61 protein-coding genes, 1 other RNA gene and 1 pseudogene (2 of these 63 running past the window's edge) are annotated in these 57,671 nt (G+C 51.2%); 9 read left to right on the top strand and 54 right to left on the bottom strand.

What is annotated here, in order from left to right:
- From dacB to IEW70_RS07600, 5 genes are all read right to left on the bottom strand, one after another.
- On the bottom strand, positions 1 to 299 hold the start of the coding sequence (gene dacB, locus IEW70_RS07620; protein ID WP_188647317.1) for a D-alanyl-D-alanine carboxypeptidase/D-alanyl-D-alanine endopeptidase. The gene continues 1,021 nt to the left of window position 1, outside the view; only the first 299 of its 1,320 coding nucleotides appear in the window; its start codon is at positions 297 to 299; its stop codon lies off the left edge, out of view.
- Positions 296 to 685 (bottom strand): hypothetical protein, encoded by a 390-nt coding sequence (locus IEW70_RS07615; protein ID WP_188647316.1) that lies wholly within the window; start codon positions 683 to 685, stop codon positions 296 to 298. The genes dacB and IEW70_RS07615 overlap by 4 nt, the downstream gene beginning before the upstream one ends.
- 22 nt (positions 686 to 707) lie before the next feature.
- Positions 708 to 974 (bottom strand): DivIVA domain-containing protein, encoded by a 267-nt coding sequence (locus tag IEW70_RS07610; protein WP_188647315.1) that lies wholly within the window; start codon positions 972 to 974, stop codon positions 708 to 710.
- A gap of 145 nt (positions 975 to 1,119) precedes the next feature.
- Complete coding sequence (locus IEW70_RS07605; RefSeq protein WP_188647314.1) at positions 1,120 to 1,629, bottom strand: YhcN/YlaJ family sporulation lipoprotein; 510 nt, start codon at positions 1,627 to 1,629, stop codon at positions 1,120 to 1,122.
- Between the two features lie 492 nt (positions 1,630 to 2,121).
- A complete protein-coding gene (locus IEW70_RS07600; protein ID WP_188647313.1) occupies positions 2,122 to 2,811 on the bottom strand; it encodes a zinc metallopeptidase in 690 nt (229 codons plus the stop codon).
- 32 nt (positions 2,812 to 2,843) lie between these two features.
- Between IEW70_RS07600 and IEW70_RS07595 the strand changes: the two genes are divergently transcribed.
- Positions 2,844 to 3,209 (top strand): hypothetical protein, encoded by a 366-nt coding sequence (locus IEW70_RS07595; RefSeq protein ID WP_188647312.1) that lies wholly within the window; start codon positions 2,844 to 2,846, stop codon positions 3,207 to 3,209.
- A gap of 291 nt (positions 3,210 to 3,500) precedes the next feature.
- Positions 3,501 to 4,712: a cation:proton antiporter gene (locus IEW70_RS07590; RefSeq protein ID WP_188647311.1), complete on the top strand. Its 1,212-nt coding sequence runs from the start codon at positions 3,501 to 3,503 to the stop codon at positions 4,710 to 4,712.
- A gap of 42 nt (positions 4,713 to 4,754) precedes the next feature.
- Here IEW70_RS07590 and IEW70_RS07585 read toward each other — a convergent pair whose 3' ends face one another.
- Together IEW70_RS07585 and rodA are read right to left on the bottom strand one after the other, a co-directional pair.
- Complete coding sequence (locus IEW70_RS07585; RefSeq protein WP_188647310.1) at positions 4,755 to 5,027, bottom strand: hypothetical protein; 273 nt, start codon at positions 5,025 to 5,027, stop codon at positions 4,755 to 4,757.
- 45 nt (positions 5,028 to 5,072) lie between these two features.
- A complete protein-coding gene (gene rodA, locus IEW70_RS07580) occupies positions 5,073 to 6,221 on the bottom strand; it encodes a rod shape-determining protein RodA (protein WP_188647309.1) in 1,149 nt (382 codons plus the stop codon).
- A 201-nt stretch (positions 6,222 to 6,422) separates the two neighbouring features.
- Between rodA and ftsW the strand changes: the two genes are divergently transcribed.
- Positions 6,423 to 7,571 carry a putative lipid II flippase FtsW gene (gene ftsW, locus IEW70_RS07575; protein ID WP_188647308.1) on the top strand — a complete coding sequence of 383 codons (1,149 nt, stop codon included), beginning with the start codon at positions 6,423 to 6,425 and terminating at the stop codon, positions 7,569 to 7,571.
- A 43-nt stretch (positions 7,572 to 7,614) separates the two neighbouring features.
- Here ftsW and IEW70_RS07570 read toward each other — a convergent pair whose 3' ends face one another.
- The 4 genes and pseudogenes from IEW70_RS07570 to IEW70_RS07555 form a co-directional block, all read right to left on the bottom strand.
- Positions 7,615 to 7,914, bottom strand: coding sequence for a 2Fe-2S iron-sulfur cluster-binding protein (locus IEW70_RS07570; RefSeq protein ID WP_188647307.1), 300 nt, complete (start codon positions 7,912 to 7,914; stop codon positions 7,615 to 7,617).
- Between the two features lie 44 nt (positions 7,915 to 7,958).
- Positions 7,959 to 8,281 (bottom strand): annotated as a pseudogene (locus IEW70_RS07565) (DUF488 domain-containing protein).
- Between the two features lie 21 nt (positions 8,282 to 8,302).
- Complete coding sequence (locus IEW70_RS07560) at positions 8,303 to 8,920, bottom strand: DedA family protein (RefSeq protein ID WP_188647306.1); 618 nt, start codon at positions 8,918 to 8,920, stop codon at positions 8,303 to 8,305.
- A 240-nt stretch (positions 8,921 to 9,160) separates the two neighbouring features.
- On the bottom strand, positions 9,161 to 10,228 hold the full coding sequence (locus tag IEW70_RS07555; protein ID WP_188647305.1) for a M42 family metallopeptidase: 1,068 nt from the start codon (positions 10,226 to 10,228) through the stop codon (positions 9,161 to 9,163).
- 126 nt (positions 10,229 to 10,354) lie between these two features.
- Between IEW70_RS07555 and IEW70_RS07550 the strand changes: the two genes are divergently transcribed.
- Together IEW70_RS07550 and IEW70_RS07545 are read left to right on the top strand one after the other, a co-directional pair.
- Positions 10,355 to 10,654 (top strand): MTH1187 family thiamine-binding protein, encoded by a 300-nt coding sequence (locus IEW70_RS07550; RefSeq protein ID WP_188647304.1) that lies wholly within the window; start codon positions 10,355 to 10,357, stop codon positions 10,652 to 10,654.
- Positions 10,654 to 12,303, top strand: a complete 1,650-nt coding sequence (locus IEW70_RS07545; protein ID WP_188647303.1) for a hypothetical protein — start codon at positions 10,654 to 10,656, stop codon at positions 12,301 to 12,303. Before IEW70_RS07550 ends, IEW70_RS07545 begins: the two co-directional genes overlap by 1 nt.
- A 55-nt stretch (positions 12,304 to 12,358) precedes the next feature.
- On the opposite strand, the gene IEW70_RS07540 is transcribed toward IEW70_RS07545, so the two are convergent.
- From IEW70_RS07540 to IEW70_RS07515, 6 genes are all read right to left on the bottom strand, one after another.
- Entirely contained in the window at positions 12,359 to 12,619 is a 261-nt protein-coding gene (locus tag IEW70_RS07540) for a hypothetical protein (protein WP_188647302.1), read from the bottom strand.
- Between the two features lie 186 nt (positions 12,620 to 12,805).
- Positions 12,806 to 13,618 carry a GDSL-type esterase/lipase family protein gene (locus IEW70_RS07535; RefSeq protein ID WP_188647301.1) on the bottom strand — a complete coding sequence of 271 codons (813 nt, stop codon included), beginning with the start codon at positions 13,616 to 13,618 and terminating at the stop codon, positions 12,806 to 12,808.
- A gap of 176 nt (positions 13,619 to 13,794) precedes the next feature.
- Positions 13,795 to 14,213: RNase P RNA component class A (gene rnpB, locus IEW70_RS07530), an RNA gene on the bottom strand.
- An 81-nt stretch (positions 14,214 to 14,294) separates the two neighbouring features.
- Positions 14,295 to 15,398 (bottom strand): Nif3-like dinuclear metal center hexameric protein, encoded by a 1,104-nt coding sequence (locus tag IEW70_RS07525; protein WP_188647300.1) that lies wholly within the window; start codon positions 15,396 to 15,398, stop codon positions 14,295 to 14,297.
- Positions 15,374 to 16,141, bottom strand: a complete 768-nt coding sequence (locus IEW70_RS07520) for a tRNA (adenine(22)-N(1))-methyltransferase (RefSeq protein ID WP_188647299.1) — start codon at positions 16,139 to 16,141, stop codon at positions 15,374 to 15,376. The genes IEW70_RS07525 and IEW70_RS07520 overlap by 25 nt, the downstream gene beginning before the upstream one ends.
- Before the next feature lie 76 nt (positions 16,142 to 16,217).
- Entirely contained in the window at positions 16,218 to 16,952 is a 735-nt protein-coding gene (locus tag IEW70_RS07515; protein WP_188647298.1) for an endonuclease/exonuclease/phosphatase family protein, read from the bottom strand.
- A 174-nt stretch (positions 16,953 to 17,126) separates the two neighbouring features.
- Here IEW70_RS07515 and IEW70_RS07510 point away from each other — a divergent pair, with 174 nt between their 5' ends.
- A complete protein-coding gene (locus tag IEW70_RS07510) occupies positions 17,127 to 17,330 on the top strand; it encodes a spore germination protein (RefSeq protein ID WP_188647297.1) in 204 nt (67 codons plus the stop codon).
- A gap of 42 nt (positions 17,331 to 17,372) precedes the next feature.
- Here IEW70_RS07510 and IEW70_RS07505 read toward each other — a convergent pair whose 3' ends face one another.
- The 10 genes from IEW70_RS07505 to ccpN form a co-directional block, all read right to left on the bottom strand.
- Complete coding sequence (locus tag IEW70_RS07505) at positions 17,373 to 18,860, bottom strand: M1 family metallopeptidase (RefSeq protein ID WP_188647296.1); 1,488 nt, start codon at positions 18,858 to 18,860, stop codon at positions 17,373 to 17,375.
- Positions 18,861 to 18,968: 108 nt separating this feature from the next.
- Positions 18,969 to 20,087, bottom strand: coding sequence for a 4-hydroxyphenylpyruvate dioxygenase (gene hppD / locus IEW70_RS07500; RefSeq protein WP_188647295.1), 1,119 nt, complete (start codon positions 20,085 to 20,087; stop codon positions 18,969 to 18,971).
- 125 nt (positions 20,088 to 20,212) lie between these two features.
- Complete coding sequence (locus IEW70_RS07495) at positions 20,213 to 20,362, bottom strand: hypothetical protein (protein WP_188647294.1); 150 nt, start codon at positions 20,360 to 20,362, stop codon at positions 20,213 to 20,215.
- Between the two features lie 124 nt (positions 20,363 to 20,486).
- Positions 20,487 to 22,139, bottom strand: a complete 1,653-nt coding sequence (locus IEW70_RS07490) for an AMP-binding protein (protein ID WP_229751882.1) — start codon at positions 22,137 to 22,139, stop codon at positions 20,487 to 20,489.
- Between the two features lie 137 nt (positions 22,140 to 22,276).
- The gene (locus tag IEW70_RS07485) at positions 22,277 to 23,419 is read right to left on the bottom strand and encodes an acyl-CoA dehydrogenase (RefSeq protein ID WP_188647292.1); all 1,143 of its coding nucleotides are present in this window, start codon (positions 23,417 to 23,419) and stop codon (positions 22,277 to 22,279) included.
- Between the two features lie 215 nt (positions 23,420 to 23,634).
- Positions 23,635 to 24,729 carry an RNA polymerase sigma factor RpoD gene (rpoD, locus tag IEW70_RS07480; protein ID WP_188647356.1) on the bottom strand — a complete coding sequence of 365 codons (1,095 nt, stop codon included), beginning with the start codon at positions 24,727 to 24,729 and terminating at the stop codon, positions 23,635 to 23,637.
- A gap of 60 nt (positions 24,730 to 24,789) precedes the next feature.
- The gene (dnaG, locus tag IEW70_RS07475) at positions 24,790 to 26,658 is read right to left on the bottom strand and encodes a DNA primase (RefSeq protein ID WP_188647291.1); all 1,869 of its coding nucleotides are present in this window, start codon (positions 26,656 to 26,658) and stop codon (positions 24,790 to 24,792) included.
- Positions 26,659 to 27,023: 365 nt separating this feature from the next.
- Positions 27,024 to 29,666 carry a pyruvate, phosphate dikinase gene (ppdK, locus tag IEW70_RS07470; RefSeq protein WP_188647290.1) on the bottom strand — a complete coding sequence of 881 codons (2,643 nt, stop codon included), beginning with the start codon at positions 29,664 to 29,666 and terminating at the stop codon, positions 27,024 to 27,026.
- Entirely contained in the window at positions 29,663 to 30,454 is a 792-nt protein-coding gene (locus tag IEW70_RS07465; protein ID WP_229751875.1) for a pyruvate, water dikinase regulatory protein, read from the bottom strand. The genes ppdK and IEW70_RS07465 overlap by 4 nt, the downstream gene beginning before the upstream one ends.
- A gap of 56 nt (positions 30,455 to 30,510) precedes the next feature.
- A complete protein-coding gene (gene ccpN / locus IEW70_RS07460) occupies positions 30,511 to 31,194 on the bottom strand; it encodes a transcriptional regulator CcpN (protein WP_308423141.1) in 684 nt (227 codons plus the stop codon).
- Positions 31,195 to 31,388: 194 nt separating this feature from the next.
- Here ccpN and IEW70_RS07455 point away from each other — a divergent pair, with 194 nt between their 5' ends.
- Positions 31,389 to 32,309 carry an IolE/MocC family protein gene (locus IEW70_RS07455; protein WP_188647289.1) on the top strand — a complete coding sequence of 307 codons (921 nt, stop codon included), beginning with the start codon at positions 31,389 to 31,391 and terminating at the stop codon, positions 32,307 to 32,309.
- Positions 32,310 to 32,715: 406 nt separating this feature from the next.
- On the opposite strand, the gene glyS is transcribed toward IEW70_RS07455, so the two are convergent.
- The 19 genes from glyS to IEW70_RS07360 form a co-directional block, all read right to left on the bottom strand.
- The gene (glyS, locus tag IEW70_RS07450) at positions 32,716 to 34,806 is read right to left on the bottom strand and encodes a glycine--tRNA ligase subunit beta (protein ID WP_188647288.1); all 2,091 of its coding nucleotides are present in this window, start codon (positions 34,804 to 34,806) and stop codon (positions 32,716 to 32,718) included.
- Positions 34,799 to 35,686, bottom strand: a complete 888-nt coding sequence (gene glyQ / locus IEW70_RS07445; protein ID WP_188647287.1) for a glycine--tRNA ligase subunit alpha — start codon at positions 35,684 to 35,686, stop codon at positions 34,799 to 34,801. The genes glyS and glyQ overlap by 8 nt, the downstream gene beginning before the upstream one ends.
- A gap of 326 nt (positions 35,687 to 36,012) precedes the next feature.
- Complete coding sequence (gene recO, locus IEW70_RS07440; RefSeq protein ID WP_188647286.1) at positions 36,013 to 36,768, bottom strand: DNA repair protein RecO; 756 nt, start codon at positions 36,766 to 36,768, stop codon at positions 36,013 to 36,015.
- Positions 36,769 to 36,791: 23 nt separating this feature from the next.
- Positions 36,792 to 36,926 carry a YqzL family protein gene (locus IEW70_RS07435; protein WP_188647285.1) on the bottom strand — a complete coding sequence of 45 codons (135 nt, stop codon included), beginning with the start codon at positions 36,924 to 36,926 and terminating at the stop codon, positions 36,792 to 36,794.
- A gap of 100 nt (positions 36,927 to 37,026) precedes the next feature.
- Positions 37,027 to 37,935, bottom strand: a complete 909-nt coding sequence (era, locus tag IEW70_RS07430; RefSeq protein ID WP_188647284.1) for a GTPase Era — start codon at positions 37,933 to 37,935, stop codon at positions 37,027 to 37,029.
- On the bottom strand, positions 37,913 to 38,329 hold the full coding sequence (locus tag IEW70_RS07425) for a cytidine deaminase (RefSeq protein WP_188647283.1): 417 nt from the start codon (positions 38,327 to 38,329) through the stop codon (positions 37,913 to 37,915). The genes era and IEW70_RS07425 overlap by 23 nt, the downstream gene beginning before the upstream one ends.
- Before the next feature lie 2 nt (positions 38,330 to 38,331).
- Positions 38,332 to 39,027 carry a DUF502 domain-containing protein gene (locus IEW70_RS07420; protein WP_188647282.1) on the bottom strand — a complete coding sequence of 232 codons (696 nt, stop codon included), beginning with the start codon at positions 39,025 to 39,027 and terminating at the stop codon, positions 38,332 to 38,334.
- A gap of 38 nt (positions 39,028 to 39,065) precedes the next feature.
- The gene (locus IEW70_RS07415) at positions 39,066 to 39,737 is read right to left on the bottom strand and encodes a diacylglycerol kinase family protein (protein WP_188647281.1); all 672 of its coding nucleotides are present in this window, start codon (positions 39,735 to 39,737) and stop codon (positions 39,066 to 39,068) included.
- 25 nt (positions 39,738 to 39,762) lie between these two features.
- A complete protein-coding gene (gene ybeY, locus IEW70_RS07410; protein ID WP_188647280.1) occupies positions 39,763 to 40,224 on the bottom strand; it encodes an rRNA maturation RNase YbeY in 462 nt (153 codons plus the stop codon).
- The gene (locus IEW70_RS07405) at positions 40,221 to 42,359 is read right to left on the bottom strand and encodes an HD family phosphohydrolase (protein ID WP_188647279.1); all 2,139 of its coding nucleotides are present in this window, start codon (positions 42,357 to 42,359) and stop codon (positions 40,221 to 40,223) included. The genes ybeY and IEW70_RS07405 overlap by 4 nt, the downstream gene beginning before the upstream one ends.
- A gap of 28 nt (positions 42,360 to 42,387) precedes the next feature.
- On the bottom strand, positions 42,388 to 43,347 hold the full coding sequence (locus IEW70_RS07400) for a PhoH family protein (RefSeq protein WP_373285934.1): 960 nt from the start codon (positions 43,345 to 43,347) through the stop codon (positions 42,388 to 42,390).
- A 5-nt stretch (positions 43,348 to 43,352) separates the two neighbouring features.
- On the bottom strand, positions 43,353 to 44,561 hold the full coding sequence (gene yqfD, locus IEW70_RS07395) for a sporulation protein YqfD (RefSeq protein ID WP_188647278.1): 1,209 nt from the start codon (positions 44,559 to 44,561) through the stop codon (positions 43,353 to 43,355).
- A 13-nt stretch (positions 44,562 to 44,574) separates the two neighbouring features.
- Positions 44,575 to 44,853: a YabP/YqfC family sporulation protein gene (locus IEW70_RS07390; RefSeq protein WP_188647277.1), complete on the bottom strand. Its 279-nt coding sequence runs from the start codon at positions 44,851 to 44,853 to the stop codon at positions 44,575 to 44,577.
- Between the two features lie 190 nt (positions 44,854 to 45,043).
- A complete protein-coding gene (locus tag IEW70_RS07385) occupies positions 45,044 to 45,238 on the bottom strand; it encodes an alpha/beta-type small acid-soluble spore protein (protein ID WP_188647276.1) in 195 nt (64 codons plus the stop codon).
- Between the two features lie 88 nt (positions 45,239 to 45,326).
- Complete coding sequence (locus IEW70_RS07380) at positions 45,327 to 45,734, bottom strand: hypothetical protein (RefSeq protein ID WP_188647275.1); 408 nt, start codon at positions 45,732 to 45,734, stop codon at positions 45,327 to 45,329.
- A gap of 43 nt (positions 45,735 to 45,777) precedes the next feature.
- Positions 45,778 to 46,758, bottom strand: coding sequence for a flotillin-like protein FloA (floA, locus tag IEW70_RS07375; protein ID WP_188647274.1), 981 nt, complete (start codon positions 46,756 to 46,758; stop codon positions 45,778 to 45,780).
- Between the two features lie 154 nt (positions 46,759 to 46,912).
- Positions 46,913 to 47,356 (bottom strand): GatB/YqeY domain-containing protein, encoded by a 444-nt coding sequence (locus IEW70_RS07370; RefSeq protein WP_188647273.1) that lies wholly within the window; start codon positions 47,354 to 47,356, stop codon positions 46,913 to 46,915.
- A gap of 21 nt (positions 47,357 to 47,377) precedes the next feature.
- Entirely contained in the window at positions 47,378 to 47,548 is a 171-nt protein-coding gene (gene rpsU, locus IEW70_RS07365; protein WP_188647272.1) for a 30S ribosomal protein S21, read from the bottom strand.
- A gap of 208 nt (positions 47,549 to 47,756) precedes the next feature.
- Positions 47,757 to 48,101, bottom strand: a complete 345-nt coding sequence (locus tag IEW70_RS07360) for a histidine triad nucleotide-binding protein (protein ID WP_188647271.1) — start codon at positions 48,099 to 48,101, stop codon at positions 47,757 to 47,759.
- A gap of 153 nt (positions 48,102 to 48,254) precedes the next feature.
- On the opposite strand from IEW70_RS07360, the gene IEW70_RS07355 reads away from it, so the two are divergent.
- Positions 48,255 to 48,611 (top strand): hypothetical protein, encoded by a 357-nt coding sequence (locus IEW70_RS07355; protein WP_188647270.1) that lies wholly within the window; start codon positions 48,255 to 48,257, stop codon positions 48,609 to 48,611.
- Positions 48,612 to 48,726: 115 nt separating this feature from the next.
- Positions 48,727 to 49,692 (top strand): Na/Pi cotransporter family protein, encoded by a 966-nt coding sequence (locus IEW70_RS07350; RefSeq protein WP_188647269.1) that lies wholly within the window; start codon positions 48,727 to 48,729, stop codon positions 49,690 to 49,692.
- 42 nt (positions 49,693 to 49,734) lie between these two features.
- Here the strand turns inward: IEW70_RS07350 and deoC are convergent, their stop codons facing one another.
- The 8 genes from deoC to dnaK form a co-directional block, all read right to left on the bottom strand.
- Positions 49,735 to 50,406, bottom strand: coding sequence for a deoxyribose-phosphate aldolase (deoC, locus tag IEW70_RS07345; RefSeq protein ID WP_188647268.1), 672 nt, complete (start codon positions 50,404 to 50,406; stop codon positions 49,735 to 49,737).
- Between the two features lie 32 nt (positions 50,407 to 50,438).
- Positions 50,439 to 50,876, bottom strand: a complete 438-nt coding sequence (locus IEW70_RS07340) for an NUDIX hydrolase (protein WP_188647267.1) — start codon at positions 50,874 to 50,876, stop codon at positions 50,439 to 50,441.
- A gap of 446 nt (positions 50,877 to 51,322) precedes the next feature.
- A complete protein-coding gene (locus tag IEW70_RS07335; RefSeq protein WP_188647266.1) occupies positions 51,323 to 51,826 on the bottom strand; it encodes a hypothetical protein in 504 nt (167 codons plus the stop codon).
- Positions 51,827 to 52,077: 251 nt separating this feature from the next.
- Entirely contained in the window at positions 52,078 to 53,421 is a 1,344-nt protein-coding gene (mtaB, locus tag IEW70_RS07330) for a tRNA (N(6)-L-threonylcarbamoyladenosine(37)-C(2))-methylthiotransferase MtaB (RefSeq protein ID WP_188647265.1), read from the bottom strand.
- Positions 53,418 to 54,167: a 16S rRNA (uracil(1498)-N(3))-methyltransferase gene (locus IEW70_RS07325; protein ID WP_188647264.1), complete on the bottom strand. Its 750-nt coding sequence runs from the start codon at positions 54,165 to 54,167 to the stop codon at positions 53,418 to 53,420. Before IEW70_RS07325 ends, mtaB begins: the two co-directional genes overlap by 4 nt.
- Before the next feature lie 17 nt (positions 54,168 to 54,184).
- Positions 54,185 to 55,123, bottom strand: coding sequence for a 50S ribosomal protein L11 methyltransferase (gene prmA / locus IEW70_RS07320; protein ID WP_188647263.1), 939 nt, complete (start codon positions 55,121 to 55,123; stop codon positions 54,185 to 54,187).
- Positions 55,124 to 55,186: 63 nt separating this feature from the next.
- Positions 55,187 to 56,311: a molecular chaperone DnaJ gene (dnaJ, locus tag IEW70_RS07315; protein ID WP_188647262.1), complete on the bottom strand. Its 1,125-nt coding sequence runs from the start codon at positions 56,309 to 56,311 to the stop codon at positions 55,187 to 55,189.
- A gap of 200 nt (positions 56,312 to 56,511) precedes the next feature.
- Positions 56,512 to 57,671 carry the 3' portion of a molecular chaperone DnaK gene (dnaK, locus tag IEW70_RS07310; RefSeq protein WP_188647261.1) on the bottom strand. 691 nt of this gene lie beyond the right edge of the window, so the window shows 1,160 of its 1,851 coding nt (coding positions 692-1,851); its start codon lies off the right edge, out of view; the stop codon is at positions 56,512 to 56,514.

Raw genomic sequence — 57,671 nt, 5'->3', positions numbered from 1 at the left:
ACTGCCTGTGCCGCAGCACCGTCAAATAACGGATCCCCTCCTCCCCTGACCCACAGCTTTCCTTCATCCACGGCAATATGCGTTACCCAGCGATGGTCGGAACCCAAGCGCTCCAGCGCGACAGCCGAAGTCCACAATTTCTGATTGGATGCCGGAAGAAACCATTGCTCTCCTTGCCAGGAGTATTCTTCCTGCTGGTCGCAGAAAAAAAGGGCGCAACCTACTCTTGCGCCTTTTTCACCCAAACGGAGACACCCCTCGGACATCAGGCGGTCCAACTCACGCCTCCACGCCTTCATCTAGTAACCTCCGTATCCCGTTGGAATTCCGATTGTTCCAGATCATCGTAGATCACTTGGATCAGTTTTTGATTCCAGCCCAAATCCACCATCCGCCCCCGAAGGGCAGCATGAACGTCCACTGCCATTCGCACGGGGGACAAAGCATAAACCGTCACCACGACATCGTGTTTCAAACCAACCGGATTCTGGTATTCCAGCATCACCTCACCCCGTTCCGCATCATGATGAATCAAGCGAAACGCAGGATGGCGCCCTGGAAGTTCAGCGATATACCTGCTCATTTCCCGGGATTGGCCCCGAAAATATCGGGTTCGCAACCCCGGCTCGGGCACATGGTCTCCCGTCTCTGTCACACCAGTAAAAAAACGCCTCCACCAAGACATGTACCTCTCTCCTCACTCTATGCTAACGACGTACCATTTTTTCCAGCCGCTCCAGCCGCCGAACGATATCCCGGATCATTTGATCCTGGTCGCCCACTGCAGGAACCGGTCCGGTCCGTTGTCTTTTTTGCTTGCGCAGCTCTTCCTTCAACTGCTGGTTTTCTTGAATCACTTCTTCATAATTTTTAATTACCAGATCCAAAAAATGATTTACTTCGTCTATGTCATAGCCTCGAAGAGAAGTTTTAAAGTCCTTATTGTAAATATCTCGGGGGGTCAAGCGTTGCATTTCGACTAACTCCTCCTTCTCGATTTGCAGCAAAGTTCGATCGCAAGTCTGGTTTCGTCTTTATGATAACGCAAATCGGCCCGGGAGACCATGGAAGAAGGCTGACAAAACCCGCGAAAACAGAAAAAGACTCCCTTTCGGGAGCCTATTCCAAAGTTTGGCGGGCAGTAGGGAAGGTGCGGCGCACCAATTCCATAAAGCTGTCGCGGATGCCGGCGATGGGGCGCCCGTTGCGGATATCCCGGGCCATGTCACCGATACGGCTCACAAAATCCGGATTGGCAGACACAAATACACGGGTCACACTGGGGTCGGCTTTCCGAACTTGCCGAGACACTTTGGTCTTAATGCGGTTCGTGACTCCTCCTTTGTAGTCCTTTTCGAACAGGACACCAACATAAGCGGTAGAATCTGTTACTACGACGGTAGCAGAATCTATTGTCTTCAGCTTGGCAACGGAACTGGCCACGTCATCAGCTACTCGCATATTGACGCCGACCCGCTCGTAATTGCGGTCCATCCGATTGGTCATGTTCGTGGTGTTCCGCCGAATGTCCTGGGTTTCTTCCGGACGTTTTTGTACCGCGCAGCCAAAGGAGAAGAATAATACTCCGGCAGCTGCGGCTCCAGCTACATATTTGGTGAAATTGAGCATAAATTTGCCTCCTTGAGACTTGATCATACTTAGTATGGGTGACACATTCAAAATTATGTATCAAAAAAACCGCCGAACATCTGTCGGCGGCTAGATTGACGTCCAACCTATACCCAAGGAAAAGCTTTTCTACCTGTCGCCCTCACTATACTGTCCAATCCGAAACAGAGCGCGACTTTGGAGCGAAGCGACAAACCACGACGAAGGTTGTCTGCTAATTCAGGGGAAGGTCGGTGTGTTCAGTGAAAATCCTTTGCACTCACAGAGTACAAGTCTCGCCAAGGTCGCTCCGCTCCCTGGTCTCGCTATGCGCTTTTTGCAAGACATTGGAGACGGCCACACCGGTCCCCATTAGACAGACCCCAGTGATCTTGAGTGCTGACCCGAGGCGCGAGCCAAATGTGCATGGTTTGCTTTTTACCTCGGTCCCGCTTATCAAAAGGTCGCTTCTGGAGAGTTGTGCTCTCATCTTTCTTGAAGATGGACTGCCTTTTAGTCATCATTGTTGGTCGTGGCAAACAGGGCAATAAACCGGAACAATTCGACCACAGCATACAGGGTGGAAGCGACATAGGTCAAGGCTGCCGCATTGAGCACCTTGTTCACCCCGCGCTCTTCCACATTGCGGATCATTCCCATCTGCACCATGATGTTTTTTGCCCGGCTGCTGGCATTAAACTCTACCGGCAAAGTAACCAGTTGGAAAGCCACCGCACCAGCAAAGAAGAGAATACCCAGAGCGAACAGTTTCATCGCGCCCAAAAACAGCCCGACCATCAAGAGGATGGGAGCCACCTGAGAGGTCATGTTGACGACAGGAAACATCCGGTGACGCAATACGAGAGCGCCATATGCCTCCTTATGTTGAATCGCATGACCGCATTCGTGGGCGGCAACGGAAATCGCTGCGATGGAATTGCTATAGTATACCGGTTCAGACAAACGAACCACCCGATGTATCGGGTCGTAGTGATCGGTCAATTTCCCGGGAACTGCTTCCACTTTCACATCGTGCAGCCCATTGTCGTCGAGAATGCGACGAGCCACATCATAACCGGTCATCCCTGAAGAAGCTGCTTCCTTGGACCAGCGGTCAAAACTGCCTTTCACCCGGAACTGCGCCCAAAACGTCAGGCCCAACGCAGCAAAAGAAAGGAGCAACAACAATACGTTTATGGACATGGTACATTTCCCCTTTCAAGGTATCCGCTTCGGTGTTTGGATTTATCTTGTTGCGGGTAAAAGTGAGCGGGATTTTAAAAAGGTTCTCCCTGGTACTGCCTTGGCAGGATCCAAATCCATCGCAGTTGTTGTTGAATCCGTTCATTTGCCAACTGCAACATCCGGAACAGTACCCGGATGCGCTGATCGATCTGTTGCAAAGCTTTCGCCGCATGCTGAAAGCTAAGACGGTGCTTGCGGGCGGCGACCCGTCGGCTGCTGCATCTTTCGGCGGTTATATATTGATAAACCCATGCTGTCTCTCCATTTTGCGGGCAAGCAAGCAGAAAGCACAGCACAAAGCCGAGTATTATCCATCGAATCCAGATCAATCGGGAACACCTCGTCCATCTGCATGATATGGTTCCCTTTAAGGGTATTATACCATACGTCATCTATGGGAAATGGGCGGTTTGACAAAAATAGCGGGAGGGAATTTCTTTCTGTATTTTATCCCGCCGATACAACAGACACAACACCATCCAGATGTTGGACTTTCTTCAGGGTATCCCTCCATGCTTTCACTCTCTAATATAAGTTATGACATAACCCCTTCCGAAGTAATATATCGTTGAGAAAGTCGCTCGGCTGAATTTAGACTACCCCTCTGTTACAATAGGAGGACGGATTTATACAAGAGGAGGCAGGAGATGGACTTTATAGGACAACTATTCGACTTGAAAAAGATCATGGATTTTCATTTTATATTGGAACTGATCATCATCCTCGCATCAGTGAAAATCGCCGGCCATTTCAGCAAAAAAATCGGACAACCCTCCGTGTTCGGCGAGCTGTTGGTCGGCATTCTGCTCGGTCCGGCAGTACTGGGTTGGATCACGGTGGATCCGAAACACCCCGGTCTGATCAAGGAACTGGCTGAAATCGGTGTAATTTTGCTCATGTTCCTGGCAGGTCTGGAAACGGATGTGGAGGAATTCAAAAAAACGGCCTACGGCTCCTCACTCGTTGCGGTTGGCGGCGTTATTTTCCCCCTGATCGCCGGCTTCGGCGTCGGATTGGCTTTTGACTACAACACGTCAACCTCTATTTTTATCGGAACCTTGCTGGTAGCCACCAGCGTAAGTATTTCCGTACAAACTCTGAGGGAATTGGGGAAATTGCAAACCAAGGAAGGGGTCACCATTCTGGGTGCTGCTGTGTTGGATGACGTGCTGGGGATCATCATCCTCTCCATCGTCATGGGCTTTACATCTGGCAGTGGAGAAGGCAGCAGCGTAGCCGGTCTGGTCCTTCTGCTCGGAAAAATCATTTTCTTTTTCCTGCTCACAGTACTGTTGGGCAAAAAGGTGCTGCCCCCATTTTTCCAATGGATCAGCAGCAAACTGATGTCCACAGAAGCACTGCTCACTTTTGGGATCGTTACAGCGCTAGGATTCGCATTTATGGCGGAAACTTTTGGACTGGCCGGAATCGTGGGTTCCTATTTTGCCGGGCTGATGCTCAGTCTCACCCAGTACCGGGTTGAACTGTTTGAAAAAGTGGAGATTGTGTCATTCTCCTTTTTTGTGCCGGTGTTCTTTGTCAGCATTGGGGTAACAGCCAATGTCAGCAACATGGACACGGATATTCTCACCATGATGATTATCCTCACTTTGGTCGCCATCCTGACCAAAGTGATAGGCGCAGGACTGGGAGCCAAACTGGCTGGTTTCAACAACCGCAGCTCCCTCGGCATCGGAGCGGGTATGATAGCCCGCGGGGAAGTCGGTTTGATTGTGGCCTCGATCGGATTAAGCCGGGGATTAATCGACAACGAGTTGTTTACGGTCACCGTCATCATCGTGCTAGCCACCACTCTGGTAACGCCTCCCCTTCTCAAAGCGGTGTTCAGCCGCCGGTAACAAAAAAGATCACCTGCTTTCAACAGGTGATCTTTTTTGTATTCAATCCTTCGTTTTATCCGCGCGGCTCAATTCATCCAAAATCGCATGAATCGATTCCATGGTGATTCCCTTTTCATTGCGGGCGGATACCGTAAAATACAGATCCGCACTAAAGGTGGGGATATGCTCTTTTACTTCTACCTCGGTTTCCCCGAAGGTTTTCCGGAAAACCGCTTGAGAGTCCATTTTGCTCCATCCCATGCGCATCAATTCTTCTTCATACAGATCAAAATCTTCTTCTTCGATATGAAGCTGCACTCTGGTTACTTTCACCGTTCAGTCTCCTTTGCTGTTCAACATTTGCCTCCATACGATCGATCATTGCATAAACAAGTATTCCCCGCCTTGGCGCATGCCAATATTCAAAACCAGTCCAACCGCGACCATCCCCGTCAACAGGGAGCTGCCCCCATAGCTGACAAAGGGAAGGGGAAGGCCGGTGATAGGAAGCATGCCCACGGTCATCCCGATGTTTTGAAACACCTGGAACACCAACATTCCTACGATACCCGCGATGATATAGGAGCCAAAACGGTCTTCACAAGAAATTCCCACTTTGACCATGCGATAAATCAAAAAGAGAAAGGTGCACAGTAAGATGCTGCCGCCGATAAATCCGAACTCCTCCGCAAACACGGCGAAGATGAAATCGTTGTGAGGTTCGGGAATCCAGTTTCCCTGGGCCTGGGTGCCGTGATGAAACCCTTTGCCGCTCAACTGGCCAGAGCCGACGGCAATCATCGACTGGGTCAACTGATACCCTGCCCCTGTCGGGTCGGAAGCCGGATTGATAAAGGTTTCGATCCGCTGAATTTGGTGATCCGCCAAGATCATTTCCAGCCAGTCCTTGTGGGTAAAATACAGCGCGAATACACCACCCGCCAAAACAGCCCCTGCCAGCACACAGGTCAACAGAATGCACCAGTCGACCCCCGCCACCAGCACCATGCCTCCGAGGATCCCCATCAAAACCAGAGCAGTTCCCAAGTCGGGTTGTTTCAAAATCACCGCAAAAGGGAGCAGAAACAGGCCCAGGATCTTTCCGATATTTCGCCATCCACGAATCGGAATTTCCTCCATATCGACCAGTAGTTTGGCCATTGAAAGAATCAGGAAAATCTTCATAAACTCCGATGGCTGAAACTGAAGCCCGCCGAGATTAACCCACTGCTGGGCCCCGTTAACTTTGACCCCCAATCCTGGGATCCAAACCATGGTAAGCAAAACAATTCCTAGTCCATAAAGGACATACACCAGCCGTCCCTGGGACAAAAGACGGTAATCAAACAGGAGTGTGGCCACCAAAAAGAGAATACCTAACAGGTACCACATCATTTGTTTGTCTGGATAAGTCGGTTTGACCGTGTATGTAGCACTGGAGATGGCAACAATGCTGATAACAGCCAAAACACCCACCAAAAGAATCAAAGGAAAATCCAGCTGACGAAGCATACGACTCACTTTCATCTTGTCAAAAAACCCTTTCTGTCTCCCATGATCGGAAACGAAAAGACAGGACTCCCACAGCGTGTCCTGTTTGCTTTCTATCCACAGTATATCGGATTCCCACTAGATTCGGAAACGTGTTTTGCCCGGCGGGCAAAAAATGTTCGCATTTCCCGGTTAACAAAAAACCAGTAAAAATCAGAATCAAGAGGGGTTATATGCATGGTGCGTGGTAAACCGGATTTCTGGTTGATGTTGATTTTGTTCGCCCTTGTAGGATTTGGTTTGGTGATGGTCTTCAGCTCCAGTTACTATGTAGCCATGACACACTACAACGACACTTACTATTTCTTCAAAAAACAGTTGATCTGGGCGGGATTCGGACTGTTGGTCTTTTTTATCACCGCCAACATTTCCTATCAGCTGTATCGAAAGTATATCGCCTACATATTGTTTGGCAGCTGGATTGCTCTTTTATTGGTGTTTATTCCCGGCCTCGGTTCAAAGATCAATGGGGCGGATCGATGGGTTCAACTGGGTTTTTTCAGCTTTCAGCCATCGGAAGTGGCCAAAGTGGCCGCGTTGATTTACACTGCTTCCATCATGGCAAAAAAACAGGAGCATCTGGATAACTTCAGGAAAGGACTGCTGCCCCCGTTGATCGTGATCGGGCTTTTCTGCTTTCTGATCGTCATTCAGCCTCATTACAGCAGTACCGTTATTTTGCTGGCCACCTGCTTGGTCATCATCTTCTGTGCAGGGGCCCGGCTGAAGCATTTGACGTTATTGGCGTTGGCAGGTTCTCCGGTAATGATCAGCGTGTTGTTGCTCAAATCCTATCGATTGGATCGCCTATCGGTATTATGGGATCCTTGGAAAGATCCGGGAGATAAAGGGTATCAAATCATCCAATCCCTTTACGCCATCGGACCCGGCGGGCTGACCGGTGCAGGCCTGGGCAACAGTATTCAAAAAATGGCCTATCTACCGGAAGCCCATACGGACTTTATCTTTTCCGTCATCGCGGAGGAACTGGGCTTTTTTGGGGGAGCAAGTCTGATTCTTCTGTTTGTGCTGTTTATCGTCCGCGGAATACGGATCGCCTTGCGCGCTCCAGACATGTTCGGTATGTTGTTGGGGGTAGGGATTATCACGTTATTCTCCGTCCAGGCCATTTTCAACCTCGGGGTGGTCACCGCCTTGTTGCCGGTGACAGGCGTCCCTCTCCCCTTTATCAGCTACGGAGGTTCATCCCTGTTGCTCAATCTGTTTACGGCAGGAATTCTACTCAACATTTCCCGTTACCGGCAACAAGCACAATCCAAGCAAAAGAAAAAGGAAGAACAGCCGTCGCCGGTTACATGGGTATAAAAAAACCCCCTGCTGCATCAAAGCAGCAGGGGGTTTTAAGTATCTAATAGAGCTTCGGCTGAGGTACTTCCACCTTTACATCCCCATTGACATAGGCTTGGCAAGCCAGTCGATAGCCGGCATTCACCTGTTCGTCCCCCAGACGCATTCGTTCATTTTCCTCGATGGGATCCAGGTTCTCGGCCCCTTCCAAGACTCGGACCCTGCAAGCCCCGCAACGACCGGCGGTACAACGAAATGGAATCATGACGGAGCGCGAGACCGACTCCAACAACAAATTTTCCCCTCGCCTTATATCAAAGCTGTATTCTTTACCGCCGACCTGCACTTGTACTTGCGCCATATTCTACTCCCTCCCGTCTGACAAACGTTCCTCCAACACGTCTTTTAATACCCAGGCGTTGTTTTCGGATTCATTTTTACTGGCAAAGAAAGCGTCACCGTCTGTTTTTTGGCATCTTTCAGCAGTTGTCGGAAATCCTCGGTACAGGGGTCGATCTCTTTCCGGTAAAGCTGTTCGAAAGCGCGAAAATCCCCGTCCTGATGAAATTTCTTCCGCAATTCATCCGACGGGGCAAGGGATCGGAGCCACCCATCCAACATGCTTCTTCTTTTTTCAGGCCCCTCGGCCACAACTTGTCCACCAATACGCGTTTTCCATCCTCTTTTGAAGGAGACTCATATACCCGTTTCAGGCGAATCGGCACCATGATTCCCCCTCCTTCCAAGGGTTATTTGTTCCGAATAGAGTTGATCCGTTGGTTTTGGTTGTAGCGGTAGCAAAAGAACCAGATTAAGCCGGCAGCCGCTGCAAGGACCATCGCGGTGGCACCGTATTTATGTAAGGCGGCAAACATCTTCTCCCAGTGGGCTCCCAGCAGATACCCCATCCCGATAAACGTCGTACACCACACGATAGCACCCAAATAAGCGTATATAGCGAACCGCCCCCACCCGATCCGGGAGATGCCGGCGAGGTAAGCTGTTACATGACGAACACCGGGAATGAAATACCCAAAAAACAACACCCAATTCCCGTACTTGCGAAAAAGCAATTGCGTCTTTCGCAAGCGACGCCGGGTGATGAAAAACTTGCTGCCATACCGTTTCAAAAAGGGATAACCCAGCTTTTGTCCAAGGACAAAACTGATCGTAATCCCTGCCGCTGAACCGGAAAGCGCACTAAAGAACGTCATATACAAGTTTAGCTGGCCAATGGAAGCGAGATAACCGATGAAAGTCATCATGATCTCATCCGGTAAGGGAATTCCCACGATTCCAAAGACCAAAAAAAAGAAGATCCCGAGGTATCCGTATTGTGATAAGAGATCCATCACTGTTTGTTCCATATTTCAACCCCGTTTATTCCGGTTCGTCTCCGTTTCATCCTAAGGATACCATAATCACGGAGACGCCAAAAGGAGTAATCACCCGATTTGGTACGTCGTCCACTAAAATGACACACAACATTCCCCTTTTCATTCCACAGGCACCGTCCACTGTTCTCATCAACAGGATAGACTTGTTTTGCTGAAAACAAACCAAGTCGATAAAAATCCCCGCCTTCCTCGTAAGACGGGGATCTTTTGTTAAACTTTAAAATCCACCATGGTATCTACTGCGGATTGATCCAATTTTTTTACGACTTCCACCAACAATTTGACGGCATGATCCACATCCTTTTTGCTGGCCATCGAAACATGGCTGTGAATATAGCGGGTAGCAGCACCAATAACCAAAGAGGGAATTCCTTTGCGGTGCATATGGAAACGACCTGCATCAGTTCCTCCGCCCGTCATCGTTTCCACCTGATACGGAATGTTGTGCTCTTCTGCTGTATCGATCACCATATCTCGAAAGCGGGTATTAGGAATCATTGTTGCGTCCAGGAAGGTGACCAAAACCCCGTTTCCCATTTTGGGCTTGTTTTTGCCGTCGGTGCCTGGACCGTCCTGAGCGATCCCCACATCTAGCGCGATAGCGATATCCGGTTCCACTGCATAGGGGGATGTGGTTGCTCCGCGCAAGCCCACTTCCTCCTGTACAGTCGCTCCCGCAATCAACGTATTGGGATGCTCCTCTGTTCGCAGCTGTTTCATCACTTCCAGCGCCAGATAGCAGCCCAACCGATTATCCAGCGCTTTCGCCAAGATGGTGTCATCATCCGGCAAGATCTCAAAGGGACAAATGGGAATAACCGGATCTCCGACGCGAATCCCCCACTCTTTGACTTGTTCTTCACTGTGGGCCCCTACATCGATAAACATCTCCTTCATGGGGTATACCTTGTTCCGCTCTTCGGATGACAATAAATGCGGTGGTTTGGAACCTACTACTCCGGTGAAGGAACGCTTTTCTGTCATCACCGTCACCCGTTGGGACAACAATACCTGCTCCCACCATCCACCCAGCGGGGTAAAGTACAGATACCCGTTCTTATGAATTTCGGTTATCATAAAACCCACTTCATCCATATGTCCTGCCAACAACACGCGAGGGCCGCTCTGGGAACCTTTCTTTTCGCCGAAGATACTACCCATCCCGTCCGTTATAATGTTCGCATTGGTGTTTTCGATTTCCCGCTGCATAATCCTACGAACTTCGGTTTCATAGCCTGGGACTCCTTTGGCTTCCGTCAATTCTTTTAACAAATCCATTCGGTTGGTCACACCTTTTTGCCGATTTTCACTTAGTATGACCTCTCAAACATTTTTTATTTCACACTCGCTTTTCATACATAAATTCAATGCTGCCGTGTCAAATTAACGGATGAGGTGAGTAATATGCCGATCATGGAAATCAGTATTATTCCTGTCGGGGGTGAAACTCCCAGCTTCAGTCAAGCAGTGAAAGAAGCGTGCCAGGTTGCACAAAATCAGGGATTGAAATACCAGGTGAATGCCATGTCCACAGTTGTCGAAGGAAACTTGGATCAACTGATGTCCGTGGCTTCCAATATTCATCGCACATCCCTGCAAAATGGAAACAACCGGGTAATCACGCACATCACGATTGATGACCGACAGGACCAGGAGATGGATATGGAAACACAAGCGGCAAAAATAAACGGAGACCTAAGCTAATGGTCTCCGTATTGTTTCTTCGGTGGTTTGTCTGTTTGCTGGCAGCTTGGAGCCTGTGGATTCCGGTACAAAAAGCGGAAGCCCATGATTTCCCCCCTGTTTGGGGAAAGGAAAAAACGGTGGCCCCCATGATCGGAGATTATGCCGGGGAAATCCGGGAACCAAAACCGCGTGCAGACGGATTACATCACGTGGATACCCCCCGCCTCATTGAAAAGTTGCAGCAATTGGGAGTCAATACCTACTTTTATTTGATTTGGCATCAATCATCCGACTGGGATGATCTGCGAAAAGAGTTTCTTCCTGCCGCGAAAAAGGCGGGAATAGATGTGTGGATTTATCTCGTACCTCCCACCGAAGCACGGGAGAAACAATCCGAGCCCTATGGAACGGATTATATCGCCTGGTTTCGGGCAACAGCCAAACTGTCCCTTGCCTTTCCCAATTTGAAAGGCGTTGTCATGGATGACTTCAACCATAACCTTCGCTTTTTTACACCAGAATACGTGAAACGGATGAAACGAGCGGGTGCAGAAATCAACCCCCGACTCCGTTTTTATCCGCAAATTTACTACACGGCTATCGGCCCCTCCTTGCTCAAACAATACCGCCACGTGATTGACGGTGTTGTCATGACTTTTCGCGACGGGAAGTTCCGCAATACGCAGCGGGCTCATTACTTACCCCAGCAGATCGAAAAGGTACACCGGCTGCTTCACGAGCATCACTTGCCGTTTATTTTGATGGTGCATGCCAGCAAACTATCGGCAACCCCTGCCAATCCATCAGCAGATTATGTAAAAACCGCTCTGCAAACGGGTATCCATTATTTACAGGAAGGCAAGTTGGACGGGTTGGTCACCTATGTATTGAATAAGGAATGGTTCCCCGAGGATCGGGACCGCCAGGCATTCTCCGGAAATGGATTCGGGTGCTTGTTTGTGCCGCCCGGTTATAACCCATCTGTCGGCGGTAAAGGAGAACTGACACAAACGATTCACGTAACCGGCAAGGGACCCTACCGCCTCCGTTTTTACCATCTCTCCGTCTACCCCCGTTACTTGGTAGCGGGGCAATATGTGAAGCAGGTATTGGTGAACCGCCGTGTCGTTTGGCAACAAGATGTGACCGTTCATCCGGCGGAACGTTGGCAGCAACAAACCATCGATCTCACTCCGTATCTGAGTGGAAAAAAAGAGGCAACCCTTACCCTGCGCCTGTACCGGCTCAACGGCGGATCCCATGCCTGGCTCTATACTGGATTTGACCAGTTGCAGATTTCAGAGGTTTCTATAAGCAATCCCGACTTTGAAACCAAAGAAGCTTGGCAAATCACAGCCAATCACCCTTCAATGATCGGACAACGGATCCAGTATGACTCACAGCGGCGTTTCAAAGTGTATGTTACCACGATGCAACTGTATACTGCCTACCATTTGTATCATCAATGTCAATCACCGGAAGTTTCTGCGGAAATGATCAGACTGGCGGATGAGATGCTGGATGCCATGAGTAAAGGACACAAAAAACAAGCTTTGCTCGCCATGGAACAAATGATGGCCGCATCCCAACGGAAAAACATCGCTGAAGAAACCAAAGCCTCTCTGCACCGCTCCATCAAAAAACTGCACCATCTGTTAATGTTGTAGCTGTAGCCCACAACAGCAAGCCCCCTTTGGCCGGAAGGTTAAAGGGGGCTTGCCTTTACAAAAAGTTGTCGGTACCGTCTGCAATAGCCAGTTCATTTTCCAGCGGATTAATGATATTTAAATAATACCGGGAGGCTTCCTGCTCCTGCCCCAGCTGAATCATGTTGCGATACGTTTCATAACAGTCCTGTAACAAATGCATGCTCTGTTGAAACCCTTCTCGAGACATGATTTCCGGCCTGCCGTCTCCTTCTTCCGACCAAAATGTTTTATAGCGGTCGATATAGGCTTCATATGTGAAAAATTCCCGTGTCATTTCCTTTGCCCCTTTCTGTGTTCCCTTCTTTAGCGTAGGGTAATGCGGGCGGTTTCATCCATGGTAAAAAACGTCGACATGCTCCATTATATAAAGCCATGAAAAGACCCGCCTGATAGGCAGGTCAGATGGATAACAAACCTCTTGCCAAAAAGACTTTTCTACCCGTCGCTCCGACGCAGGTTATCATTGTGTACTGGCCGCTGCCGGCCGCGCTTCCCTCATCCCTTCCAAGATGCCATCCGCAATCCGCTGGTATCCTCGGTCGTTGGGATGGATCGCATCGGCAAGCCAGCTTCCTTGGCCGGCTTGCAGCTTTTCATCCACATCGATCACCAGTGTCGAGGGAAATTGATAAGCCACTTCTTTCATGCCGATATTCCATTTGTCCAATAGGGTGTTGGATAAATCGTAGTAGGGCTCAGCAGGAGAAATGGGGTTGTAAAGGGATGTCAGCAGAATGGGGGCATCCGGATTCAGTAATCGTACTTTGGACAAGGTCTCCTTCAAATTTCGCTGATAGTTTTTCTGAATATCGCCGAATGCGGTAATTGCTTGCACCGGATTCTTTTCATTCAAAGCAACTTTCAACAAATCATTGCCCCCGATGGTCAGGGAGATCAATTCCGCATTCCGGATTTTTTTTTGCATGGCGGGGGTATCCAACGCCTGCAACATTTGTTGTGAAGTGCGCCCGGAAACGCCCTCATTATGCAAGAGCAATGGAATATGTTCTTTTTTCAATCGCTTTGCTACCAATGCAGGGTAGCCTTGTTTTTTTTCCGATCCTTGTCCCATCGCCACCGAATCACCGAGAATCAAATAATCCAGGCTCCCTTTCTTCTGAGCCTCTTCCTGCAATTCAGCCATCACATTTACTTGGGAAAGGTTAACGGGCTCCGGCGGTGTATTGGCCATTAACATCGAAATTGTCGGATACGCTTTGATACCAGCCACAAACAGGGAGAGGCCCAAAGCTATCCAGAGCCATTTTTTCATCAGGTAACTCCCCCTTATCTTCCGTTCTGGGTTTTAGTATCTGTAGCGTACCCCGAAATGATTACATGCTTTTCTCGAAGGGATGACAAGCAAGTAACCATTATTTTACATTTTTATAACAAAAAACCTTTCCCGTCGAACAGGGAAAGGTTTTTTACCTGCTTATGTATAATGACCGGGAAAGCAAACCATAAGCCGAGTTCTGTCCTCCTGGTGGTACGATCGGCCTGCAGCCTCCCACACCATGGAGTGGCAATCATCTGTCTAGGCGACGTATTGCTACGCCGCTCAAGCGACCTACCCGGGATCGCTGCGGGCCACAGCTGCGTCACCATGACGCTGATCCCCTATCAGGTCTTGCTCCGGGTGGGGTTTACCTAGCCAGCATGTCTCCATGCTGCTGGTGCGCTCTTACCGCACCGTTGCATCCTTGCCTGTGAAACACCTGGGTGTTTCCATCGGCGGTCTACATTTCTGTGGCACTAGCCTTAGGGTCGCCCCCACCGGCCGTTAGCCGGCACCCTGCCCTGTGGAGCTCGGACTTTCCTCCCGTGGGACCTTGCGGTACACCACCGGCGATTGCCTGGTTTACTTTCCCCAATAAAGCGACAGAATCCATTGTATCAGAGTTCGACGTCATATTCAATAGTCATTAAAAGGAATTAAACCCAATCCCTTATATAAATTGAAACGGATTGGTATCTGTCCGGGAGACAACCACAGGGACATCCTTCAGTTTTTCCCGCATTTTATCGGCTACACGTTCCAACACCAGATGTTCGACATGATGTCCCGGATCCAACAAACAAATCCCGTCGGCCATGGCATCTTGTGCGATGTGAAAGTCCACATCACCCGTGATATACACATCAGCGCCCATTTTTTTGGCAGTCGGATAGTAACGCCCGCCGGATCCGCCCAGGACAGCAGCTTTTTTCACCCGTGCCGCCGGATCTCCCACCATCCGCAGTCGGGGAATCCGGTACGCTTCCTTCATCTTTTCCGCCAGTTCTTTTAACGTCATCTCCCGCGGCAATTCCCCGACACGACCCAAACCGTGGGGTATCCCTTCCAACTCCAATGGATAAATGTCGTATGCCGGCTCTTCATAGGGATGGGCATCCAGCATCGCCTGCACCACTTGTTGTTGGAGTCGTTGCGGAACCACAGTTTCCAAGCGGACCTCCTCCACTCGCTCCAAGGCTCCCTGCTTACCGATATACGGATTGGTTCCTTCCCGCGGCATAAAGGTGCCGATCCCTTCTAAGTTAAACGTACAATGGCTGTAATTGCCGATCCAACCGGCGCCCGCCTCGCTAATGGCTTGGAGGACTTGTTCATGGTGACTTCGGGGTATAAATACCACCAACTTTTTCAACTGATCCTCGGTGATCGGCATCATCACACGGGTGTTATGAATGCCCAGCTTTTCGCACAGCACATCATTGACACCGTCTACAGCGGTATCCAAGTTGGTATGGGCGACAAAAACATTGATATCGTGCTTGATCAGCTTGGCATATAATCGGCCTTTCGGTTGATCCGTTCGCAATGTTTGAACCGGGTTGAAAATCACCGCATGGTGGGCAATAATCCAGTTTGCCCCGGATTGCACCGCTTCCTCCACTACTCCTTCCGTAACGTCCAACGTACACAACACGCCACGCACTTTCTGGCGAGGATCGCCCACCTGCAAACCAATCCGGTCCTTCTCCACGGCCAGGGAAGGCGGAGCCCAGGCTTCCATCGCACGGATCAGATCGGTTCCTCGGATAACCATGTCATCACCTTCTCCCATTCACGCAGTTCTTTCTTCATCTCTTGCTTTCGCCGCTCGGCTTCTGCCGTCCGTCCCGCTTCCAACTGTTCCAAGACACGTTTTCGACTCTCGATCTCTTCTTCCACCTTTTTGATTAACAGGGGGTGCCGTGACTTGCACAGCAAGGGACCCAATTGAACCATCCGGTCTTTAGAAAAAGGAGAACCTTCATAAGGTGCATCCCCATTGCCGGGTTCGGCAGTCAACACTTCGTACAAGATGCCCCCTTCTTCCACCAGGGTTTCGTCCGTCAACTCCCACCCTCGATTCGCTAACCAGGTACGCACGCGATCACCGCTGTTATTGGGCTGCAAAATCAAACGTTTAACCCCTTGTAAGCGGGATTCTCCCTTATCCAAAATGGACGCGATCAACGAGCCTCCCATCCCCGCAATCACTACCGTTTCCGCTTCTCCCTTGGATAATACGGCCAGCCCGTCTCCTTGGCGCACTTCCACCAGGTGATCCACCCGTGACCTTTTTACCCGATTCCATGCATTTTGAAAGGGGCCGGTATTCAATTCCCCTGCAATGCCTTTAGAGATCCGGCCTTGTTTGGCCAAAGCAATCAACAGCAAGGCATGATCCGCTCCGATATCCGCCGTAACATGGCCCGAGGGGACCCGTTCAGCGATAGCAGCCAATCTGGCCGAGAGCAGCTGACCGTCCCTCTCAAACACTGCCTCTCCTGGTCCCGATCTCATGGATGTGGACACTCCTTCGCCTCCGATCATCTACTTTGTCCATTATACCCAATTCGGATGGAACTTTTGAAGCGGTTTACTCCCCTGTCAGTTGAAGATCGCCGTAGACCGGAAGGTGATCCGACGGACAATCGGGAGTCTTTGACACCCCGCCGCTTCGTACTTGAAAATGCGGGGAACACAGGATGTAATCCAATCGCTTGCGGGGGTGCCAACAAGGATAGGTGTACAGGTCTTGCCCCGTTTCTTGTTCAATCTGCCCCAACAAATCGATCAGGTACGGAGAGAGAGCCGTCACTGATCTTCGCCGCGGTGTCACATTCCAGTCACCCATGGCCACCACCGGCCTTTCTTCATCCCGGCACATATCCAACACCCATTGCACCTGACGCCGCCGCATCCAGGGAGTTAACCCCATATGGGTGACCACGATCCGAAATACCCCCTTTTTTGTTTCCACCCGTGCCGTCAGGATGGACCGGGGTTCATCCCCATTGCGCCCGGAAAAACGGACGGGCAGCCAATCCAGGATTTTCCCTTTTGTCAGCAAGCCATTTCCATATTGCCGTTCACCGACGGTAGATCTTGGGCGCAGACAAATCGCGGGCGCAAAACAGAAATTCATCTTCAGCCGCTTGGCTAACCAAGCCATTTGATCTTGATACTCACTCCGCCGGTGAAAACATACATCTACTTCATTCAATCCCACCATATCGGGCTGCAACTCTTCGATCACCCGAGCCGTCCGTTCCAGGTCGAGCCGCTTGTCGCAGCCGACCCCGTGACGGATGTTGTAACTTACCACACGCACCGTTTTCCCCCCTTCATTCTTTTAATAGTATATGGAGAAAACGGCGACGGTCCGCAGCACAAAATTCTTCCTCTTCATCCCACCTCAAAAAAAAACGGGATCCTCATGTGCCCAAAGAAACGGTGTGCTCATACAATAACCCATCCGAACCTTTCCATGAAAGGAGATAAGCACATGGCCGTCGCTAACCAGATCTTTAATGTCAAACTGCTGTGGATTAACCAATCCGGCACGGTGAATATGGGGGATGCGGTCAATGTACGTCCCAGTTCCAATCTGAAAGACTTGGGCGGTGGCAATCCCATCGGGGATTTCGCCGCAAATGTTTGTGGGGGAACCAACATCCTCTTTGATCTTGATGTTATCGATCAAGCATGAAGCAGAAGACACCTCCCAACAGACGGAGGTGTCTTTTTTAAATTACCGCTGGTTTCCGGAAGTTTGTTTTTTACCGGAAGTCCCTTTAAAATACAACCACTTGTCAAAAAAGGGGCGCAGGTTCTTCCCGGATACTTCGTTGGCCACCTTGATGAAGTCGGCGGTCGTGGCCGTTTTGAATTGATATCGCTTGTAGTAAGTGCTGAGAATATCCAGCACTTTGTCTTTTCCGATTTTCTCCGACAGGTTCCACAGCATAGCGGCGGGGCGGATATACACCATCAATCCGTAAATGGGGTCCGAATACTTGTAGAGAGGCTCCACGGAAGTGACTCCCTGTTCCTGATGAATTTCATCCGTTCTCTGGGCGGCACGGAGCAAGAGGTCCCGTTCATCTTCCTTCATTTTATCATGCATGTACAACAGCTCAGAGAAGGTAGTCAGCCCTTCATCCAGCCAAGGTTCTTTTACCTGGTTGTTTCCTACGACGCCGTACCACCATTGATGAGCCAGTTCATGCACCACTACGCTGACAGCGGGCTGTTCCCCTTTTCGCGTCGGGATCTTGTCCACCGACGTAACCAGTCCCGGATATTCCATGCCGGCGATACCATATCCCGTTTCCCCCAATACGACGTCAACTTCTTTATAAGGATATGGACCAAAATGCTTTCCATAAAACTGCATCCCGGAAACGGCTGCTGCATGCAATTCCTGAGCGATGCCTTCCATCCCCTTCAGATACCACAGATTCACCTGAGTGGAACCCGCTTTCCCTTCCACCACTTCATAGTCTTTTGTAATGACAGCGGCAAAATCCCGAACATGTGCCTGACGGAGCGTAATCGGCCCTTTTGCCGGTACCGCTCGGTCATCTGCGGTTGTAATGAGTTGATAGCCCTCCGGAACTTCGAAGGTTACCTCAAAGTTGGCCATTTGACTATAAAAAGGATCTCCTGTGGCTGTATAGGGTTCCGTATGCCAGCCGTCCCGATCTTTCACCGCCAACATGGGATACCACTGAGCCAAAAAGGCCGTATGACCAAAGGTATTCAGCCGGCTCCCGCCTTTGGGGATCTTCAACTCATACTCCATATCCACCTTTAACGGCTGTCCGGGCAAGGAAGGCGTCGACAACCCCACCTTCATCACCGTCTCTTTTACCGTATGATGCGCGGGGACATCGTTCACCTTTACTTTACCGACTTTCAGATAGCCAGGCTCCTTCGGTTTGGAAGCCTCTCCCCATTTCCATTTTTTAAAAGCGTTAGGATACAAGCGGAAATAGAGCTCACGCACTGGTTCTGTCCGTTGCTTGGGCAGCTCTACCGACAGATGTCCGTGAACCGTCCCTTTCCGATCATCATATTTGGCCTTTATGCGGTAATAAGGACGTCCCTGGTCTTTCCACAACGGCTGTTCCATCTTTTGATTGATTGCCGCTGCACTCGCTGTTCCCGCCCAAGCCCCCAGCGAGAGTGACATCACGGCCAGGTATGCGACCGCTTTGCGAATCTGGATACGCTTCATCTCACTTCACCCACTTTGGTTGGAAATCATTTCCCTTATAGGGTTTCCAACCCGGGGGGATTTATGAGATAAAAAAGACCGCCGACATCGTCAGCGGCTCTCCTTCGATTACAAGTTCCCGCGGCGGGCTTGCTCCCGTTCAATCGCTTCGAACAGGGCCTTGAAGTTGCCTTCACCGAACCCGCGGGCACCCTTGCGTTGAATAATTTCGATAAACAGAGTCGGCCGGTCCACGATCGGCTTCGTAAAGATTTGCAGCAAGTACCCCTCATCGTCCCGGTCCACCAAAATTTTATTTTTTCTCAGATCTTCCACTGCTTCGTCGATATTGCCCACCCGTTCCTTCAGGTTGTCATAATAGGTATCCGGGGTGTCCAAAAACTCGACGCCTTGGGATTTCAACTGCTCCACTGTACGAATGATATCTTTGGTATACAGGGCAACATGTTGCACTCCGGGCCCGTTATAATATTCCAGGTACTCCTGGATTTGCGATTTCCGCTTTCCTTCCGCCGGTTCATTGATCGGAAACTTGATACGACCCGTCCCGTTTTGCATCACTTTGGACATCAGTGCTGAATATTCCGTACTGATGTCTTCATCATCAAAGTGGCGAAGCTGAGTAAAACCCATCACTTTCTCATAATATGCAACCCACTCTTCCATCCGCTCCACGTTTCCCACCACATGGTCAATGCCTTTCAGTCCGCTGTCGGTATAGGGAATATCCAAGTCCGTCGAAACAAATCCGGGCGCAAACACCCCATTGTAGTAGCGGCGTTCCACCAGCGTGTGAACCGTATCGCCATACGTTCCGATCACGGCTTTTTTCAGCATCCCGTGTTCATCCGACACCGTATGGGGTTCCAGGATCCCGATCCCGCCGCGGGAAACGGCTTCTCGATAGGCTTTTTCCACATCTTCCACTTGGAGAGCAACATCTTTAATCCCATCCCCGTGCCGCTTCACAAAATCGGCGATGGGATGGTCGGGGGTGTACGCCCCGCTCACCACCAACCGGATATTTCCCTGTTCCAGCACATAGGAGATCTGCTTCCGATTACCGGTTTCCAACCCGCTGTACGCCACCGGTTTAAACCCAAACGCCTTGCAGAAGTAATGAGCCGCCTGTTTGGCGTTGCCGGTATAATACTCCAGGTAGTCCACATCCAGAATGGTAAAGAAATCGCCTCTGACACCCTGTGTTTGTGCATTCACATCCGCCACCTGAAACCCTCCCGCCTGAAAATTCTTCACCTTCAGATTACAGAGGAGAAGAACCTCTATGCAAGCATATGCGGGAGCGCGTTGGTGCTTTTACCGGGTAAAAAGCTTATGGACGGATCACTTCATCAATGCGGCCCCGTTCCGCAAGCGATAATATCCAGTACGCGGGTCCCATCTTCTACTTGCAAGAAGCTTCGCAAACGACGGGTGATTTCTCCATCTGCCCAAGGACTGTAGGCAAAATCCTGACCGATACGTTCGTAAATGGAACACATGAACATTCCTTTTCAAAAAAAAGCCGATCCATTGGATCGACTGATTGGACAAAATCTCTTGATTCCGACGGCAAGTCCTACTACTCCCCGACATAAGAAGTGATGCACTTTCGAGACGATAATCTCATACACTCCCCGTCTTCGTCGAACCCAATTCCAATTCCTTCACCGCCATCTCCCGGAGCCGGAATTTCTGTATCTTGCCGCTGGCCGTCATAGGATATTGGTCAACCACTTGCATATACCGGGGAATCTTGTATCGGGCGATTTTGCCGTCACAGTATTCCCGCAGCTCCTCCAATGTCATAGATTTCCCTTCCTTCAACCGGATGAAAGCCATCACCTGTTCCCCGTATTTTTCGTCGGGTACGCCGACCACCTGAACATCGAGAATGTCGGGATGCGAATAGAGAAACTCTTCGATCTCTCGGGGATAGATGTTTTCACCGCCGCGAATGATCATATCTTTCAGGCGGCCAGTAATCTTAAAATACCCCTCTTCATCCATCACCGCCAAATCACCGGTATGGAGCCAACCCTCGCTGTCGATAGCCTTTTCGGTGGCTTCCAGCATGTTATAGTATCCTTTCATGACCAGATACCCCCGGGTGCAAAGCTCTCCTTGCTTGCCTGGCGGGAGGGTTTCACCGGTGTCGGGGTCGATAATCTTTACCTCCACATGGGGAAGCGCTTTGCCGACGGTAGATACTTTCCGCTCGATGGAATCGTTGGTGCGGGTTTGAGAAATCACTGGCGAAGATTCCGTCTGCCCGTAAGCAATGGTGATTTCAGCGGCACCCATCTTTTCCATGACCCGCTTCATCACTTCCATCGGGCAAGGGGATCCGGCCATGATTCCGGTCCGGAGGGTGGACAAGTCAAACCGGTCAAACTCCGGATGATTCAACTCGGCGATAAACATCGTCGGAACGCCGTGCAACGCGGTACAACGCTCCGCTTCCACGCTTTTCAGCACGGTTAATGGATCAAAAACAAGGATCGGAACCATCGTTGTACCGGTATTGACACAAGCCAACGTGCCCAGTACACAGCCGAAACAATGGAAAAAGGGCACAGGTATACACATGCGGTCGTTCGGGGTCAGTTTCATACATTCAGCAATGTTGCGGGCATTGTTGACAATGTTGTTGTGGGTGAGCATCACGCCTTTGGGAAAGCCCGTCGTTCCGGAAGTATACTGCATGTTGATCACATCGTCGGGATGGAGAGACCGCTGACGTTCCGCCAACTCCTCATCGGATACGTCTTTTCCCATAGCCATAACTTCTTCCCAGGTGAACATCCCCGGCAGCTTCTCCTTTCCCAGGTAGATCACGTTTTTTAAGCGGGGCAAACGGGCGGACTGTATCTTTCCAGGCTCCGCTGCTCGGAGTTCGGGACAGATCTTGTATAGTATCTCCACATAACTCACCCCGCGGAACCCTTCCATCAAAATCAGGGTTTCAGCATCCGATTGCCGGAGTAAATACTCCAGCTCGCTGGCTTGGTAGTTGGTGTTGACCGTGATCATGACGGCTCCCATTTTTCCTGTGGCAAACTGCGTAATCAGCCATTCCGGAACATTGGTCGCCCAAATGGCCAAATGGTCTCCTTTTTGGATGCCCAGCTTCATCAACCCTTTGGCCGCTTGATTGCAACGATCCCGAAACTCCCGGTAAGACCAGCGAAGATCCAATTCCGGGTAGACAACCCCGTCGTTCTCCCCCACTTGATCCGTTATGCGATCCAACAAGGCCCCTACTGTCATGTTGAGCAAATCAGCCATCGAAACTCCCCCCTGTCAAATTATTCATTTGGATCTTTTCCTAAAATTGAAATTTTCGGATAAATAGGAGGAAAAAAGAGCGAACCATCCGAAGATGTCGCTTTCCATAAACACTTCCACCCTTTTTCTTAGCAGCCGATTTCCCGGGCAATAATATTGCGTTGGATTTCCGAAGTGCCTTCCCCGATTTCCGTCAGTTTGGCATCCCGGAAGAAACGCTCCACTTTATAATCATGCATGTATCCATAGCCGCCGTGAATTTGTACGGCTTGATCACAGACGCGCATCGCCGTTTCCGAGGCGAACAGTTTACACATGGAAGCTTCCTTGGTAAATGGGCGCCCTTGATCCTTCAGCCAGGCGGCCTTGTAGACCATATTGCGGGCCAGCTCGATGTTCATCGCCATATCTGCCAATTTATGCTGAATGACCTGGAACTTCGAGATGGATCGGCCGAATTGAACACGTTCATTGGCATAACGGAGCGCAGCCTCAAAAGCCCCCTGGGCAATTCCCACCGCCATCGCTCCTATGCCGATCCGACCGCCGTCCAAGGTGACGAGAAATTGCTGAAAGCCTCGCCCGATTTGTCCCAACAGATTTTCCTCCGGCACACGCACCTGATCCAGCACCAATTCCGTGGTGTTGGAACTGTGAAGGCCCATTTTCACGTAATTGTCGATAACCTGGAACCCTTCGGCATCTGTGGGGACGATAAAGGCCGAGATCTCTTTCTTGCCGTTGTCGTCTTGGCCAGTGACTGCCGTCAGCGCGAGGAATTTGGCATAACTGGCATTGGTGATAAAGGACTTAGACCCGGAAATTACCCAGTCTTTCCCTTCCTTTCGGGCTTGTGTCTTGGTTCCCCCTGCATCCGAGCCCGCATTGGGTTCTGTCAACCCGAAAGCTCCCATGCTCTCACCCCGGCACAACGGCGTCAGGTACTTCTTTCTCTGTTCTTCGGTACCAAACAGATAGATGGGAGCACAGCCTAAAGAAATATGTGCCGAGTACGTAATCCCTGTGGAAGCGCATACCCGGCTCAACTCTTCAACAGCGATGGCAAAGCTGATGGTGTCGCCTCCGCCGCCTCCATATTCCTCCGGGAAAGGCAACCCCATCAGGTTGAGTTTCGCCATTTGTTGAAAAATCTCTCGGGGAAATGTTTTGCTGCGATCCCGCTCATCCGCTTCCGGAGCCACTTCCCCTTCAGCAAAATCTCGCATCAATTTGCGCACCATTTTCTGTTCTTCTGTGAGATCAAAATTCATCTCCATCCACCCCTATCTGTCTATATTGATAGCGCTTCCATACCTATTATAGGCGGATGAACGATATACCTTCAAGAATTTTTAGAATGATGGCTATTTTTCTTTCGTGAAGCGCTTTCTTCAGATTTGCATTGTGTTCGGAAAAGGGATAAAATTGAACCAGAATAGCAAACAAAAAACGCACCCCTGGCGGGGTGCACAGTCAATCAAAACCGTTATTCGAGAAAGTCTTTCAACCGTTTGCTACGGCTTGGATGGCGCAGTTTGCGAAGTGCCTTGGCTTCAATCTGACGAATCCGCTCCCGGGTTACTCCAAACACTTTGCCTACCTCTTCCAAGGTGCGTGTCCGTCCGTCATCCAGGCCAAAGCGGAGACGCAGGACGTTCTCTTCCCGTTCAGACAAGGTATCGAGCACATCTTTCAGCTGCTCTTTCAACAACTCGTAAGCTGCAGCATCCGCCGGAGCCTGGGCATCATCGTCGGGAATGAAGTCTCCCAAATGGGAATCGTCCTCTTCACCGATCGGAGTTTCCAGAGAAACCGGTTCCTGAGCGATTTTCATAATCTCCCGCACTTTTTCCGGGCTGAGATTCATTTCTTCCGCAATCTCCTCCGGCGTGGGTTCACGACCCAATTCCTGCAGCAGCTGGCGGGACACCCGGATCAGTTTGTTGATCGTCTCTACCATGTGCACAGGAATCCGAATGGTCCGTGCCTGATCCGCAATCGCTCTGGTAATGGCTTGACGGATCCACCAAGTGGCATAGGTGCTGAACTTATAGCCTTTTCGGTAATCAAACTTCTCAACGGCTTTGATTAAGCCCATGTTTCCTTCCTGAATCAAATCGAGGAACAACATGCCGCGTCCCACGTACCGTTTGGCGATACTGACCACCAAACGCAGGTTGGCTTCCGCTAGACGGCGTTTTGCTTCTTCGTCCCCCTCTTCGATCCGCTTGGCCAATTCCACTTCTTCTTCAGCGGACAACAGGGGGACCCGGCCAATCTCTTTCAGGTACATTCGAACCGGATCATTGATTTTGACACCCGGCGGAACGCTGAGATCGTCTTCAAGCAAGGCATCACTTTCTTCTTCATCGTCCTGGGAAAAGACCAGATTGTCATCGTCCTCATTGATCACTTCTACACCTTGTTCATTGAGGGATTCAAAGAACTCATCCACTTGTTGCGGATCTTGATCAAAAGACGACATCTTTTCCATGATTTCTTTATAGGTAAGCACACCCCGTTTTTTTCCGAGGTCTGTAAGTTGTTCTTTTACTTGTTCCAATGTGAGGTCTTGATCCATATCGACGTTCACATTTTGCTCGTTTGCCAACGTGGTTCCCTCCTTCCCTGACTCATCGCTTTAAGCCTTTTTCCGTACTTTTTCCCGAAGCTGGATTAGTTCAATCCCCAACCGGGCGGCTTTGGCGATGTCGCCAGCACGCTCTGCCTGCTTTACTTCTTCTTCTTTCGCTTCAATCTCTTTATAAAGGGGATAAGTGCGTATGTGCCGGATATAGTCCGCCACTTCTTCTTCCAGGATGTTTTCGGGAATATCCTGCATGATCCAACCACTGATCCGTTCCACCAGCCGGTCATCCCGAACATAGTGGATAAAGCGGCCGGGATTTGCAGGGTGTCCCTCTGCGTAGTAAGCATACAGATAAGCGGCGACAGCGGCGTTCTCTTCCACGTTGAACTCGGCTCCGACGGATTCCCGAACCCGTTCCGCAATCTGTTTGTCGTGCATCATCATGATCAACAGGCGTTTTTCCGCTTCTTCATGTGCGGAAAGCTTCCGGCCTGAAGCGACCATGTGTTTGCCTCCGTCATATCCATTATTCCACTCGCGGGCTCCTTTATCCCCCTTGCCTTCCCTCTTCTTCTTCGACGCGATCACTCGCTGTTCCTGTTTCAAGGCATCCAGAGATACGTGAAACTCCTCCGAGAGCCGCCGGAGATAATGGTCCCTTTCAATGGCGAGAGGCAAATCGGCAATGACATCCAGCGCTTTGGTCAGATATTTCATCCGCTGCGGCTCATCTTGCAGATTGATTCCCTTTTTTAACGCCTCCAATTTGAAAGCGGTATACGGCAATGCCTGAGCGATCACATCCCCACGGAAAGCGTCGGCTCCATATTTCCGGATATAATCATCCGGATCGAGACCTGCGGGCATCTGAGCCACTTTGACGATACAGCCCTGGTCCTTCAAAACGTCCAGCCCCCGTTCGGCAGCCGTTTGCCCTGCGGCATCGGAATCATAGCAGATAACGGCGGTTTCCGCGTTACGCCGAATTACCCGGGCCTGCTCTTCCGTCAGGGAAGTACCCAAAGAAGCAATGCCGGAACGGATCCCCGCCTGCCATGCGGCGATCACATCCATGTAGCCTTCAAACAACAGGGCTTGTTGCTCTTTACGCATGGATTTCCTGGCTCGGTGCAAATTGAATAAATGTCGTCCTTTATGAAACAGGGAGGTTTCCGGGCTGTTGAGATACTTGGGACGTCCGTCACCAAGAATACGCCCGCCAAATCCAACGACGTTGCCTTGTGTATCGTGGATGGGAAACATCACCCGCCCCCGAAAACGGTCATAGACGCGATTTCGTCCGGCAGCCGTCTCTTTTTCAGCGGCCAGTCCCGCTTCCACCAGCAATGTTTCATCAAAACCTCGCCGTCTCATAAAAGGTAGGAGAAACTGATAAGAATCCGGTGCATATCCCAGTTGAAATTCCCGGATCGTCTCCATCGTCAACCCTCGTTGCAACAAATACCGGCGGGCTTCCTCCCCATGTTCATGCTGGAGCAATAGGTGGTGATAGAGCTTGGCGGCCATATCCAACACTTTGAGCAGCTGTCGCCGGCGGTCCTCTTCAGCCGAGTTGGCCGGATGCTCGGCGGTAGGAATGGGGATTCCCGCTTCTTCCGCCAAATAGACGACAGCTTCCACAAAGGAAAGCTGTTCGGTCTCCATCACGAATTTGATGACGTTGCCTCCGGCGCCGCAACCAAAACAATAATAGATTTGCTTCTCGGGAGAAACGGAGAAAGACGGGGTCTTCTCAGAATGAAACGGACACAGCCCGAAAAAGTTTCGTCCACTTTTTTTCAGCTGAACCGTCTGACCGACAACATCGACGATATCGTAATGCTCCCGTACGCGGTCGATGACTTCGTCGGGAATATATTTCCCCATGAAATCACCGCCTTTCGAACTGTGTTCTGCCATTCCCGACATCCTGAATTGTGATCTCCCCTGTTCAACATGTACCTATTCGCCAAGATTCGTCAAAATCCTTCAAGTTCCCGTCAAGAATTTTCTTAGTAAATCTTTCCTCCCCTTTTCAAACAAAAAATGGACCGCCTGCATATCCTTTAATTCTACAATAACCAGTACGATCCTTCCACCTTTTATGCTCACTGGATTTTATGCAGCAGCACTTTTCAATTACTACTATTATACGCCAATCAAAGAAAATAATCCTCCATGGATCTTGACAATATCATTTTTTTCTGTCTCGACAGCATCACAATCCCCCCTCTTCCTCCCCGAAAAAAACCTTCTTCCCATGGGAAGAAGGTTTGTCGTTTTTACTATTTTTCATCTTGAAGCGCTGCCTGAGCTGCGGCCAGACGGGCGAGGGGAACCCGAAAAGGTGAACAGCTCACGTAGTCGAGACCCGCCTGATGGCAGAAGCGGATCGAGCTCTTTTCCCCGCCGTGCTCTCCGCAAATTCCGGTTTTGAGCGCCGGTTTGGTTTGGCGGCCTTTCTCTACTCCCATCGCCACCAGTTGGCCCACGCCTTCCGTATCCAAAGAGATAAAAGGATTCTCGGGCAAAATCTTCTGGTCGATGTATTGATGCAGGAACTTCCCTTCGGCATCGTCCCGGCTGTACCCGAAAGTGGTCTGGGTCAAATCGTTGGTGCCGAAAGAGAAGAAGTCCGCTTCCTTTGCGATCTCATTCGCTGTCAGGGCAGCACGGGGCACTTCGATCATCGTTCCCACCGTATAGGGAACCGGTTGACCGGTTTCGGCCTCTACCCGGTCAGCCACTTCGTTAACCAGTTTTCGCATTTCACGCAGTTCATTCACGTGTCCCACCAACGGGATCATGATTTCCGGACAGACGGTGATCCCCTCTTCCATCGTTTCCGTAGCCGCGCGGAAGATCGCTTCGACCTGCATGGCGTAAATCTCGGGATAGATGAGTCCCAAACGGCAGCCCCTGTGACCCAACATCGGGTTGAACTCATGCAGCGACCGCACTTTCCGAAGCACATTTTCTTTTTGCAGCAACTCCCGGCTGCCACTTTGTGTCACCGACAACTTGGTTACTTCGGCGATCAGCTCTTCCAGATTCGGCAAAAACTCATGCAGGGGCGGATCCAGCAGGCGAATGGTAACCGGTAGTCCTTCCATCGCACGGAAAATACCTTTGAAATCTTCCTTTTGCAAAGGAAGAAGGTTGGCCAAAGCCGATTGCCGCTCCTCAAAGCTTTCTGCCAAAATCATCTCCCGTACCAAAGGAACCCGATCCGCTTCCATGAACATATGCTCTGTTCGGCATAAGCCGACACCTTCCGCACCGAATTCCCTGGCTTTGGCGGTATCATGCGGATTATCGGCATTGGTCCGCACTTTCAACCGGCGCACTTCATCCGCCCAAGTCAAAAGCTGCTGGAACTCCGCGGAGAGCTCAGGATCGATCAGCGGCACTTCTCCTTGGATCACTTGACCGGTGCCTCCATCGATAGATAGCCGCTCGCCTTCCCGCACTACCGTATCGCCAACTTTCATTTCCTTCTTCCGGAGATCGATCTTGGCCTTTTCGCACCCGCAGATACACGGCTTACCCATTCCCCGGGCTACTACCGCCGCATGACTGGTCATCCCCCCGCGGTTGGTCAGCACCCCTTGTGCAGCGACAATCCCATGGATATCCTCCGGGGTTGTTTCGGGACGAACCAGAATAACCGGTCTCCCTTCATTGGCCCATCGTTCCGCTTTATCCGCATCAAAGACAATCAACCCGGATGCGGCACCAGGGGATGCCGGGAGCCCTTTGGTCAAAATCTCCAACTTAGCTTCAGGATCGATCCGACGGTGCAAAATCTGATCCAATTGATTCGGATCCACCCGCTTCAACGCTTCCTTTTGGTCGATCAACCCCTCCATCGCCAAATCGACCGCGATCTTTACCGCAGCATGAGCCGTTCGTTTTCCGGAACGGGTTTGCAGGATATAAAGATTGCCCCGCTCTACCGTAAACTCAACATCTTGCATATCTCGGTAATGGGCTTCCAGCTTGCCGCAAATCTCCTGGAACTGTTCAAAAATCTCCGGCATACGTTCGGCCAGGGCGGCTATAGGCTCCGGGGTGCGAATCCCCGCCACCACATCCTCCCCCTGGGCATTGATCAGATACTCCCCGTACAGTTCCTTTTCTCCGGTGGAAGGATTCCGTGTAAATGCAACACCGGTTCCGGAATCTTCACCCATGTTGCCGAAAACCATCATTTGTACATTGACAGCGGTTCCAAGGTCGTCTGGAATCTTGTGGATCTTGCGATAAATCTTGGCTCGTTGATTGTTCCAGGAATCAAAGACCGCCACGACGGCTCCGTACAACTGCTCCCGAGGATCTTGGGGAAAATCGGTTCCGGTTTCTTCTCGGATCAATTGTTTGAAACGCTCGATCACCCATTGCCAATCTTCCGCAGACAATTCCGTGTCCAGCTTCGCCCCTTTTGCTTCTTTCCGTTGGTCGATGATCCTCTCAAACCGATAATGTTGAATTCCCAGCACGACGTCCCCATACATTTGAATGAACCGGCGGTAACAATCATAAGCAAAGCGCGGGTTTTCCGTAAGTTTGGACAACCCTTCCACCGTTTCGTCGTTCAGACCCAGGTTCAAAACGGTATCCATCATACCGGGCATGGAAATCACCGCACCGGAACGCACCGAAACCAACAGCGGATTTTCCGGATTTCCCAGGGTTTTTCCGGTTTGTTCCTCCAAACGGGACAGCGCTTCCAAAATTTCCGCTTTTCGTTCTGCAATCAATTGACGCCCTTGTTCATAGTACTCCAGACATGCTTGGGTCGTAATGGTGAAGCCGGGGGGGACCGGCAGTCCCACCCGGGTCATCTCCGCCAGGTTGGCCCCCTTGCCTCCCAACAAACTCTTCATATCGGCACTGCCTTCATGGAACAGCGTGACCTTTTTGCTCACGATGGTTTGCCTCCTTTACGGAACATATCTAAGATGATGTTAGCCGTTTCTTCCACCGCTTTGTTCGATACATCGAGGATCGGACAGCCGACCCGTTTCATGACTTTTTCCGCATAGTCCAGCTCTTGCAGAATGCGCTCCATGTTGGCATAGTTCGCTCGGGAAGTAAGTCCCAGCGATTTGAGTCGCTCTTTTCGTATGCCGTTCAATTGCTCGGGATCAATGGTCAGTCCTATACATTTTTCAGGTGGTATCATATACAGCTCTTCCGCCGGTTCCACTTCCGGTACCAAAGGCACATTAGCCACTTTCAGGCGCTTATGGGCCAGATACATGGACAACGGGGTTTTCGAGGTGCGGGAAACCCCGATCAACACAATATCTGCGCGGAGCAGCCCGCGGGGATCGCGGCCGTCGTCATATTTGACGGCAAACTCGATGGCTTCCACCTTGCGGAAATATTCATCATCCAGCTTCCGGACTAATCCCGGCTCCCGTTTGGGAGGCCGGTCGTACAAGCTGGAAAGACCATCCAGCATTGGACCCATGATGTCCACCACCGGTACATTGAGCCGCTTGGCTTCCGCCAAAAGATACCCCTGCAACTCGCTTACAACCATGGTAAAAGCAATCATTCCACGGGCATCAGCGGCTGCTTCGACCGTTTCCGTAATGATTTTTTTATCATCCACATAAGGTACGCGCCGGATATCCACATGACCCCCGTTAAACTGGCTGGAGGCGGCGCGAACCACAAATTCGGCGGTTTCTCCGACGGAATCCGACAAAATGTATACAACGGGTTGACTGGGTGTTAGCGAAATGGTTCTTCCCTCCCTGGCACTTATACAGTTGCTTCTTCTCCCAATTCGACGAATGCTCGGGTAATCGTGGTTTTCGTGATACGGCCGACCACTTCCAGCCCGCCTCCGTTCTCTGCCTCTTTCACTACCGGCAAAGCATCCACCTGATACCGGATCAGTTTAGCAGCTGCTTCTGAGAGGCTGTCTTCCAAGGTACAACGGACAATGTTGGGCATACGGGTCATGATCACTCCCACGGGAATCGTTTGCAGATCTTGATTTCCCATGGAGCTTTTCAGCAAGTCTTTGCGGGAGACAACACCAATCAAGATCCCGCCCTCTTTAACCACGAATAAGGTACCTACGTCTTCCAAAAACATCGTACAAATCGCATCATAAACCGAGGTTTCTTCTTTCACCACGACGGGTACGGATTTATAGTCCTTTACGGAAAGCTTCCGCACATGTTCCCCCAAGAGTTGATTGCCCGATTTCCCCGCATAAAAATATCCGACACGCGGGCGGGCATCCAGGAACCCTGACATGGTCAATATCGCCAAATCCGGCCGCAAAGTGGCCCGGGTAAGATTTAATTTCTCCGCGATTTGTTCCCCAGTGATTGGACCTTCATCTTTGACGATTTGTAAAATCATCTCCTGGCGTTTCGTTAATTCTATCGGTTGCACCTCCTTTTGCAATGAGCAAAACCCAGACCAATATGTCATACTTAAATACCTTCTTCGTTATATAGTATATACTATATCGACATGTTTTTTTCTGCAACCATTTTCCTGAGGAGAGATGCCACATTTTTTTCTATGGACACCAGAAGCGGGGGGAATACTGTATTCGAGATTGCTAAACGATCCTTTTCTCTATAAAATTGTGAAGGACACGTTGGATTTAGGAGGAGTTTGACATGCTGTTTTCCAACCCGCTTGCTGTTTCGACATCAGCGGAACTCCATGAATTACATCAGGTGGCGGATCAGGGGATGAAGCATGTTGAAGTGCAATTGCCCTCGTCGCGCTACACACAGGATGAGTTGCAAGACTTGTTTCAAGCTACTCATACATCTCCTATCGCTTTCCGGGCCCCGAAGACTATGGGACTCGGCTCGTCAGATTTTATCTTGGAAGAATGGGAGTATTGGCTGAAAACCGTAGCGCCACTCTTTTCAGAGGATTCCTTGCGTTATGTAGTCTGTCATGGAACCGCTGTCACACTGGGAGAGGTATTTGAGTATCTGGATGCCCGCCCCCAGGACTTTAACGGGTTGCATGATTATAAAACCCGCTACGTGGAAAAAATTATCGAACAGTTGGAACAGCTGCATTCCACGGCACTGAAATACAACATTCAGCTGTGTATTGAAAACGCACCCATGGGCGGTGACCATTACTTCGAACCCGGAAAAGGCCTCATCTACCCGGCTTTGCGCACGCCGCGCCACCTGCAGCGGATTGCGGAAGCAACCGAGGTGCAGATTTGCCTGGATACTGCCAACGCCCGGATCACGTCCAATGTGCTCTCTTATATGCACCGCTCCCGCAGCCTGTTTGCGGGTGCGACAGAAAAAGAAATCCTGAATACCACTCGTGACTGGATCGAATTTTATCAGCAAGTTCAAAAGAACACGGTGTTGGTACGCCTTTCTTATGCAGTCAGCTGGGGAGATACACCGCAAACCACCCATACCCCCTTCCCTGAAGAAGCATATCCGGAACTGCTGGAATTCGCGGAACAGGTGGATGACGAGATACCGATTCTGCTGGCGACCGGCAAGGAACAAGACCTGCAAGACGCACTTAAACCCCTGCGCCAATTAAAAAAACGCTGAAGACAACAAGACCGGCATAAAAAGCCGGTCTTTTTCATCGATCAAATCCGACAGCCCAATCCTCAGATTGATAACAAGCCTCATGAACACAGTAATCTCTCCCTCTCCGACGTGTGATACCGTGCGTTCCGAAATATAGCTTGACTTTGAAGCGGAGCGACAAATGCACGACTTGTGCTCCCTTGCGATAACCAAAGTGCGAGCCGAAGGAAATGCTTTGTATGCCCGCGGGTATAAGAACCTCGCACCTGAATCGATTGCTCTAAGATAGCACGATGGCTCGCTTTTTGCCTCGGCCCCACACATCAAACCCGGGTACGCCGTCAAAGATCGCTCCTCCCGAAGTTGGACTTTGTTAGCAATCTAAAAGGACCGGCCTCTATAACAAAGACCGGTCCTTTTCTTATCAGGAAGCAAACACGATATGTTTAAAGGCAGCAAATTGGCTAACCAACTGGTTGATCTGCCGAAGCAGCGCCAATCGATTGTTTCTCACTCGATCATCTTCCGCCATTACCAAAACATGTTCGAAAAACTCGTGGATGACCGGAGCCAGATTGACCAGTGCTTCGTACATTTTACGGGCATCCCGTTTGGACATGCCTTCGGCAAAGGAAAGAGACGCTTCTTGGTAAGCTCCGTGAAGGGCATGTTCTTCTTTGGAGCTCATGTAGTCCCGATCCACTTCCACGCCTTCCTTGGCTTTCTCTGCCAGGTTGGCCGCGCGGCTGAAAGCTTCCACGACGTTCTTGAAATCTTCCTGCTCCACCTGTTCGGCCAATACCCGCGCTTTGTCCAGCACCAATTTCGGCCGGGTGATATCTGCAGCCAGCACCGCGTCGATAATATCGTAGCGAATCCCTTCCTCTTGAAGGACGGCTTTCAAACGCAGAGCAAAGAACTGCATCAGCTCTTCCCGTACCTCGTCTGCCGGACGCTTCAGCCAACCATCCACGGATAGCCGGTCCAGCGCGATGGAAATCAACTCTTTGAGGGAAATGGATTTCCAGGCTTGGTCGATTAGGATCTGAATCACGCCTGCCGCCCGGCGGCGCAAACCGTAAGGATCTTGGGAGCCGGTCGGTTGAATCCCGATAGCAAAAGCAGATACCACCGCATCCACTTTGTCCGCCACGCTGATCAAAGCACCCAAGGTGGAGGCGGGAAGCCGGTCACCGGCAAAGCGGGGATAATGGTGTTCCAAAATGGCTTCTGCCACGGCTTCATCTTCCCCTGCCTTACGGGCATACTCTTTCCCCATCACTCCACTCAATTCGGGGAACTCGTCCACCATATGCGTGGACAGGTCGAATTTGGCGATTTCCGCAGCCCGACGCAGTTTGTCCACTTCGGTATCGGAAAAACCCAACCGATCGGCCAGTTGCAGCACCATCGACCGGATACGCCGCACCTGATCTCCGACGGTTCCCAGCTCATCGAAGTAAACCACCTTATCCAACCGCTTTACTGCCTTCTCAATCGGCAGCTTTAGGTCTTCTTCATAGAAGAAACGGGCGTCGGCCAGCCGGGCGGACAGCACCTTTTCGTTCCCTTTGGCCACTTGATCCAGCGATTGATCATTCCCGTTACGTACGGTAATAAAGTGAGCCAACAAATTGCCCTCGCTGTCCTCCACCGGAAAGTAGCGCTGATGTTCCCGCATGGTGGTAATCAGCACCGGCGCGGGTATGGCGAGATACTCCTCATCAAATGTGCCGTAGAGAGCAGTGGGATATTCCACCAGATAGGTGACCTCATCCAGCAGCCCCTCATCGACAGGGATTTTCCATCCTTTCTTTTCTTCCAACTGACGAAGCTGATCCAAAATCTTTTGTCGCCGTTCAGAAGGATCGGCGATCACATACTGTTTCCGCAGGATGTCGGTATATTCGCCAGGCGAGGATACAACCGCCTCTTCTCCGAGAAAACGGTGACCGCGGGTGCGATTGCCCGCAGTTACACCCGCCCATTCCACGGGGACCGTTTCTTCTCCGAAGAGACAGACCATCCACCGGACAGGACGGATAAACCGGGTCCGACGGCTGCCCCAGCGCATCGTTTTCGGAAAATGAAGCGAGCTCAACAGTTCCGGCAACCCTTCCCGCAGCAGGTCAGCGGTCAGCCGGCCTTCCTGATGTTTTTTTGCGAAGACATAGGTTTCCCCTTTGTGCTCCTCCAACACCAGTTCATCGACGGACAATCCCTGTTTACGCGCAAATCCTTCCGCCGCCTTGGTCCAGTTGCCCTCTGCGTCTACAGCAATCCGCTTGGCCGGACCCCGTACTTCTTCTTCCACATCCGGCTGCTTTTCACCCACCGCTTCCACCAGTACTGCCAACCGCCGGGGAGTGGCATACGTGCGGGATCGGGCGAAGTCGATGCGGTTTTCTTTCAGCCACGCCGTCAACTTCTGATCCAACTGTTTCAAGGCGCCTTCCACAAAACGCGCCGGGATTTCTTCACATCCGATTTCCACCAGCAGATCCCGTTCAGCCATGCTGTTCCCCTCCTTCTTTCAACAGCGGGAAACCGAGACGTTCCCGTTCTTCCACGTAGGTTTTGGCACAACGGCGGGCCAGGTTCCGTACACGCCCCAGATATCCGGTGCGTTCCGTTACACTGATCGCGCCCCGTGCATCCAACAGGTTGAAAGTATGGGAGCATTTCAAAATGTAATCATAGGCAGCAAATACTAGCTTTTCATCTAAGGCCCGCAGAGCTTCTCCCTCATACTCGTCAAACCAGCGGAACAATTTCTGTGCGTCGGATACTTCAAAAGAATACTTGGAATGCTCATACTCGGGCTGTTTGAAAATGTCCCCGTAAGTAACCCCGTCTACCCAGGTCAGATCATAGATGTTTTCTTTATCCTGAATATAGGAAGCCAAACGTTCCAATCCGTAGGTGATCTCCACCGAAACCGGATCCGCTTCCAGACCGCCGATTTGTTGGAAGTAAGTAAACTGGGTCACTTCCATCCCGTCCAGCCATACTTCCCAACCCAAGCCAGCCGCACCCATGGCCGGGTTTTCCCAGTTGTCTTCCACGAAGCGGATATCGTGTTTCCGGGGGTCGATCCCAAGTGCTTTCAAGCTGTCGAGATACACTTCCTGGATATTATCCGGAGAAGGCTTCATAATCACCTGAAACTGGTGATGCTGATACACGCGGTTCGGGTTTTCACCATAACGGCCATCCGCCGGACGCCGGGAAGGTTCCACATAAGCCACGTTCCACGGCTCGGGCCCCAGGCAGCGCAAAAACGTCATCGGGTTCATCGTTCCGGCCCCTTTTTCCACATCATAAGGCTGAGCCAGCACGCAACCCTGCTCACTCCAATACGACTGCAACCGAAGAATGATCTGTTGCATGTTCACGGGGTTTTGCACCTCCAAAAAACGCTAAATAAAATATAAAAAACCTGCCATCCCCATATAGAATGAGACCATTCCATAGGGACGGGAGGTTTTCCCGCGGTTCCACCCTATTTGACCGAAACGGGATTCATCTCCATGGATCTCTCCCGGACCTCGGTCCCCTCTTTTGCTGGCGCTCCAGACTGCCCTTCACCGGTCTTTGTCATCGGGCTCCCACCATCCCCGACTCGCTGGTCACAAAGGATCGGCTACTCCGTTCCCTCATCGCGCACACGTGTTCAATTTCAAACAGATAGTGTATATATACCAAATACTGCGGTCCCTTGTCAATCGATCAGACCATCTGACCGCATCCGATCCAAAAAAGTGCGGGATTTGAGATGAAATCCCCCGTATTCATCTATAAAGGCTCCCATCGCTTTTTCCAATTGAGCTTTCGTCTCCGGTTTCACTTCGACCTGACCTAAGCGATCCGGGGAGATCCGCTGCAACAGTTTTAATATCCTGGCAGCCGGCGTAGACAGGGGGATGACTTGTTGCCGCCGCTGTTCCGCGCAATCCAGACACAAAAAACCACCCTGGCTGACACTGAAGCCCAGGGGCCGTTCCGTGGCTCGGCATGAGACGCATCCGTCCAAGAAAGGACGGTAACCCGCCGTATCCAGCATTTTCAATTCAAACATCCGGGCCAAAATATCGGGGTCCGTCCCCCCTTCCAAATGTTCCAAAGAGGAACGGAACCATTCAAACAGCGTCGGTTGGGGCTCTCTTTCTTCCGTCGACTGATCCAATAATTCCGCCAGATAAGCCGCATAAGCAGTCAGGTATAAATCCGACCGAAGAGGATAATGGGAATTCAGGATGTCTCCCTGAGAAAGGGTTCCCATGCCGCTACCTTCGAAACAAAGAAATTGGGCGTGGATAAAAGGTTGGGCTACAGCGGCCAAACGGCTTTTCGGCTTTTTGGCTCCCCGGGCCATGACCGCCATTTTTCCCCGTTCCTTGGTGTACAGGTTGACGACTTTGTGGCTTTCACCGTAATCTTTGGTTCGGAGAACGATCCCTTCCAACTTTCTCAACATCCTGATCCGATTCCCCTTCTCTTCTAACCGTCCGGGTCCTCCTCTCCCCGCTCAGCAGACTCGGCGTCACTCCGGCTGTGGGCTTCCGCATCCTTAAATAACAGGTATGCGTCGATACTGCCAGTCACAGCAAAACAATTCCAGGAAAAGTTGCGCAACCAGCATCATCCTTTCCGCTGACATGTTTATCTACATCGTTTAGGATGACCTGGAACCTCCGGAGTATAACTCGGATCGGTTAGATATTGTTTCCATGTATTAATCTTCTTCCTGATAGCCGAACTGACGCAACATCATTTCTTCATTCCGCCAGTCTTTTTTCACTTTGACCCACAGATCCAGGAACACTTTGCTTCCCAACAGCCGCTCGATCTCTGTTCGGGCCCGCCGTCCTACTTCTTTCAACATGGTCCCCTGTTTTCCGATAAGGATTCCTTTTTGAGAGGAACGCTCCGTAATAATGGTCGCATAAATGCGAACCAGATTCCCCTCGTCCTCCTGTTCCATTTGCTCCACGATCACCGCTACGGAATGGGGTACCTCTTCCCGGGTTAAATGCAGCACTTTTTCCCGAATCAACTCGGCGATAATAAACCGCTCCGGATGATCCGTCACATAGTCAGCCGGGTAATAAGGAGGTCCTTCCGGAAGCTTATCGATAATCAAACGGAGCAGCGTGGAGGTGTTGTTCCCCAGCTTCGCCGAGATAGGCACTACTTCTTGAAAGTCAAACTGTTGCCGATACTCATCGATCAGCGGCAACAATTCATCGGGATGTACCAGATCGATTTTATTGACGACCAAAAACACCGGTGTCCGAACGTCCTTGAGAATATTCATAATGAAACGATCGCCGGGTCCCATTCCTTCCTTGGCATCCACTAGAAAAAGGACCAGATCCACTTCTTCAAAGGTATCCCGGGCCTGTTTGACCATCCAATCCCCCAGCCGGGACTTGGGTTTGTGGATTCCGGGAGTATCGAGAAAGACGATCTGTTCGTTGTCGCCGGTATATATCCCTCGGATCTTGTTCCGGGTCGTTTGGGGCTTGTCCGACATAATCGCCACTTTCTGTCCCAACACATGATTTAACAGTGTCGATTTTCCCACATTGGGACGGCCGATTAATGCGACAAAGCCTGATTTATGTTTGGTCTGTTCTGTCATAGGCCAAGTCCTCCTTGTCAAAGGCACCGGGCAATAACGCCTTTACCGTCGTTTCCGTTACATCCCCTTTCAGGTTGGTCAGAATGACGGGCATGTCCGGCGGACACAGCTCCACCATCACCTGCCGGCAAGCGCCGCAAGGGGAGATCGGTTCCTCCGTATCACCGATGACGGCCATTGCCGCAAAGGTGCTCTCTCCATCTGAAATTGCTTTAAAAAGAGCGGTCCGCTCGGCGCAATTGGTCAGGCCGTAGGATGCGTTTTCCACATTGCATCCCTGAATCACTTTGCCGTTTGTTGTGAGCAGGGCGGCTCCCACCTGAAATTTGGAGTAAGGTACATACGCTTTTTCTCTGGCCTGTTTAGCCGCTTCTATCAATGCTTCTCGATCCATGGTCAGGTCGCCTCCTTGTCTCCCTTCAATGTATCCGCTGAGTCTCCATTATCCGGATCCGTCTTCGTTTCCGGTACGACCACACCGCCGGAGATAATATATTTTAATCCTTCTTCCACTGTCATGGCGAGATAGGTAACATCCTCTTCGGGAACCAGTACCAACCATCCCGAGGTAGGGTTGGGCGTCGTCGGCAAAAACACATTGACAATCCGGGTTTGTTCTTTTTGCTGGGTCTCCTGATTGGCGACGCCGGTCAAAAAGCCCAGGGTATACACTCCCCGTCGAGGATATTCCACCATCACCACCTGTTGGAAAGTGGATTTTTCCTGCCCAAAGGCATGGGTGATTTGTTGGACGGTGGAATAGATGCTGCGAGCCAGCGGAATTCGGGAGAAAAAATCCTCCGCCAGCCGGAACAGCCGCTTGCCGAACAAGCTGCGCGCCATCATGCCGAACAAAATCAACAGGAGAAGAGTGAGAAGAAAGCCGACGCCGGGAATGTAACGATGGAATACAATTCCGGCGATCGAAAGGGGAAACTCCACAATGCCCAGCCAATTCAGCAAACTGGCAAAAGCGATTCCCAATGTGGGGTCGATGATGCCGAACAGGAGCTTCAAAATATAAATGGTGGCCACTGTGGGCAGAAGGGTAATCACTCCCAGTATCAAGTACGTCCGGATTTTTTTCAGCATCCCCGGGCAATTCCCCTTTCCGGCGGTTCCTTTTTCCTTTATAACAATTGTATACCCAAGATGCCCACCACAATCCCCAGCACCGCCCCCAGGAGCACCGGCCGCTTCCGCGTCCGAATGCGCAACCGGGTTCCAATGAGCAAGGCAGACAACAGGGTGACTAAGATCGTAACCAATAAGTTATTAATCATTCGAACCAACAGGGTAGCGATGCAAAAAGCCAGAGAAGTCGTCATGCTCGGCTCCCACTGCGGTTTTTCCAACCGGTGTATCCAGGCTTTTAAGATCAGGGTGAGGAAAAAATCAAATACAATCAATGCCGCCAATCCGATATTGGGAGGATAGGGGGCAAATTCAAAGGTCTGCATGGCCAAATCAAGATAAGGGTAAAAGACGCTGATTCCCACGATAACAGCCAACCCCGCACTCAGCAAAACCGCTCCTGCCGCCACGTCTTTCGCTACTTTGGCCAGAGGATGAAAATCTTTGGTTACCATATCCACCACAGCCTCCACCGCGGTATTGAACAATTCCGCCAACAATACCAAGACGATGGAGACAAAGAGCAACAATACTTCCAACTTACTTAAGGGCAGGTACAAGCTGAATCCCAACACACATAAGGCAGCCAAAAAATGAATGCGCATATTTCGTTGACTGACAAGTGTGTATTTTAATCCTTCCAAGGCAAACCGAAAACTTCGTAGCACCTTGGACAACCACATGGCGAAATCCCTACCTTCTCAAATCGACTCGGGACAGGATGGTTTCCTGACGGGAGAACATCTCTTTCTCTTCTTCTTCGGTACCGTGATCATAACCGAGCAGATGCAGAAAACCGTGAACAGATAAAAAGCCGATTTCTCTTGTAAAAGAGTGTCCGTATTCTCTTGCCTGCTCCTCAGCCTTCGGTACAGAGATCACAATATCTCCCAAGGGGACCCTTTCCCCTTCGGCCACGATCCACTCTTCATCCGGCTCCCACTGCGGAAAGGACAACACATCAGTCGGCCGATCCACTCCCCGGTAGTCCCGGTTCAACCGATGAATTTCCTCATTGTTCACCAAAGTGACCGCCACCTCGGCAGGTGGAAGCTCTTCCATTTCCGCTGCTGTTGACAGACAACGTTTGATCCATTTCAGAACGGCTTTGTCCGCTACCGGTGTCTGTTGTTCTATGTCCACTTTCAGGTTCATGCAAGCTTGGCTCCTTTGCCTGATACATCTTCAGGGTATTCGATTCTGGAGTGAAAAATGCCCTGCAAAGTTTCGCACATACTCCGGGCGATCAGGTCCAGTTCCTTCAGGGTCAAATCACATTCATTCAACTGACCGTCCTCCAGCCGTTCCTGAATGATTTTTCGTACCATCGATTCAATGCGATCCGGCGTCGGCCGGGCCAAAGAACGGACAGCCGCTTCCACACAGTCGGCGATTCCTACGATTGCCGCTTCTTTGAATTGGGCTTTCGGCCCGGGATAACGGTAATCCTCTTCCAGCACCTGGGACCCTTCACTCTGCTGCTTCGCTTTGTAATAGAAATACTTAAGCAACGTGGTTCCATGATGTTGCGCGGCAATATCCCGAATAGGCTTGGGGATATCGTGTTCTTTCAACATTTCCACTCCATCCCGCGTGTGGGACAAGATAATCGATTTGCTCAAATTGGGGGAGAGCTTGTCATGGGGGTTTTCCTTATGCATCTGGTTCTCGATGAAAAATTGCGGCCGCTTCGTTTTGCCCACATCATGATAATAAGCTCCCACCCTGGCCAGCAAACCGTTGGCACCAATCGCTTCCGCCGCCGCTTCGGCCAGATTGCCCACCATGATGGAGTGGTGATAGGTGCCGGGAGTTTGGGTGAGCAGTTTCCTCAGTAGCGGATGATTGGGGTTGGACAGCTCCAGCAACCGCAAGGGAGATAGGATGTCAAATACGGTTTCCAAGTGTTGCAAAAAGCCGATCGTCATCACGGCGGAAAACAATCCGCTGGCAATGCCGAATGCCAACGATTGCAGCAGGGTTTCCACATCCCCATCCACCGGAACCAGTGCATGCACCGCCGAGATCGCCACCGCCGAAGAGCCCGATGCAGCCAGCCCCGCCCGAAGAATGGAGGTTCGATTCCTTACACCGTCCAGTGCAAAAGCCGCAGCCGAACCACTGACAAGAGCGACCACACCATAACGAAAATCAAACAAGAAATGATTCTCTGCATTGAAAAGCAGTGCAGCTGCAAGGGAAAACAGCAGGTTGCACCATAATGCCAACTTTGCATCCAACAGCAACGTAAGCAGCATGGTTCCCAGTGCAGCGGGAGCAAGATACCCGATCGTACTCCATTCCAAGTTTTGCCCCAGGCTGACCACCTTCATGCCTCCCAGGGTTAACAAAAACACCGTATGTAGCATCAGAACCTTCATATTGTCCTGATGCAGATCCGGACGAAAACGATGGACAAAAGCATACAATAAGCCGATGATCACGCATACCAACAGAATCAGGCCGATATACGCCCACCACCGGATGGAATCCCGCAACAACCCGAGCTCTTCAAGTTTTCGATGCTGGTCCGCCGTTACGACATCTCCCTCGGCGACGATGGTTTCCCCCTTGCGGATGGGAACCGGCTCAACGCTTTCTCTGGCTGCTTCTCTTAATTTTTCGGTTCGCTCAGCATCATACAATTCATTGGGAATGATCATCGTCCGAACCAGATCCCGGACAACAAAACGGGCGTGGCTACCCAAAGCTGAGGTCACCAATGCCCGATCCACTTCATCCCGCTTTTTTTCGACCTCGTCTTCCCGCACGCCTTCAGAAAGAGCATTTCTCAAAATATCCCGGCTGGTTAGCCGCATATCCGTCAACTGATCCGTTTTGATACGCATCAGCTTCTGGTAAAACTCATCGGAGAGACCCGAAGGCAAACGATCTTTCAGATGCTCCACTTTCTCTTTCTCCGAAAGGGAAGCGTCGGCCAGGTAGCGGCGGACGTCGGCGTAAATCGCGTCCAAACTGTTTAATTGCCGATCGGTCATCTGATCGTCCACAGCATATTGAGGTCCGACAGATTGCGCCGCCTGTTCCTTTGCTTCTTCCGTGGCCGCCGTATCCACCTTGGTTACCGGAGAAACAATCGTTTGGTCACTTACTTGTCCGGGCGACAGATTGCCGTACTGTTGGGGCATCACATCGCCCATCAATAAAACATAGCAGCAAAGGGCCATCATTCCGTATAGTCCCAATCGGAGACGTACGCTCTTTCTCCATTTCTCCGAAAGCTCCATACGACGCAAACCCCGCCGCTTCGGTACATCCGTTTCCTTCATTGATTCGACTCTCCTTGACAGCGAAGCTTTACGCATCCTGTCCATACGCTTCGATGATCTTCTGAACCAGCGTATGCCGCACAACATCCGCCTGACTCAAATAAACAAATTGTATATCTTCCACATCCCGCAAAATGCGTTCCGCTTCTTTCAGCCCGGATTGTTTCCCTTTGGGAAGGTCCACCTGAGTCACATCTCCGGTGACCACCATTTTGGAACCAAAGCCCAGCCGGGTCAAAAACATTTTCATCTGCTCGTTGGTGGTGTTTTGCGCTTCATCCAAGATGACGAAGGCGTCTTCCAACGTACGCCCTCGCATATACGCAAGCGGGGCTACTTCGATCATGCCCCGTTCCATCATTTTTTGCACCTGCTCCACACCCAGCATCGTATATAAGCTGTCGTACAACGGGCGCAGATACGGATCTACTTTTTCTTGGAGATCCCCCGGCAAAAAGCCCAGGTTCTCTCCCGCTTCCACGGCCGGACGCGTTAATACGATCCGCTTCACCCGGTTGGCTTTCAAAGCGGTGACGGCTAAAACAACCGCCAAAAACGTTTTACCGGTGCCGGCAGGTCCGATTCCGAAGACAATGTCCGATTTTTGGATCGCGGTGACATAATGACGCTGACCCAGCGTTTTCACCCGGATTGCTTTTCCTTTATGGGTGGTTCCGATCTGTTCATCATACAGTTCCAGCAACTCGTCTGCAATGCCGTCTCTGGCCAATCTCTCCGCATAGACGACATCCCGCTCGGACAGACTGACCCCTTTTCGGATCAAGGACAGCAACACCCGGAACAGATTGCTGAGTACATCCAGCTCCTCAGGAGAGCCGGTAATCACGACTTCTTCCCCTCTGGAAACGATTTTGGCAGGGGTGTTTGCTTCAATCGTTTTTAAAAAACCGTCTTGGGGCCCGAAAAGGCTCATGGCTTCTTCGGCATCCTGTAAACGGATTTTCATCGTTTTTTCTTGTGCTTGCAAATGGCTCAATCCCCTTGCAATATCGGTTGTGGAACAGCGATATTCTCTACTACGTCAAAGTGTATCTTCATATAAACTTTACCACTGTCCACATGATGGTGCAAAACTTTTTCCCCCAGGATCCGCGCCTGTTGACCGGATTCCGAAAGGAGCTCTACTCGTGCCCGTTCCTTCCCCAACCGCAAGGCTTCCTTTTCGTTCAGCTTTTGTTTTACCCACTCCATCTCCATACGCTCCTCGGTAACCCAACCGAAAGGCAGACGCCATTTCCCCAGATGCAAAGAGCGGATATGCGAAATGGTTTCATACTGTGTAAAATCGACCGGATACAAAAAGGGAATCCGAATCGCCCGAGAAGCCACATACGGATAATATGCCTCATCCCGTGCTCCGGTATATACCTTTCGCTTCAGCGTGAGCGGGACCACCACGTCGGACTCGTACCAGACCCGCCCCAGTACACTTCCTTTCACTCCCACTACCTTTCCCTTCTCAGGCGTCTCCGGATTCCCGTACCGGCCGGAAACCAACAGCTGCCCTTTTTTGATCACATCGTTCACTTCCACCAACGGACGCCCTCGAAGGATTTTCATATCGTAGATCAAAGCGTCTTTTTTGGCCACAAATTGAACCGGCCCTTTGTCCTCCTCTACTTCTTTATTATCCACACCTTTTTTTTCCACAACGGTGACTACGATCCGCGTTCCTTCCATACGAAAGCCGACCCAGGAGAGTTGGGGAAGTTTATCTTGCAGATAAATCTGCATTTTCTCATCCGAGGGAATACGGCCCTTGAATTGACCGGCATAAACCCCCTGATTCTTCAGCAATTGAAGGATTTCTCTGGTGGGAACCCGTTCATTCCCTTCCACATCCACGGACCAGACAAAAGAGGTCAAAACAAATATCAGCAGGAAAAAGAGAAGAATGCCGATTGCAAAAAATTTCCGACGTTGCAGCCGCAAAAGAAAAAAGGGAAGTCCTTGCTTGGAGATGATACGTACCTTGGAACGTGTCTCTCGCGCCAGTGGCTTCACCCGGAAATAGTCCTCCACACTCATGACCAGACGAACGTGTTCGTCCCCGATCCACTGAATCTGGCTAAGCGAAAAGCGCTCTTCTGTCGCTCGATTGATAAACGCGGTGATATTGGGGCCTTTGACATCCACCGTTAGATGTCCTTTTATCCTCTGGGACCAATTCCGCTGCCGCAAAAGATTCCTCCCCCTACTCCCCAAACTTGACTTCGGCGATTTCCCCTTCTACCCACAACTCTTCGGAGTGAATGGCCTGAATCGTCAATCCTTTTCCGGTAATGAACAATGTTTCTTTGACGGTTTTGATTCGAATTTCTGTGTCACGAAACCGTACCACACCCAAATGATTCACTACATGAACACGATGCGAACCTGTTATCATCACCCGAGGTACGTTGGTGGCCACATCTTGCGGAATATCCAACCAGTTGGATGCAGTCTTCTTCAGGTGATCTCCGATCTTCCGCATAGAACAAGCCCTCCATCTTCTTTATAACCCATATGCGCCCCCCCTTGATGATATGCAAGGCTTGGCACATTTGAACGGTCCAAAAACAGGGATCAAAAAAGTGTATGATCGGGCAGCACACTCGATGACACAATAAAGCGGTGCATGGATTTCCCTGCACCGCTTCCATCACCGAAATATAACATTGTCATTATTGCATTTCTTGTTGTTGTGCTTGGCGAACCAAACGTTTGGTAATTTCCCCGCCGACGGAACCATTGCCCCGGGACGTCGTATCCGCTCCCATTTTGACACCGAATTCGGCAGCAATTTCCTCTTTATACTGTTGCAAAACAGCGGCGCTGCCCGGTACTAACAACCGATTGCTGCTACGGCTTCTTGCCATGGCATTTCACCTCCCCGTACCCATAGTTTGTACCGAAGAGGCGAGGTCATGAACTTCACATGTTTCCATGGCAGGGAAATGAAGTGTATCACCGCATCTTATGCAACCGGCTTCTGGACAGCGGGCGCAGCGCCCGAGGCGGATCTAGAATCTCCTTCATCACTACCGCCCGCCTCCACTCCTGACGGGAAAGCTTTGCCCAAGGCGAAGCAGCGGTTCTTTTTTGGACCGGAGCAACCGCTGCAGGCTTCACCTCGATCACTCGGCGTGAAGATCCACGGTGATAGTCCTGCTTTTTGTACTCCCGAAGCCGTTGTTCCAACGTCGGTGTTGTTTGCTTTGGGGGAGCCGCCGTCTTGGTATTCCGTTGCGGACTACGTCTATTTCTGGATTGGGCATGTTTCCCCCTCTCTTTTTTCTTCTTCCACTGCGCATACAAAAAAACAATCAGGGCAAACAGAGTAGGCAAGACCCATTCCTGCAGCAAATAGTCCATCGTGCTACCTCCGCTTTCGGCGAGTGTTCAGCCCTGGTTCCGATTACTGCTCTTCTTCCTCATCGGAACGGCTGATCGTCTTGCGCATATCGGTATCAGCCATAATGTTCTGCATATGGTAATAGTCCATCACACCAAGCTTTCCGCTTCGGAGGGCTTCTGCTATGGCCTGCGGCACCATAGCTTCCGCTTCCACCACTTTGGCTCGCATTTCTTCCACATGGGCCCGCATCTCTTGTTCCTTGGCAACAGCCATTGCCCGCCGTTCCTCCGCTTTGGCCTGGGCAATGTTCTTATCGGCTTCTGCTTGATCCATCTGCAACTGGGCTCCAATATTTTTCCCTACATCCACATCGGCGATGTCAATGGAAAGAATTTCAAAGGCCGTACCGGCATCCAAGCCTTTTTTCAACACCGTATTGGAGATCAGATCGGGGTTTTCCAATACTTCTTTGTGACTGGACGCCGAGCCGTTGGTGGTGACAATGCCTTCACCGACCCGGGCGATAATCGTTTCCTCCCCGGCACCGCCCACCAAACGGTCGATGTTGGCCCGTACAGTAACCCGAGCTACAACCTTTACTTCAATACCATCCTTCGCCACCGCGGAAACCACCGGGGTTTCGATCACTTTGGGATTAACGCTCATCTGAACCGCTTCCAGCACGTCCCGACCCGCCAGATCGATCGCTGCCGCCCGCTCAAACATCAGGTCGATATCCGCTCGTTGGGCGGCGATCAAAGCATCCACCACCCGATCCACGTTCCCCCCCGCTAAATAATGGGTTTCCAACTGCTCAATCGTCACATCCAGCCCGGCTTTGCGCGCCTTGATCAACGGGTTGATGATACGGGACGGGGTGATGCGGCGAAGGCGCATCCCGATCAGGGTGGTCAAGCCCACATAAACGCCGGAAGCCATCGCCGAAATCCACAGCATCACCGGTACAAAGGTAAACAGTACGGACAGCCCGATGACTGCCACAACCGCAATGACCAACATGCTTAAGGTTGCGGAATCCATATTCCATCCTCCTCCAATTGAGTGGTTCACGACTGAACCTTTTCTGCAGTGTGTCCTGCTCTATGTATATACGATGACGAACGGGAAAGGTTTCTTTTTTAGCAAGATTTTCACACTGCACTTCAAGAAAAAACACAGCGTATATACGCTGTGTTTACTGCAAGAACTCCTGCACCAAACGGTTGATCACCTTTCCGTCAGCCCGTCCTTTGACTTTGGGCATGATGGCTCCCATCACTTTCCCCATGTCTTTTTTGGAGGAGGCTCCGGTTTCTTGAATCGTCTCCTGAACAATCGCACGAATCTCTTCTTCGCTCAATTGTTCCGGGAGGTATTGTTCAAGAACCGCAATCTCACCCCGAGCTTTTTCAGCCAAGTCATCCCGGCCGGCTCGTTCAAATTCGGACAGGGAATCCTTCTGCTGTTTCAGCTCTTTGGAAACCACTTGCAATGCTTCGTCCTCATCCAAGGAGCGTCCGAGCTCGATCTCCTTGTTTTTGATGGAAGAACGCAGCATCCGGACCACTGACAGCTTGGTCTTGTCTTTTTCTTTCATTGCGGTTTTCATATCCTGGGTCAACCGCTCCAACAAGGTCACCGGGACCGCCACCTCGCTACCTTATTTCCGTTTCCGTGCAGCGTCAGCTTTCTTTTTTCGCTTGACGCTGGGCTTTTCGTAGAACTTGCGCTTTTTCAGTTCACGCATCGTACCTTCTTTGGCCATCGTCTTTTTGAATCGACGCAGCGCTTTATCCAAAGTTTCGTTTTTGCGAACGTGAATTTCCGCCATGCTTATCCCTCCCTCCGCGGGCAGTCATCGCCCGGGCTGAAGCCGCTTGATGCAAACGGCTCTGCAAGCATCGGCACTGTCCCACACCGAAGAGGGACAAGCAGCACCTGCACCTGCATGTAATCCACCCAAGGAAAGACTTGGGACGAAAAAACAAAGACACCGATCATTATACAACAGGCTGAAAAGGCGTGTCAAAGCGGTTTTATCAACCGGGGGGCCATGTCAACTGCCGGCCGCCGAGAAGGTGAAAATGAAGATGGAATACGGTTTGTCCACCTTCTTGGCCACAGTTGTTCACAATCCGGAACCCTTTTTCACTCAGCCCGAACTCTTGTGCCAAGTGATTGATGGCTGAGAAAATGCGCCCCATGGTCACCGCATCTTCTTCCCCTACTTCCTGAATGGAGGCGATATGCTTTTTGGGGATGACTAACAGATGGACCGGGGCTGCCGGGCTGATATCGTGAAAAGCAACAACATGCTCATCTTCGTATACTTTTTTGGAAGGGATGCTTCCTTCGACGATACCGCAAAAAATACACTCTGCCAAGACCCTACACCCCTTTCAGTGTTGAAGTTGAAGGTATTATATCAAAAAAAGCAGCCCGAGCGAAGCACACTCCTCCTTTTATTCACCCAAATCCAGCACCCGCATATAATACATCATGAATGCGGACCTCCTTGTCTGAAAAGGGGTGAAAAAATGGCAAAAGGAAAATCTCGTGACCAGCTGCGTAGTTTGATTCGTGAGATGATTCAGGAAGAACTCAACAAAATCATGAATGAGGAAACCGAACAGGTGATGCGGAAAGATTTCCACGGAGAAGAATGGATGGAAGGGCTGCCCGTTCGGGAAGAGAAAGAAGAGAAGTCCTTGCGTCAACAGCAACCTGAGCCGGGCCCGCCATGGGCCGTTTTTGGCGAACCGCGCCTCGCCCCCGATGCGGGGTCGGAACAGGCAACAGAAAAAAGTGTCCAACGTCCATGGAGCCCATTCGATCCGGATTTTGACATGGAACCACCGCCCTTTATCCCACGTCGTAATCGGGAAAAAGAGTAATCCAGACAGCCGGCCCCTTCACAGCGGAGGGGTCTTATTTTGTCTCACGAGGGGAATATCGTCATGCCTGTCCGCTGCCAGCCATATATATGGACTAGCGGAGGAGGCATGATGCATGAAGGAAATGATCATCCCGTTCGCTACGGGATTGGCGATATTTTTATTCGGTATGCAGCTTTTGCGATACGGCTTGGAAGTATTGGCTGGTGATCGTCTGCAACAAGCGCTGCTCCGTTTTACCCGGACACCGGCACGAGGGTTTTTGACCGGGATGGTTTCAACGGCTTTTTTACAGAGCAGCAGCGCTGTAACAGTGATCACTATCGGTTTTGTCAATGCGGGGATCCTGAACTTTTCCCAAACGATCGGCATTATTCTGGGAACCAATATTGGGACCACACTTACCACGGAAATCTTGGCTCTAAAAATTGAAGACTTCGCCGTCCCGCTGATTTTGCTGGGAGCCCTCTTTTATCTGTTGCCCCGGAAGAAAAGCAAGTGCATTGGATTGGTCATCGGCGGTTTTGGCTGTATCTTCCTCGGGATGGATGCGATGCAATGGATTGCCTTCCCCTTAAAGAGGCGGGGGTGGATCCATTGGATATTGGAATCCTCTACACACCCTGTTCTCTGGGGAATATTAGCGGGAACCGCGGTTACCGGACTTGTTCAGAGCAGCGGGGCCGTCATCGCCATCGCTATGGGATTTTATGCTTCCGGAATCATTCCGCTTCCCTTTGCGATCGCCGTGGTTTTAGGAAGCAATGTGGGCACCTGTGTCACGGGTCTGCTGGCATCCATCGGTTCCAACCGGGCTGCCAAACAAGTGGCCCTGGCTCATTTGACCCTCAATATCGCAGGTGTTCTGGTTTTTGGACCGCTGGTTCCCTATTTAACACAGATAGCATTGCTGCTGTCCGACAACCCCGCCGCTCAAGTGGCTCATATCCAAACATTGTACAATGTCATTTGTTCCGTGCTGGTCCTTCCCTTCTCAGCTCCATTCGCCCGAGTGATCACCTGGTTGCTGCCGGATCCGGTGATTGCTTGGTCTTTCCGTCAGAGGAGAAACCGCCGGTGACTCAATGAAAAAAAAAACGGACATCAACATGTCCGTTCCTCGTCAATACCCGCTGTTGCCCTGGCCGCCGGTAACAATGGCCACACTGGAGCTCGCGCCGATTCGAGTGGCTCCGGCTTCCACCATGCGTTGAGCAGTTTCAAGATCCCGGATACCGCCGGAAGCTTTGACGCCCATCTCTGGACCCACAGCCTCCCGCATAAGGCGGACTGCCTCAACGGTAGCGCCGCCGTGCCCAAATCCGGTGGAGGTTTTTACAAAATGAGCTCCCGCCGCTTTCGCCTTTTCGCTGGCAACGCGGATCTCCTCATCGTTAAGAAGCCCCGTCTCAAGGATTACCTTTACCAATACGCCATCAGCCGCTTCTACAACCGCTTGGATATCTTCACGTACCGCTTCGATATCTCCCGATTTCAACGCCCCGATGTTCATCACCATATCGACTTCAGAGGCGCCGTTTTGAATCGCCTGTTTTGTTTCAAATGCTTTGGCTTCTTTGGTGGTGGCTCCCAGGGGAAAGCCCACGACTGTGCAGACTTTGACCCCGGTCCCCTTCAGGCGCTCGGCAGCACGGGCTACCCAATACGGATTGACGCAAACCGATGCAAAGCCGTGTTCAGCAGCTTCTTGGCACAACTGATCGATTTGATCCGAGGTTGCCTCCGGTTTCAACAACGTATGATCAATGATGGATGCGATTTCAGATGCCTTCATAACCAAACTCCTCTCAACCATAATCAACGGATTCAGCTGGGCTGCACACCCAATCGGTTCAGTGCTTTCCATATCACACTCCGGTTATTATCATACCCTTCTTCCTTTTGCAATTGCCAGGCCTTATTTACTGGAAGCCATACCGCTTTCGTAATTTCCGAAAGCTGCGGCGTGACATCATCGGAACGAGCTTCCACTAGGTAATAATGCACTTCTTTGTCCACATCTCCGTGCTTGGGATGAAAATAGCGGTAATGGACCGTTTCAAGCTTGGCAATAATGCGGCCCCGGACCCCTGTCTCTTCCTCAATCTCACGCAAGGCCGTCTCTTCATCCGTCTCACCCGGTTCCTTTTTCCCTTTTGCCAGTGTCCATTTGGAATAACGATCTTCGATCATGAGCAACTCCAATGCATCCCCGTTGCGGCGGTACACCACCCCACCTGCAGATATTTCTTTCATGATGGTCACATCCTTTCCTATTGCAAACCGAGAACCATTTTACGACTTTAGCTGGAATTTGTAGAGGACAGGATCACCAAAGAAACATGCTGAATAAGGAGGCTCCTTGAGACATAAAGGAGAAACCCTCCCCCATATGAAAAAATCAACCTTAGTATACCATTTGCCAATCGAACACTTGATCAAACCAACGGTATGCGGCAGAACCCACTTTCCCCGTATAAACCGGATACGTACGCTCGAAATCGTCATCCGAGCCTTTCAAACAAGTCCGATGTACATGATCCTGATATGGCTCCAGTGGTGCTTCCCGGTCTCCATCACAGGTGCCCCATCCAAATGAAAAGAGGTATGCTGTCATACCCCGCTCCCATCAGCCCGCCCACGTAGATCCTCACCAGAAGAGATCTTTTCCATCGATCCTCCAATGCATGATTTCTGATCGCCCCTTTATCTCAGGACTCTTTCATCTCCTGTACCACGTTTTCAATGGCACACTGAGGCGAACAAAACTCCTCTGAAGCTCCTTCTTCAGCATATATCCCGTCAATTCCCAATTCCTCGCGGACCGGATCCTGGGGATCAAAATCAAATCCACATTGTATACAGCGTTTCATTTGACGGGCTTCCCGCATACTTTCGATCAATGACTCCACCTGTTCACGATTAAATTGAAACTGCTCGATGACATATTGAATAAATGCCTTGGGATCTTGAAACCGCTGTACATCTTCTTCCACATAATTTTTCTCATTCCAGAACGCCCAGGTTCCATCAGATAAGTGCGTGAGATAGTAACCGGCACCCAAGAACTGTGAAGCCCGTTCCAGCTCTTCATATGTACGAAAGCGAAGCTCAGCAGCCAGATTGGTTTTCAGCTGTTCTCCCACTTCTTCCAGCACTTCGTCCCATTCAATGGAATCCAGTGCCGCTTCCCAATCCTGACGATGATCGCTCAACTGATTCCCCTCCTTTATCCGTTCATCCGACCTTGCTGTACGGGGAACGATACCAGCAACTGCCGCAAACAAAAGTATAGGAAAAATCATGCCACTTGGACAGGGTTCTGTCAAAAAATTTTCAACGGCAACCACAAAAAAGAAAACCCTTCTGCCCGCCGCTCCTTTTGAAAAAATCCGTCGCTGGTACGTTGTTCAAAAGTAGCGTCATAGGCAGAAGGACAATTTCCAGCCACTTCTGTTACTCCATTTTATACCGCGGAAGAGCGGGCCGGTTCGTCCATCACGCGGACAAAGGTGCCTTTGCAATATTCCGCACCCGCTTCATCGAGGCGAACACGGCATACTTTCCCGATCAAGTCCTCATTGCCCGGGAAGACCACTTGCAGGTAGTTGTCGGAGTATCCCATGTACAGTCCGCTGTCAGGCGCCTCTTTATAGGGTCGTTCCGGGATCACTTCCAACACATCCCCGACAAACTGAGAAGCGTATTGGACGGACAGTTTATTCGAAAGCTCGATCAGCCGCTGTACCCGCTCTTGTTTCACTTCGTTCGGCACTTGACCGTCCATGCGTGCAGCAGGGGTGCCAGTTCGCTGAGAATACGGGAATACGTGCAGTTCAGAGAAGGCCAGTTCTTCAATCAGGCGGTAGCCATTTTCAAATTGCTCATCCGTTTCTCCCGGAAAACCGACGATCACATCGCTGGTAATGGCCACATTGGGCATCGCCTGTTTGATGTGTTCGATTTTCCGGCGGAACTCATCCACCGTATATTTGCGGCGCATCCGTTTGAGAACTTCGTCATCCCCTGCTTGCAGCGGAATGTGCAGGTGGCGGCACATCTTGTCGGATTGATTCAACACCTCAATGACCCGATCGTTGATCTGGCTGGCTTCGATGGAGCTGATCCGAATCCGTTTCAGTCCCTCCACCTTGTCCAGATCCCACAGCAGATCCGCCAGTTTGTAATCTTCCATGTCTTCCCCGTAACCGCCGGTGTGAATCCCGGTCAACACGATCTCCCGGTAGCCGGCGGCCACCAGTTGGCGAGCCTGCTTCAGCACGCTCTCCGGTTTGCGGCTGCGCAAGAGCCCCCGGGCCCAAGGGATGATACAGAAAGTGCAGAAGTTGTTGCAGCCTTCCTGGATTTTGAGGGATGCCCGGGTCCGGTCGGTGAATGTCGGTACATCCAGTTCTTCAAATTCCCGGGTTTTCATGATGTTTTTGACGGCGTTCACCGGCTGCCGGGTTTGACGGTGCTCCTCGATATATTCGAGAAGTTTGTCCCGCCCCTGGGTGCCCACCACCACATCCACCCCCGGAATTTGCATGATTTCACCCGGAGAGGTTTGAGCATAACAACCGGTAACCGCTACGACCGCATCGGGGTTTTTCCGGATGGCGCGCCGAATCATCTGGCGGCTTTTCCGGTCTCCCGTATTGGTTACTGTACAAGTATTGATCACATATACATCCGCTTTTTTGTCAAAGTCGACACGTTCATAACCTTCCCGTTGAAACAGCTGCCAGATGGCTTCCGTTTCATAGGCGTTCACTTTACATCCCAGTGTATGGAATGCCACCGTACTCACAGTGGCTCACCTCCTATCTCTCCATGAGCAAATAATATCGAAGTCAAACATGCCAATGAGGCGGTTTCTGCTCGCAAGATACGGCTGCCCAACCCGACGATCCGGGCTCCCTGCGCTTGAGCCGCCTCCGCTTCTGTCTCGGAAAACCCGCCTTCGGGACCGAGTACGATCAGGTACCGGATATCCCGTCGACGGGGTTCCAATACTTGTGTAAGAGGCTGTCCGCCTTTTTCGTACGCAAACAACACCCGGTCATAATGGGTAAATTGAGACAGAAGCCCTTCCCAGGAGGACAACGGATGTACCTCGGGAATCCGCCCCCGCCGGGATTGTTCCGCTGCTTCCTTCACAATCTTTTGCCAGCGCTCCCGCCGTTTGACAGCCTTCTTGCCGTCCAGCTTGACTATGGTGCGCTGGGAGGTAAAAGGCAGAAAAGAAACAGCCCCCAACTCCGTGCCTTTTTGCAACACCCAGTCCAGCTTGTCTCCTTTTAACAAGGCAGGAGAAACCGTTACCGATACAGCGGGTTCGCCTTTGGAGCGGCGCGTTTCTTCGATCTGGCCACGGACTTTCTCCGGGTCGAGGGCCTCGATGCGGACGAGATACTCCTGTCCCGTTCCGTCACAACAGATGATGTGATCGCCGGGAACCAATCGCATCACATTTTTGATATGATGAACATCATCGCCAGTAATCACGATGTGTGAGGTTTCGATTTGCTTTTGGTTGACAAAATACCTTTGCATAGTTCTCCCCTGCTATCTTACCATTTTCGGGCGGCCAGCGCTACCCAGTCACCATCGTGAATCCTTTCCACCACTTCCAATCCCGCACGGTTCATTCCATCCACCACTTCTGCTTCTTTTTGGGAAATGATGCCCGAAGCGAGGAAGGTTCCGCCGGTTTCCAGCACGCGGGGGACGTCTGCAGTAAACAGGAGGATAATCTCCGCCAAAATATTGGCTACCACCACATTGGCGGTTCCTGTCACACCCTTCAAAAGGTCCCCTTGACGCACTTGAACCCGGTCTTCCACTTGGTTGTAACCGATGTTCTTTTTCGCATTCTCCACCGCAACCGGATCCAAATCCAACGCCAACACACGTCCGGCCCCCAACTTGGCGGCCGCCGCACTTAAAATCCCGCTTCCGCAGCCGACATCGATCACCCGGTCACCCGTGTTCAAATATTTTTCCAGCAGTCGGAGACTCAATACGGTAGTAGGATGTGTCCCCGTGCCGAAGGCCATGCCGGGATCCAACTGTATGATCTGTTCATCTTTGCTCTTCGCTTCATAGTCTTCCCACACAGGCTTTACCGTCAAACGGGATGTGACTTTCGTCGGTTTGTAGTAAGCTTTCCAGGCACTGGCCCAGCTTTCTTCCGACACGGTTCGATGCAGGATCGACGCCGGGCCGGGATCCAAGCCGAAATCGGCTAAGCCCTCCACTTTTTCTTGCAAGCGATGGATCAGTTCTTCCGAAAATTTCGCCTCTGAAAAATACCCGGTCACCCAGATCCCCTCCTCGGGATAATCGGCGGGATCCAGGTCTACGATTTCCCCGTAACGCTGCTTCCATGTCCGGGTCAATACCTCCGGATCTGCTGTCGATGTCCCTTCTGCACCCATTTCCAACAGGAAGTTGGCCGTTGCCTCTTCCGCCTCCCGGCTGGTATGGATGCGAACTTCGATCCAATCCACGGCGATCCTCCTTTCGCAATGCCGGATCGTTCACATAAAAAAACGGGCGAACACGCCCGTTAGTCAATCGCCGGTGAACGCTCGTTTCATTTTATCAAAGAAGCTGTTGTTTTGCTCGGAGATATAATCCCCGCTCAATTTGCCGAACTGACGAAGCAAATCTTTTTGCTCCTCGCTCAGGTGCGTAGGCGTCACCACTTTGACCTTGATCCGCTGGTCTCCCTGACCGTACCCGTGCAGCCGCGGCACGCCTTTGCCGCGCAAACGGAATTCTGATCCGGTTTGGGTACCCGCCGGAATTTTGATCTTTGCCCGGCCATCCAGCGTAGGCACCACCACTTCGTCCCCCAAGGCGGCCTGCACAAAGGTGATCGGCAGCTCACATGTGAGGTCGTCCCCTTCACGCTTGAAGAATTCGTGGGGTTTGACATGAATAGTAATGTACAGATCCCCTGGAGGTCCGCCATTAATGCCCGGTTCTCCTTCACCGGTCACCCGCAGCTGTTTTCCTTCATCAATGCCCGCCGGGATATTGATGTGGATTTTCCGGCGGCGTTTTACACTGCCGCTGCCGCCGCAGTCACTGCATTTCTCCCGAATGATCTTGCCGCTGCCGCCACACTGTTGACAAATACGTTTGTTGACGATGCGACCAAATGGCGTGTTTTGTACGGTTTCTGCTTGACCGGTTCCTTGACAGGCGGCGCAGGTTTCCGGCTGGGTTCCCGGTTTGGCACCGCTGCCCTGACATTTGCCGCAGGTTTCTGTCCGGGGGATAGCGATGTCCATTTCTTTCCCGAATACGGCATCCTTGAATTCAACAGACAGACGGTATTCCAAATCGGCACCCTGTTGGGGAGCATTGGGGTTTCTTCGTCTTCCTCCCCCGAAAAACATATCAAAAATATCGCCAAAACCGAAGTCGGCTCCGCCGCCGAAGCCCTCAAAACCGGCTCCGCCGGCAGCTCCGGGATCCGCGTGGCCGAATCGATCATAGTTGGCCCGCTTTTGCGGATCCTTCAACACCTCGTATGCTTCGGACACTTCTTTGAACTTCTGTTCCGCATCCGGTGATTTGTTCACGTCCGGGTGATATTTGCGCGCCAGCTTCCGATACGCCTTGCGAATCTCCTCTGCTGACGCATCCCGGCTGACACCCAAAACCTCGTAAAAATCGCGATTACTCACCGGATCACCTCCCTCACATCAAAATATGAACGGGGATGGCAGGAGGTCATCAATCCGACCATGCAAGCCCCTGTAAAAGAAAAGGGAAAAGCCAAAGCCAAGAAGACTTCCTGACTTTGACTCGGCACTGTAACCCCCGCTCCCGTTCGGGAGAAGCAGGCGGGATTCGCCTGCTTTGTTCCGGACTCCGAGAGCTCGGATTACTTCTCTTTTTTGTCCTCGTCGTCCACCACTTCGTATTCAGCGTCGACGACATTGTCTTTATCCGCAGATTGTCCGCCGGCAGCATGGGGATCAGCCTCGGCCTGGGCTTGTGCTGCCTGCTGCTGGTACAGTTTGACGGAAAGTTGTTGAACGGCTTGTTCCAGATCTTCGGTAGCTTTTTTGATGGCTTCCGTATCGTCTTTTTCCAAGGCCTGTTTCACTTTCTCTTTGGCCTCTTCCACCTTTTGTTTGTCTTCCGCTTCCACTTTGTCGCCCAGCTCTTTGACGGTTTTGTCCGCTGTGAAGAGCAATTGGTCCGCTTTGTTGCGGATTTCTACCTGCTCTTTGCGCTTCTTGTCTTCTTCTGCGTGCTCTTCCGCTTCTTTCACCATGCGTTCGATCTCTTCATCGCTCAGGCCGCTGGAGGACTGGATGGTGATGTCCTTGGATTTACCGGTGGCTTTATCCTTGGCTGATACGTTGACGATCCCGTTGGCGTCGATTTTGAAAGTCACTTCGATTTGCGGCACACCGCGGGGAGCCGGTGGGATATCCTGCAGTTGGAAACGGCCCAGGGTTTTGTTGTCTGCGGCCATTTCCCGCTCCCCTTGCAGCACGTGGATGTCCACCACGGTTTGGTTATCGGCTGCAGTGGAGAAAATCTGGGATTTCTCCGTCGGAATGGTGGTGTTCCGTTCGATCAATTTGGTGAAAACGCCGCCCAGGGTTTCGATCCCCAGAGACAACGGGGTGACGTCAAGCAGCACCACATCTTTCACGTCGCCGGAAAGCACGCCGCCCTGGATAGCAGCACCCATGGCCACTACCTCGTCCGGGTTGACGCCTTTGCTCGGCTCTTTGCCGATCTCTTTTTTGATGGCTTCCTGCACAGCCGGAATCCGGGTAGAACCGCCCACGAGGATAACACGGTCGATGTCGGACGGTTGCAACCCGGCATCTTTCAGCGCTTGACGGGTCGGTTTCATGGTCCGCTCCACCAAGTCTGCGGACAACTCTTCGAACTTGGCCCGGGTCAAGGTTACTTCCAAGTGTTTCGGACCGCTGGCATCCGCCGTCAAGAACGGCAGGGAGATGGTGGTGGTCAGCACCCCGGACAGGTCCTTTTTCGCCTTTTCAGCAGCATCTTTCAGCCGTT

The sequence above is a fragment of the Marinithermofilum abyssi genome, from assembly GCF_014641195.1.
Lineage (GTDB): Bacteria > Bacillota > Bacilli > Thermoactinomycetales > DSM-45169 > Marinithermofilum > Marinithermofilum abyssi.
The sequence above is the reverse complement of the archived record's forward strand: the minus strand, read 5'-3'. Positions and strand labels throughout refer to the sequence as shown.

Bases quoted from the DNA above. Each gene is read 5' to 3' on its own strand.
- IEW70_RS07615 (WP_188647316.1), bottom strand. From the start codon at position 685: ATGTCTTGGTGGAGGCGTTTTTTTACTGGTGTGACAGAGACGGGAGAC.
- IEW70_RS07610 (WP_188647315.1), bottom strand. From the start codon at position 974: ATGCAACGCTTGACCCCCCGAGATATTTACAATAAGGACTTTAAAACT.
- IEW70_RS07605 (WP_188647314.1), bottom strand. From the start codon at position 1,629: ATGCTCAATTTCACCAAATATGTAGCTGGAGCCGCAGCTGCCGGAGTA.
- IEW70_RS07600 (WP_188647313.1), bottom strand. From the start codon at position 2,811: ATGTCCATAAACGTATTGTTGTTGCTCCTTTCTTTTGCTGCGTTGGGC.
- IEW70_RS07590 (WP_188647311.1), top strand. From the start codon at position 3,501: ATGGACTTTATAGGACAACTATTCGACTTGAAAAAGATCATGGATTTT.
- rodA (WP_188647309.1), bottom strand. From the start codon at position 6,221: ATGAAAGTGAGTCGTATGCTTCGTCAGCTGGATTTTCCTTTGATTCTT.
- ftsW (WP_188647308.1), top strand. From the start codon at position 6,423: ATGGTGCGTGGTAAACCGGATTTCTGGTTGATGTTGATTTTGTTCGCC.
- IEW70_RS07570 (WP_188647307.1), bottom strand. From the start codon at position 7,914: ATGGCGCAAGTACAAGTGCAGGTCGGCGGTAAAGAATACAGCTTTGAT.
- IEW70_RS07560 (WP_188647306.1), bottom strand. From the start codon at position 8,920: ATGGAACAAACAGTGATGGATCTCTTATCACAATACGGATACCTCGGG.
- IEW70_RS07555 (WP_188647305.1), bottom strand. From the start codon at position 10,228: ATGGATTTGTTAAAAGAATTGACGGAAGCCAAAGGAGTCCCAGGCTAT.
- IEW70_RS07550 (WP_188647304.1), top strand. From the start codon at position 10,355: ATGCCGATCATGGAAATCAGTATTATTCCTGTCGGGGGTGAAACTCCC.
- IEW70_RS07545 (WP_188647303.1), top strand. From the start codon at position 10,654: ATGGTCTCCGTATTGTTTCTTCGGTGGTTTGTCTGTTTGCTGGCAGCT.
- IEW70_RS07540 (WP_188647302.1), bottom strand. From the start codon at position 12,619: ATGACACGGGAATTTTTCACATATGAAGCCTATATCGACCGCTATAAA.
- IEW70_RS07535 (WP_188647301.1), bottom strand. From the start codon at position 13,618: ATGAAAAAATGGCTCTGGATAGCTTTGGGCCTCTCCCTGTTTGTGGCT.
- IEW70_RS07525 (WP_188647300.1), bottom strand. From the start codon at position 15,398: ATGGTTATCCGAGGAACCGATCTGATCCGTGCGATGGAAGCCTGGGCT.
- IEW70_RS07520 (WP_188647299.1), bottom strand. From the start codon at position 16,141: ATGAGATCGGGACCAGGAGAGGCAGTGTTTGAGAGGGACGGTCAGCTG.
- IEW70_RS07510 (WP_188647297.1), top strand. From the start codon at position 17,127: ATGGCCGTCGCTAACCAGATCTTTAATGTCAAACTGCTGTGGATTAAC.
- IEW70_RS07505 (WP_188647296.1), bottom strand. From the start codon at position 18,860: ATGAAGCGTATCCAGATTCGCAAAGCGGTCGCATACCTGGCCGTGATG.
- IEW70_RS07495 (WP_188647294.1), bottom strand. From the start codon at position 20,362: ATGTGTTCCATTTACGAACGTATCGGTCAGGATTTTGCCTACAGTCCT.
- IEW70_RS07485 (WP_188647292.1), bottom strand. From the start codon at position 23,419: ATGAATTTTGATCTCACAGAAGAACAGAAAATGGTGCGCAAATTGATG.
- rpoD (WP_188647356.1), bottom strand. From the start codon at position 24,729: ATGGATCAAGACCTCACATTGGAACAAGTAAAAGAACAACTTACAGAC.
- dnaG (WP_188647291.1), bottom strand. From the start codon at position 26,658: ATGGCAGAACACAGTTCGAAAGGCGGTGATTTCATGGGGAAATATATT.
- ccpN (WP_308423141.1), bottom strand. From the start codon at position 31,194: ATGACATATTGGTCTGGGTTTTGCTCATTGCAAAAGGAGGTGCAACCG.
- IEW70_RS07455 (WP_188647289.1), top strand. From the start codon at position 31,389: ATGCTGTTTTCCAACCCGCTTGCTGTTTCGACATCAGCGGAACTCCAT.
- glyS (WP_188647288.1), bottom strand. From the start codon at position 34,806: ATGGCTGAACGGGATCTGCTGGTGGAAATCGGATGTGAAGAAATCCCG.
- recO (WP_188647286.1), bottom strand. From the start codon at position 36,768: ATGTTGAGAAAGTTGGAAGGGATCGTTCTCCGAACCAAAGATTACGGT.
- era (WP_188647284.1), bottom strand. From the start codon at position 37,935: ATGACAGAACAGACCAAACATAAATCAGGCTTTGTCGCATTAATCGGC.
- IEW70_RS07425 (WP_188647283.1), bottom strand. From the start codon at position 38,329: ATGGATCGAGAAGCATTGATAGAAGCGGCTAAACAGGCCAGAGAAAAA.
- IEW70_RS07420 (WP_188647282.1), bottom strand. From the start codon at position 39,027: ATGCTGAAAAAAATCCGGACGTACTTGATACTGGGAGTGATTACCCTT.
- ybeY (WP_188647280.1), bottom strand. From the start codon at position 40,224: ATGAACCTGAAAGTGGACATAGAACAACAGACACCGGTAGCGGACAAA.
- IEW70_RS07405 (WP_188647279.1), bottom strand. From the start codon at position 42,359: ATGAAGGAAACGGATGTACCGAAGCGGCGGGGTTTGCGTCGTATGGAG.
- IEW70_RS07390 (WP_188647277.1), bottom strand. From the start codon at position 44,853: ATGCGGAAGATCGGAGATCACCTGAAGAAGACTGCATCCAACTGGTTG.
- IEW70_RS07385 (WP_188647276.1), bottom strand. From the start codon at position 45,238: ATGGCAAGAAGCCGTAGCAGCAATCGGTTGTTAGTACCGGGCAGCGCC.
- IEW70_RS07380 (WP_188647275.1), bottom strand. From the start codon at position 45,734: ATGGACTATTTGCTGCAGGAATGGGTCTTGCCTACTCTGTTTGCCCTG.
- floA (WP_188647274.1), bottom strand. From the start codon at position 46,758: ATGGATTCCGCAACCTTAAGCATGTTGGTCATTGCGGTTGTGGCAGTC.
- rpsU (WP_188647272.1), bottom strand. From the start codon at position 47,548: ATGGCGGAAATTCACGTTCGCAAAAACGAAACTTTGGATAAAGCGCTG.
- IEW70_RS07355 (WP_188647270.1), top strand. From the start codon at position 48,255: ATGGCAAAAGGAAAATCTCGTGACCAGCTGCGTAGTTTGATTCGTGAG.
- IEW70_RS07350 (WP_188647269.1), top strand. From the start codon at position 48,727: ATGAAGGAAATGATCATCCCGTTCGCTACGGGATTGGCGATATTTTTA.
- deoC (WP_188647268.1), bottom strand. From the start codon at position 50,406: ATGAAGGCATCTGAAATCGCATCCATCATTGATCATACGTTGTTGAAA.
- IEW70_RS07325 (WP_188647264.1), bottom strand. From the start codon at position 54,167: ATGCAAAGGTATTTTGTCAACCAAAAGCAAATCGAAACCTCACACATC.